The sequence below is a fragment of the Aurantimonas sp. A2-1-M11 genome (genome assembly GCF_036549475.1).
Lineage (GTDB): Bacteria > Pseudomonadota > Alphaproteobacteria > Rhizobiales > Rhizobiaceae > Aurantimonas.
In genome coordinates this window covers 1-55,833 of the sequence record NZ_JAZHLI010000024.1, presented here as the reverse complement: position 1 = coordinate 55,833, position 55,833 = coordinate 1, and the positions used below count along the sequence as shown (strand labels likewise).

At 66.5% G+C, this 55,833-nt stretch carries 57 protein-coding genes and 1 tRNA gene (1 of these 58 only partly in view); 29 read left to right on the top strand and 29 right to left on the bottom strand.

Annotation, left to right across the window (positions count from 1 at the left end; translation table 11 throughout):
• Window positions 1–435: the beginning of a translational GTPase TypA gene (gene typA / locus VQ042_RS12850; RefSeq protein ID WP_331819835.1), read on the bottom strand. The gene continues 1,392 nt to the left of window position 1, outside the view; only the first 435 of its 1,827 coding nucleotides appear in the window; the start codon lies at window positions 433–435; the stop codon falls past the left edge of the window.
• A 312-nt stretch (window positions 436–747) separates the two neighbouring features.
• On the opposite strand from typA, the gene VQ042_RS12845 reads away from it, so the two are divergent.
• Complete coding sequence (locus tag VQ042_RS12845) at window positions 748–957, top strand: hypothetical protein (protein ID WP_331819833.1); 210 nt, start codon at window positions 748–750, stop codon at window positions 955–957.
• A 79-nt stretch (window positions 958–1,036) separates the two neighbouring features.
• Here the strand turns inward: VQ042_RS12845 and VQ042_RS12840 are convergent, their stop codons facing one another.
• Entirely contained in the window at window positions 1,037–2,614 is a 1,578-nt protein-coding gene (locus VQ042_RS12840) for an alkaline phosphatase D family protein (RefSeq protein ID WP_331819831.1), read from the bottom strand.
• Between the two features lie 124 nt (window positions 2,615–2,738).
• Entirely contained in the window at window positions 2,739–4,796 is a 2,058-nt protein-coding gene (locus tag VQ042_RS12835; protein WP_331819830.1) for a M3 family metallopeptidase, read from the bottom strand.
• A gap of 192 nt (window positions 4,797–4,988) precedes the next feature.
• Here VQ042_RS12835 and VQ042_RS12830 point away from each other — a divergent pair, with 192 nt between their 5' ends.
• Window positions 4,989–5,510, top strand: coding sequence for a MarR family winged helix-turn-helix transcriptional regulator (locus tag VQ042_RS12830; protein ID WP_331819828.1), 522 nt, complete (start codon window positions 4,989–4,991; stop codon window positions 5,508–5,510).
• A 244-nt stretch (window positions 5,511–5,754) separates the two neighbouring features.
• Entirely contained in the window at window positions 5,755–6,987 is a 1,233-nt protein-coding gene (locus tag VQ042_RS12825) for a multidrug effflux MFS transporter (protein ID WP_442880076.1), read from the top strand.
• A 94-nt stretch (window positions 6,988–7,081) separates the two neighbouring features.
• On the opposite strand, the gene VQ042_RS12820 is transcribed toward VQ042_RS12825, so the two are convergent.
• The 7 genes from VQ042_RS12820 to VQ042_RS12790 form a co-directional block, all read right to left on the bottom strand.
• Window positions 7,082–7,669, bottom strand: a complete 588-nt coding sequence (locus tag VQ042_RS12820) for a protein-S-isoprenylcysteine O-methyltransferase (protein WP_331819824.1) — start codon at window positions 7,667–7,669, stop codon at window positions 7,082–7,084.
• Window positions 7,666–8,865 (bottom strand): SoxR reducing system RseC family protein, encoded by a 1,200-nt coding sequence (locus VQ042_RS12815; RefSeq protein WP_331819822.1) that lies wholly within the window; start codon window positions 8,863–8,865, stop codon window positions 7,666–7,668. The genes VQ042_RS12820 and VQ042_RS12815 overlap by 4 nt, the downstream gene beginning before the upstream one ends.
• A gap of 122 nt (window positions 8,866–8,987) precedes the next feature.
• Entirely contained in the window at window positions 8,988–9,776 is a 789-nt protein-coding gene (locus tag VQ042_RS12810; RefSeq protein WP_331819820.1) for a glutamine amidotransferase, read from the bottom strand.
• A gap of 4 nt (window positions 9,777–9,780) precedes the next feature.
• A complete protein-coding gene (locus VQ042_RS12805) occupies window positions 9,781–10,248 on the bottom strand; it encodes a tellurite resistance TerB family protein (RefSeq protein ID WP_331819818.1) in 468 nt (155 codons plus the stop codon).
• Between the two features lie 40 nt (window positions 10,249–10,288).
• Window positions 10,289–10,639: a hypothetical protein gene (locus VQ042_RS12800; RefSeq protein WP_331819816.1), complete on the bottom strand. Its 351-nt coding sequence runs from the start codon at window positions 10,637–10,639 to the stop codon at window positions 10,289–10,291.
• 7 nt (window positions 10,640–10,646) lie between these two features.
• The gene (locus tag VQ042_RS12795; RefSeq protein ID WP_331819814.1) at window positions 10,647–12,053 is read right to left on the bottom strand and encodes a heme biosynthesis protein HemY; all 1,407 of its coding nucleotides are present in this window, start codon (window positions 12,051–12,053) and stop codon (window positions 10,647–10,649) included.
• Window positions 12,054–12,062: 9 nt separating this feature from the next.
• Window positions 12,063–13,085, bottom strand: coding sequence for a COG4223 family protein (locus VQ042_RS12790; protein WP_331819812.1), 1,023 nt, complete (start codon window positions 13,083–13,085; stop codon window positions 12,063–12,065).
• A gap of 115 nt (window positions 13,086–13,200) precedes the next feature.
• Between VQ042_RS12790 and VQ042_RS12785 the strand changes: the two genes are divergently transcribed.
• Window positions 13,201–14,364: a hypothetical protein gene (locus VQ042_RS12785; protein WP_331819810.1), complete on the top strand. Its 1,164-nt coding sequence runs from the start codon at window positions 13,201–13,203 to the stop codon at window positions 14,362–14,364.
• Window positions 14,365–14,384: 20 nt separating this feature from the next.
• Here the strand turns inward: VQ042_RS12785 and VQ042_RS12780 are convergent, their stop codons facing one another.
• Both VQ042_RS12780 and hemC read right to left on the bottom strand, forming a co-directional pair.
• Window positions 14,385–15,083 (bottom strand): uroporphyrinogen-III synthase, encoded by a 699-nt coding sequence (locus VQ042_RS12780; protein WP_331819808.1) that lies wholly within the window; start codon window positions 15,081–15,083, stop codon window positions 14,385–14,387.
• A 19-nt stretch (window positions 15,084–15,102) separates the two neighbouring features.
• On the bottom strand, window positions 15,103–16,038 hold the full coding sequence (gene hemC, locus VQ042_RS12775) for a hydroxymethylbilane synthase (protein ID WP_331819806.1): 936 nt from the start codon (window positions 16,036–16,038) through the stop codon (window positions 15,103–15,105).
• 210 nt (window positions 16,039–16,248) lie between these two features.
• On the opposite strand from hemC, the gene tsaD reads away from it, so the two are divergent.
• The 6 genes from tsaD to VQ042_RS12745 all read left to right on the top strand — a co-directional run bounded on the left by tsaD (window position 16,249) and on the right by VQ042_RS12745 (window position 20,157).
• The gene (tsaD, locus tag VQ042_RS12770; RefSeq protein ID WP_331819862.1) at window positions 16,249–17,325 is read left to right on the top strand and encodes a tRNA (adenosine(37)-N6)-threonylcarbamoyltransferase complex transferase subunit TsaD; all 1,077 of its coding nucleotides are present in this window, start codon (window positions 16,249–16,251) and stop codon (window positions 17,323–17,325) included.
• A complete protein-coding gene (locus VQ042_RS12765) occupies window positions 17,322–18,302 on the top strand; it encodes an NAD(P)H-dependent glycerol-3-phosphate dehydrogenase (RefSeq protein WP_331819804.1) in 981 nt (326 codons plus the stop codon). The genes tsaD and VQ042_RS12765 overlap by 4 nt, the downstream gene beginning before the upstream one ends.
• 63 nt (window positions 18,303–18,365) lie before the next feature.
• Complete coding sequence (locus tag VQ042_RS12760) at window positions 18,366–18,659, top strand: YciI-like protein (RefSeq protein ID WP_331819802.1); 294 nt, start codon at window positions 18,366–18,368, stop codon at window positions 18,657–18,659.
• A gap of 8 nt (window positions 18,660–18,667) precedes the next feature.
• Window positions 18,668–19,105, top strand: coding sequence for an EVE domain-containing protein (locus VQ042_RS12755; protein ID WP_331819860.1), 438 nt, complete (start codon window positions 18,668–18,670; stop codon window positions 19,103–19,105).
• Between the two features lie 85 nt (window positions 19,106–19,190).
• Window positions 19,191–19,415: a DUF3072 domain-containing protein gene (locus VQ042_RS12750; RefSeq protein WP_331819801.1), complete on the top strand. Its 225-nt coding sequence runs from the start codon at window positions 19,191–19,193 to the stop codon at window positions 19,413–19,415.
• 76 nt (window positions 19,416–19,491) lie between these two features.
• Window positions 19,492–20,157: a class I SAM-dependent methyltransferase gene (locus tag VQ042_RS12745; RefSeq protein WP_331819799.1), complete on the top strand. Its 666-nt coding sequence runs from the start codon at window positions 19,492–19,494 to the stop codon at window positions 20,155–20,157.
• Between the two features lie 48 nt (window positions 20,158–20,205).
• On the opposite strand, the gene VQ042_RS12740 is transcribed toward VQ042_RS12745, so the two are convergent.
• Entirely contained in the window at window positions 20,206–22,530 is a 2,325-nt protein-coding gene (locus VQ042_RS12740; protein ID WP_331819797.1) for an FdhF/YdeP family oxidoreductase, read from the bottom strand.
• 223 nt (window positions 22,531–22,753) lie between these two features.
• The gene (locus VQ042_RS12735; RefSeq protein WP_331819796.1) at window positions 22,754–23,290 is read right to left on the bottom strand and encodes a L,D-transpeptidase family protein; all 537 of its coding nucleotides are present in this window, start codon (window positions 23,288–23,290) and stop codon (window positions 22,754–22,756) included.
• A gap of 111 nt (window positions 23,291–23,401) precedes the next feature.
• On the opposite strand from VQ042_RS12735, the gene VQ042_RS12730 reads away from it, so the two are divergent.
• Together VQ042_RS12730 and VQ042_RS12725 are read left to right on the top strand one after the other, a co-directional pair.
• Entirely contained in the window at window positions 23,402–24,085 is a 684-nt protein-coding gene (locus VQ042_RS12730; protein ID WP_331819795.1) for a response regulator transcription factor, read from the top strand.
• A 232-nt stretch (window positions 24,086–24,317) separates the two neighbouring features.
• Window positions 24,318–24,773, top strand: a complete 456-nt coding sequence (locus VQ042_RS12725; RefSeq protein ID WP_331819793.1) for a cyclic nucleotide-binding domain-containing protein — start codon at window positions 24,318–24,320, stop codon at window positions 24,771–24,773.
• A gap of 31 nt (window positions 24,774–24,804) precedes the next feature.
• On the opposite strand, the gene VQ042_RS12720 is transcribed toward VQ042_RS12725, so the two are convergent.
• From VQ042_RS12720 to tesB, 7 genes are all read right to left on the bottom strand, one after another.
• Window positions 24,805–25,611, bottom strand: coding sequence for an exodeoxyribonuclease III (locus VQ042_RS12720; protein ID WP_331819791.1), 807 nt, complete (start codon window positions 25,609–25,611; stop codon window positions 24,805–24,807).
• A gap of 178 nt (window positions 25,612–25,789) precedes the next feature.
• Entirely contained in the window at window positions 25,790–26,434 is a 645-nt protein-coding gene (locus VQ042_RS12715; RefSeq protein WP_442880075.1) for an outer membrane lipoprotein carrier protein LolA, read from the bottom strand.
• Window positions 26,435–26,605: 171 nt separating this feature from the next.
• A complete protein-coding gene (locus tag VQ042_RS12710) occupies window positions 26,606–29,443 on the bottom strand; it encodes a DNA translocase FtsK (protein WP_331819789.1) in 2,838 nt (945 codons plus the stop codon).
• A 280-nt stretch (window positions 29,444–29,723) separates the two neighbouring features.
• Entirely contained in the window at window positions 29,724–31,082 is a 1,359-nt protein-coding gene (locus VQ042_RS12705) for an ammonium transporter (protein ID WP_331819787.1), read from the bottom strand.
• Window positions 31,083–31,360: 278 nt separating this feature from the next.
• A complete protein-coding gene (locus VQ042_RS12700) occupies window positions 31,361–32,731 on the bottom strand; it encodes an ammonium transporter (protein WP_331819785.1) in 1,371 nt (456 codons plus the stop codon).
• Between the two features lie 17 nt (window positions 32,732–32,748).
• Window positions 32,749–33,087 carry a P-II family nitrogen regulator gene (locus tag VQ042_RS12695; RefSeq protein WP_331819783.1) on the bottom strand — a complete coding sequence of 113 codons (339 nt, stop codon included), beginning with the start codon at window positions 33,085–33,087 and terminating at the stop codon, window positions 32,749–32,751.
• A 239-nt stretch (window positions 33,088–33,326) separates the two neighbouring features.
• Window positions 33,327–34,199: an acyl-CoA thioesterase II gene (tesB, locus tag VQ042_RS12690; RefSeq protein ID WP_331819781.1), complete on the bottom strand. Its 873-nt coding sequence runs from the start codon at window positions 34,197–34,199 to the stop codon at window positions 33,327–33,329.
• Between the two features lie 143 nt (window positions 34,200–34,342).
• Between tesB and VQ042_RS12685 the strand changes: the two genes are divergently transcribed.
• From VQ042_RS12685 to VQ042_RS12645, 9 genes are all read left to right on the top strand, one after another.
• Entirely contained in the window at window positions 34,343–35,593 is a 1,251-nt protein-coding gene (locus VQ042_RS12685; protein ID WP_331819779.1) for a ubiquinone biosynthesis hydroxylase, read from the top strand.
• A gap of 194 nt (window positions 35,594–35,787) precedes the next feature.
• Window positions 35,788–36,138 carry a DUF2849 domain-containing protein gene (locus tag VQ042_RS12680; protein ID WP_331819777.1) on the top strand — a complete coding sequence of 117 codons (351 nt, stop codon included), beginning with the start codon at window positions 35,788–35,790 and terminating at the stop codon, window positions 36,136–36,138.
• Between the two features lie 79 nt (window positions 36,139–36,217).
• Complete coding sequence (locus VQ042_RS12675) at window positions 36,218–37,906, top strand: nitrite/sulfite reductase (protein ID WP_331819775.1); 1,689 nt, start codon at window positions 36,218–36,220, stop codon at window positions 37,904–37,906.
• Window positions 37,903–38,409, top strand: coding sequence for a DUF934 domain-containing protein (locus VQ042_RS12670; RefSeq protein ID WP_331819773.1), 507 nt, complete (start codon window positions 37,903–37,905; stop codon window positions 38,407–38,409). Before VQ042_RS12675 ends, VQ042_RS12670 begins: the two co-directional genes overlap by 4 nt.
• A 4-nt stretch (window positions 38,410–38,413) precedes the next feature.
• Window positions 38,414–39,202 carry a phosphoadenylyl-sulfate reductase gene (locus VQ042_RS12665; protein WP_331819771.1) on the top strand — a complete coding sequence of 263 codons (789 nt, stop codon included), beginning with the start codon at window positions 38,414–38,416 and terminating at the stop codon, window positions 39,200–39,202.
• Window positions 39,199–40,101, top strand: coding sequence for a sulfate adenylyltransferase subunit CysD (gene cysD / locus VQ042_RS12660; protein ID WP_331819769.1), 903 nt, complete (start codon window positions 39,199–39,201; stop codon window positions 40,099–40,101). Before VQ042_RS12665 ends, cysD begins: the two co-directional genes overlap by 4 nt.
• Before the next feature lies 1 nt (window position 40,102).
• Complete coding sequence (cysN, locus tag VQ042_RS12655; RefSeq protein ID WP_331819767.1) at window positions 40,103–41,842, top strand: sulfate adenylyltransferase subunit CysN; 1,740 nt, start codon at window positions 40,103–40,105, stop codon at window positions 41,840–41,842.
• Window positions 41,842–42,003 (top strand): hypothetical protein, encoded by a 162-nt coding sequence (locus VQ042_RS12650; protein ID WP_331819765.1) that lies wholly within the window; start codon window positions 41,842–41,844, stop codon window positions 42,001–42,003. The genes cysN and VQ042_RS12650 overlap by 1 nt, the downstream gene beginning before the upstream one ends.
• A gap of 249 nt (window positions 42,004–42,252) precedes the next feature.
• Entirely contained in the window at window positions 42,253–42,564 is a 312-nt protein-coding gene (locus tag VQ042_RS12645) for a hypothetical protein (RefSeq protein WP_331819763.1), read from the top strand.
• A 79-nt stretch (window positions 42,565–42,643) separates the two neighbouring features.
• Here VQ042_RS12645 and VQ042_RS12640 read toward each other — a convergent pair whose 3' ends face one another.
• The 4 genes from VQ042_RS12640 to VQ042_RS12625 all read right to left on the bottom strand — a co-directional run bounded on the left by VQ042_RS12640 (window position 42,644) and on the right by VQ042_RS12625 (window position 45,351).
• Window positions 42,644–42,844: a Trm112 family protein gene (locus tag VQ042_RS12640; RefSeq protein WP_331819761.1), complete on the bottom strand. Its 201-nt coding sequence runs from the start codon at window positions 42,842–42,844 to the stop codon at window positions 42,644–42,646.
• 104 nt (window positions 42,845–42,948) lie between these two features.
• Window positions 42,949–43,635, bottom strand: a complete 687-nt coding sequence (locus VQ042_RS12635) for an LON peptidase substrate-binding domain-containing protein (protein WP_331819759.1) — start codon at window positions 43,633–43,635, stop codon at window positions 42,949–42,951.
• 142 nt (window positions 43,636–43,777) lie between these two features.
• Entirely contained in the window at window positions 43,778–44,836 is a 1,059-nt protein-coding gene (locus VQ042_RS12630) for a co-chaperone YbbN (protein WP_331819757.1), read from the bottom strand.
• Window positions 44,833–45,351 (bottom strand): prolyl-tRNA synthetase associated domain-containing protein, encoded by a 519-nt coding sequence (locus VQ042_RS12625; protein WP_331819755.1) that lies wholly within the window; start codon window positions 45,349–45,351, stop codon window positions 44,833–44,835. The genes VQ042_RS12630 and VQ042_RS12625 overlap by 4 nt, the downstream gene beginning before the upstream one ends.
• Window positions 45,352–45,668: 317 nt before the next feature.
• On the opposite strand from VQ042_RS12625, the gene VQ042_RS12620 reads away from it, so the two are divergent.
• Window positions 45,669–45,743: transfer RNA gene (locus VQ042_RS12620), tRNA-Gly, on the top strand.
• 771 nt (window positions 45,744–46,514) lie between these two features.
• On the opposite strand, the gene VQ042_RS12615 is transcribed toward VQ042_RS12620, so the two are convergent.
• Window positions 46,515–46,685 (bottom strand): hypothetical protein, encoded by a 171-nt coding sequence (locus tag VQ042_RS12615; RefSeq protein WP_331819753.1) that lies wholly within the window; start codon window positions 46,683–46,685, stop codon window positions 46,515–46,517.
• Between the two features lie 352 nt (window positions 46,686–47,037).
• Window positions 47,038–47,247 carry a hypothetical protein gene (locus VQ042_RS12610; RefSeq protein WP_233950060.1) on the bottom strand — a complete coding sequence of 70 codons (210 nt, stop codon included), beginning with the start codon at window positions 47,245–47,247 and terminating at the stop codon, window positions 47,038–47,040.
• A 306-nt stretch (window positions 47,248–47,553) separates the two neighbouring features.
• Between VQ042_RS12610 and VQ042_RS12605 the strand changes: the two genes are divergently transcribed.
• From VQ042_RS12605 to VQ042_RS12590, 4 genes are all read left to right on the top strand, one after another.
• A complete protein-coding gene (locus VQ042_RS12605) occupies window positions 47,554–47,895 on the top strand; it encodes a hypothetical protein (protein WP_331819747.1) in 342 nt (113 codons plus the stop codon).
• Between the two features lie 175 nt (window positions 47,896–48,070).
• Window positions 48,071–48,484, top strand: coding sequence for a MerR family transcriptional regulator (locus VQ042_RS12600; protein WP_331819745.1), 414 nt, complete (start codon window positions 48,071–48,073; stop codon window positions 48,482–48,484).
• 850 nt (window positions 48,485–49,334) lie between these two features.
• Window positions 49,335–50,333: a phasin family protein gene (locus tag VQ042_RS12595; protein WP_331819743.1), complete on the top strand. Its 999-nt coding sequence runs from the start codon at window positions 49,335–49,337 to the stop codon at window positions 50,331–50,333.
• A gap of 844 nt (window positions 50,334–51,177) precedes the next feature.
• Window positions 51,178–52,227: a sensor histidine kinase gene (locus VQ042_RS12590; protein ID WP_331819741.1), complete on the top strand. Its 1,050-nt coding sequence runs from the start codon at window positions 51,178–51,180 to the stop codon at window positions 52,225–52,227.
• A 238-nt stretch (window positions 52,228–52,465) separates the two neighbouring features.
• On the opposite strand, the gene VQ042_RS12585 is transcribed toward VQ042_RS12590, so the two are convergent.
• Window positions 52,466–52,720, bottom strand: a complete 255-nt coding sequence (locus VQ042_RS12585) for a hypothetical protein (protein WP_331819739.1) — start codon at window positions 52,718–52,720, stop codon at window positions 52,466–52,468.
• Window positions 52,721–53,337: 617 nt separating this feature from the next.
• On the opposite strand from VQ042_RS12585, the gene VQ042_RS12580 reads away from it, so the two are divergent.
• The 3 genes from VQ042_RS12580 (at window position 53,338) to VQ042_RS12570 (ending at window position 55,196) form a co-directional block, all read left to right on the top strand.
• Entirely contained in the window at window positions 53,338–53,616 is a 279-nt protein-coding gene (locus VQ042_RS12580) for a hypothetical protein (protein WP_331819737.1), read from the top strand.
• Between the two features lie 70 nt (window positions 53,617–53,686).
• Window positions 53,687–54,499, top strand: a complete 813-nt coding sequence (locus VQ042_RS12575) for a sulfite exporter TauE/SafE family protein (RefSeq protein WP_331819735.1) — start codon at window positions 53,687–53,689, stop codon at window positions 54,497–54,499.
• Between the two features lie 271 nt (window positions 54,500–54,770).
• A complete protein-coding gene (locus VQ042_RS12570) occupies window positions 54,771–55,196 on the top strand; it encodes a hypothetical protein (RefSeq protein ID WP_331819733.1) in 426 nt (141 codons plus the stop codon).
• A 189-nt stretch (window positions 55,197–55,385) separates the two neighbouring features.
• On the opposite strand, the gene VQ042_RS12565 is transcribed toward VQ042_RS12570, so the two are convergent.
• On the bottom strand, window positions 55,386–55,833 hold a 448-nt coding region (locus VQ042_RS12565; RefSeq protein WP_331819731.1), incomplete at its 5' end, for a PA2169 family four-helix-bundle protein.

The window sequence follows — 55,833 nt, the reverse complement described above, 5'->3', positions numbered from 1 at the left end:
CAGGTCGAAGATCTCGTTCAGCACTTCCTGGTGGCGCTCGTCCGAGCGGTCGATCTTGTTGATCGCCACGATCGGCTTCAGGCCGACCTTCAGCGCCTTGCCGAGCACGAACTTGGTCTGCGGCATCGGGCCTTCCGACGCGTCGACCAGGATCACCGCGCCATCCACCATGTTCAGGATGCGCTCCACCTCCCCGCCGAAATCGGCGTGGCCCGGGGTGTCGACGATGTTGATGCGGGTATCCTTCCACTCCACCGAAGTGGCCTTGGCCAGGATCGTGATGCCGCGCTCCTTCTCCAGGTCGTTGGAGTCCATCGCGCGATCTTCGGTGCGCTGGTTTTCGCGGAACGAGCCCGACTGGGCCAGCAGCTTGTCGACGAGTGTGGTCTTGCCATGATCGACATGCGCGATGATCGCGATGTTGCGGAGCTTCATAAGTATCACCGGAAACGAGTTAAGGCCGTGGCGAGACCAGCAATGGTCCGTCCGGCGCGAATTCCACGCTCCCATACAGCAATTTGTGCAGGTGCGAAAGGTGGAGGCGCGTTTATCCGGCGCGACCAACACGCTGCAGCGATCTGCAGCGGTTCGACCACGACCGGATGAGCAACATATCTAGTCATTGCGAGGCCTCGCGACAACAGAGTTGGGCAAACAAGTGCTTCGCATCGCTTGACACAACGGAACAAACACCGAACTCTCATTGCGTTGACAGTCGATTCGCACAATTTGCGGAAGGATGACGCAATGAAAAGCGGCAGCGGTAAAACCTTTCGGGACGCCGGCTCCGGCCAGTTCGTGACGAAATCGCAGGCCACGAAGCATCCCAAGACCACGGTCAGTGAAACCCGGGGTGGCGGCTCAACCCACGGGGCGCATCGCAGCGCGATCACCGGCCGGTTCGTCGGGCCCGCGGTGGCGGGGCGCTGGCCCGACAGGACGATCCGGGACAGCTGACCATCCGCCGGGGGGTGGGCCCCAGGCGAGTTTTCGCCCGCCTGGGTCACGGTTCGCAGGTCGGCGCGACAGGAGAGCCTCAGCCCTGGCGGACCGGGTCGAGGGTCGTCGTCCACAGTTCCGCGTCGTCGGCATCCATCAGCCGGACGGTCATCTGCTCGCTGTCGCCGTCGATCTCGACGAGGCCGAAGAACTGCAGGCCCATGGAGGGCGGCAGGTTGGCGCCCTGCTCCTCGCTCGGCGCCTTCACGAAGCGCACTTCCGGCCCGAAGGTCATGTCGAGGTCGTTGGGGCCGAAGGTTCCGGCGTGGATCGGACCGGACACGAACTCCCAGAAGGGCTCGAAATCCTGGAAGGCGGCGCGATCCGGGCTGTAGTGATGGGCCGCGGTGTAGTGAACGTCGGCGGTGAGCCACACCGTGTTGGTGATGCCGGCCGACTTGATGAAGCGCAGCAGGCCGGCGAATTCCATCTCGCGGCCCTTCGGCGCGCCACCATCGCTGTTGGCGACCGCCTCGACGAACTTCGTCTCGCCGACGGTGTCCCAGACCACGAGGCCGATCGGCATGTCGGAGGCGATGACCTTCCACGTGGCGTTCGAATTCGCCAGTTCCCGCTTCAGCCAGGCGATCTGCCGGGCGCCCAGAATCTGCGTCGCCTCGGAGGCATTGTCCTGCATGCCCTCGGTATTGCCTCCGCGATAGGAACGCAGGTCGAGGAAGAACACGTCGAGCAGCGGGCCATAGGCGATCTTGCGATAGACCCGGCCCGGCTCTTCGGCGACGTAGCCGATGGGCGTCATCTCGTGGAAGGCGCGGGCGCTGCGGGCGGCCAGGAGCGCGACGTCCTTGACGGCATAGCGGTCGTCGGCGGTCAGGTCCTTCGTCGACGACCAGTTGTTGATGACCTCGTGGTCGTACCACTGGAAGAAGGTCGGGACCGCGGCGTTCATCGCCTTCACGTTCTCGTCCATGAGATTGTATTTCCACTGGCCGCGGAATTCGTCCAGCGTCTCGGCGACTTTCATCTTCTCGGGGATGACGACATTGTTCCAGACGCTGCCGTCGGGCAGGTCGACGCTCTCCTTCAGCGGACCGTCGGCATAGATCGTGTCGCCCGAATGCAGGAAGAAGTCCGGCGCATGACGCGCCATGGTGGCGTAGGCCTTCATGCCGCCGCGGCTCTCGTCGATGCCCCAGCCCTGCCCGACCGTGTCGCCGGACCAGGCGAACTTCACCGAGCGGCGCGAGGCCGGCGCTGTGCGGAAGCGTCCCACGATCGGCTCGGAGACGGCGTTGACGTCAGCCAGGTCGGTGGCGACGGCGCGCCAGAAGATCTCCTGGTCCGACGGCAGGCCGGCGATCAGCCGCTTGGCGGTGAAGTCCGATTCCGGCAGCGTCGTCAGGCTGTGCAGCTTGTGGACGTTGGAGAAGCTCTCGGTCGTCGCCCATTCGAAATCGAGGCGCGCCGGGCGGTCGGCCCGCGTCCACACCATGCCGGAGGTCGCGTCGACGTCGCCGGTCTGGACGCCGTGGGTGAAGGCTGGGCGGCTGGCCGCGCGGCTGATCGCCGGCATGGCGAGGCCGGAACCGGCGACGAGCGCAGCCGCTCCCGACGAGGCGAGGAAGCGGCGGCGCGACAGGGCAAAGCGTGACATCGATGGACCTCCAGTGGAAAGAGGCCCGCACGATCGTTCCTTTGCGTGGCACTGCGATTGCAGCCCTGCGAAACTTTCGAGTCATTCCAAATCTCGGCCCGGCCTGCGTATTCTGGAACCGGTGTCAGTCCGCCACGAATCCGCGCTTGCGCAGCAGCGCATCCGATGCCGGCATGCGCCCGCGAAACGCCGTGTAGAGATCCGCGGCATCGCGGGAATTGCCGGCCGAATAGACGTGCTGCCGAAGCCGCTCCGCGGTGCCCGGATCGAAGGGATCGCCGGTCTCCTCGAAGGCCTCGAAGGCGTCCGCGTCCAGCACTTCCGACCACATGTAGGAATAGTATCCCGCCGAATAGCCGTCGCCCGAGAAGATGTGCGCGAAGTGCGGCGAGCGGTGGCGCATGACGATCTCGGCCGGCATGCCGAGGTCGTCCAGCATCGCCCGCTCGGCCGCCAGCGGCTTGTCGGGCACCTCCGTCATTTCGTGCAGCCCCAGATCGATCAGCGCCGAGGCGGTATATTCCACGGTGTCGAACCCGGCATCGAAGCTCTTGGCGGCGAGCATCTTGTCGAGCAGCGGCTTCGGCAGGGGGGCGTCAGTGCTTACATGCCGGGCATGCTGTTCCAGCACCGAGGGCACCGTCAGCCAGTGCTCGTAGAGCTGCGAGGGCAGTTCGACGAAGTCGCGCGCCACCGCCGTTCCGGCAAGCGACGGCCAGGTCACGTCGGAGAGAAGGCCGTGCAGGGCGTGGCCGAATTCATGAAACAGCGTGCGCGCATCGTCCAGCGACAGCAGCGCCGGCTGCCCCGCGCTCGGCTTGGCGAAATTGCAGACGTTGTAGATGATCGGTAGCTGCCCGCCATCGAGCTTGTGCTGGCCGCGCAGGGCGCTCATCCAGGCGCCCGACCGCTTCGACTGCCGGGCGAAATAATCGCCGAGGAAGAGCCCGCGTGGCCGGCCGTCGCGGTCACTCACCTGCCAGGCCCGCACATCGGGATGCCAGGCCCTGGCGTCCGGCAGCGGCGTGAAGGTCAGGCCGAACAGCCGGCCCGCCACGTCGAAGGCGGCGGTGATCATCCGGTCGAGCTCGAAATACGGCTTCAGCTCGCTCTCGTCGATGGCGAACTCCGTCTGTCGGCGCTGCTCGGCGTAATAGCGCCAGTCCCACGGCGCCAGCGGATGATTGTCGCCCCGCCCGCCGGCCAGCTTGCGCAGCGCCGCGGCATCGCTGGCGGCGCGCGCCTTGGCGTGCTCCCAGACCTCTTCGAGGAGATTGCGCACGGCAGCGGGGGTCTTGGCCATCGTGTCGTCGAGCTTGTAGGCCGCGAAGCTCTCGAAGCCGAGCAGCCGCGCCTTCTCGCTGCGCAGCCGCAGGATGTCGGCCATGATCTGGCGGTTGTCGGAGGGGCCCTCGTTCTCGCCGCGGCTGGTCCAGTCGCGGAACACCGTCTCGCGCAGGTCCCGCCGGGTGGAATAGGACAGGAACGGAACGACCACCGACCGCGACAGGGTCACGGCATGCCCCTCGAGGCCGCGCTCGGCGGCAACGCCGGCCATGGTGGACACAAGATCGTCCGGCAGGCCGTCGAGGTCTTCCTTGCCGAGCGCCATCACCCAATCGTGTTCGTCCGCCAGGATGTTCTGGGAAAAGCGCGTGCCGAGGGACGACCGCTCGGCGTCGATCTCCGCCAGCCTCTCACGGTCGGCGCCCTCGAGGCGTGCGCCGCTGCGAACGAAGCTCGCATGCATGCGCTCCAGACACCGCAGATCCTCGGCCGACAGCTCTGCCAGCTCGGCCCGGCGCGCATGAACGGCGTCGATGCGAGCGAAAAGTTCAGCGTTGAGAGTGATTTGAGACGAGTGACGGGAGAGAAGCGGCGAAATGTCGCGCTCCACCTCCTGCAGCTGTGGGCTCGTATGGGCGCCGGCCAGGGTGAAGAAGATCCGCGCCACAGCCTCCAGTTGCCGACCGGCGCGCTCCAGCGCCGCCACCGTATTGTCGAAGCTCGCCGGGGCGGGATTGTCGGCGATCGCGGCAATCTCGGTCAGGTGCTCGGCCATCGCCGTGCGGAACGCGGCAGGAAAATCCTTGGCGCGAAACTGGTCGAAGTTCGGCACTTCGTTGGCTAATCCGCCAAGTTCATGATTGGTTTGCGTTACCGTGTGGGGGAAATCGTGCATCTGTCTCGCCTTTATCCGCCTCGGCTGTCGGCCGAACCCAAGCGTAGATGATGGGAGATGGGTTCGAATGGAAGGCCGTCGTGCTATTCTGCAAGAGCTGTGAAGCGAAATCGGTCGCTTCCGCTACGAGCGAGTGACGTCAATCGGAGCCGGTACGGCTCGCCGGAACATGTAAACGCAAGGGCCGCAATCATGTCGCAACTTCTACCGGGCAATGCCCTTGGCTTCGTCATTGTGGATCTCGGTCGGCTCTATCGCCAGGCCTTCGAGAAAGCCGTCATCGACGCCGGGCTGGAACTGACGCCAGGCGAAATCCGCGCGCTCGCCTATGTCGGCCGCTACAGCGGCTCGCGGCAGGCGGTCCTGGCCGAGCGCATGGGCGTCGAGCCGATGACCCTGTCGGCCTATCTCGACCGCCTGGAAGCGCGCGGCCTGATCAGCCGCTCGGTCGATCCCAACGACCGGCGCGCCAAGGTCATCGCGCCGACGAATTCGGCGGAACGGGTCTTCGAGGAAGCCCGCCCGGTCGCGCTGGCGGTCTACGAGCGCACCGTCAGCGGCCTGTCCGAGGACGAGCGCAAGACGGTCGACATGATCATGCGCAAGATGCGGGCGAACCTGACCAACATCCCGCTGAGCGACAGCGACGACGCCCCGGATGACAGGGCCGCACTGGCCGATGTCGGAGAAGACACGGTCAAGGGCGCCGCCTAGAGCCTCGCGTGCGACAAGACGCACAGGGGACGCTCCCGCCTGCCGAATGACCGCATCGTGCTTGTCCGGGAATCGATCGTCGTTTTCGGGCCGATGCTCTCGCCTGGCAGGGTTGGGCGACGGCCCTAGATGCCGGACGTCCTGGCACGGTGCCCTTCCTGCCGCGGCATCGCTTTCGCACCTCGAGACCGTCACCCATCACGGACCTTGCGCCTTGACCGCACATCCTGCCCGCGCTCCCATCATGTCGGAGCGGCGGACCAGCCTCATCGGCGGCTGCCTCGTGGCGATCGGCCCGATATCCATGGCGCTCTACACGCCCGCCATGCCGACGCTGGTCATTGAGTTCGACACCACCGAAGCCATGATCAAGCTGTCGCTGGCGGTCTATTTCGCCGGCTTCGCGTTGACCCAGCTCGTCTGCGGACCGGTGTCCGACGCGTTCGGGCGGCGCATCACCACGCTCGGCTTCATGGTGCTCTATCTCGCCGGCGCCATCCTGGCCATGGCGGCGGCGAACGTGGAAATGCTGATCGCCGCGCGCGTGCTCCAGGGCGTCGGCGCCTCGGTGGGTGTCGCCACGGCCCGCGCCATCGTGCGGGACCAGTTCGAGGGCGAAACGTCCTCACGCATCATGAACACGATCGGCATCATCCTGGCGCTGGGGCCGGCCGTGTCCCCGACCATCGGCGGGATCACGCTCGAACTCGCCGGCTGGTACGCAATCTTCGTCGTCATGGCGTTCTTCGGACTGATCGTCATCGGCGTCACCCTGGGCGCCATGCGCGAGACCGTCGTGCCCGATCCCAGCCGCATCCGGCCGAAGGCGATCCTGCATGCCTACCGCCGGCTCATCACCAACCGGCACTTCATGGCAACCAGCCTGACCGTCGCCGGCTCCGTGGGGGCGCTGTACACCCTCGCCACGGTGCTGCCCTTCGTGCTGATCGATCGGGCCGGACTGACGCCCACCCAGTACGGCATCGGGATGCTGGGCCAGTCCGGCATGTTCTTCTCGGGCTCGCTCGCCATGCGCTTCCTGATGACCCGCACCAGCGCCTATCGCCTGGTGCCGGTCGGTCTCGGCTTCATCGCCGCCGGCGCGATGGCCATGGCGATGTCGATCGCGCTTCTGCCGGTGTCCTATCTGTCGATCATGGTCCCGGTCGGCCTCTATGCCTTCGGCATCGCCTTCGTCATGCCGGCCATGACCACGGCGTCGCTGGCGCCCTTCCCGCACATGGCGGGCGCCGCCTCGGCAATGATGGGCTTCATCCAGATGGGCGCCGGCCTCGTCGGTGGTGCGATCTGCGCCTGGATCGGCGAGCCGGTCCTGGCCACCCAGATCGTCATTCCCGGTCTCGGGATGATCGCCGTCGCTTCCTATGCGGTCTATCGTACGTCGCCGCATCCGGCCGAGCCGGAGCCCCGGCCCGAGGTGCCGGCGCCGGAACTGCCCCATGACGGGCGTAGCTAGGGGCCGTGCGTCCGGCGAGGCGCAGACGCGCTCTCACGGGGCCGAACCTGCGTCTCGCCTTCCGATTCTCGGCCGGTGACCGGTCGACGCCGGATCAGAAGAGGCCGGGAATGATCCGCGCCGTGCGCGCCTTGTAGGCGCGGTATTCGTCGCCGAACGCCTCTTCCATCATCCGCTCTTCCGGGGCGACGCGGGCCGCAAAGAGGATGCCGAAGCCGATCAGGCCGGCCGGGCCGGCGATCCAGTTGGGCACCAGCAGCGCCTGCGCCAGCGCCATGGTCCAGAACGCCGTGTACATGGGGTGCCGTACCCGGCGGTAGATGCCGGACGTCACCAGCCTGTGCTTCTCGCGGATGTCGAGGGAGACCGACCACATCTTGCCGAGCGCCTTGTGGGTCTTGCGGAACAGCACCAGTGCGCCGGCCATGGCGACGAGACCGAGGCCGATCTGCCACCAGGCCGGATCGTAGGTGGCGCTCCGCGGCCAGCCGGTTGCCACGAACACCCCCGGCAGAAGCCCGAGGCCGGTCAGCGAGATCGCCATGCGCAGTGTTTCCGCCGGCCCGCGCCGCGTGCGCTCGACCCGGGTGCGCCTGGCGCGCCGCTCGAAGGGATAACGGATGACATACCAGCCGGCGACCATCAGTACCCATGCGACCGATCCAACAAGTGCGGGCGTCACGGCTTGGGCTCCGGGCCGGCTGCGGCGCGCGAAAGCGGCGGCAGGTCGACAGTCTCCAGGCGGCCGTAATCGGCCAGTGGGCGGGGTCCGAGCAGAAGCATGTGGAACGAATAGGCGTTGCGTCGCTCGACTGCGAGGACGAATTGCCGGTGCAGGCGGAAGAAATCGCGCTTGATGCGCCTGTAGGTCTCTGGCGTCACCAGCCGCTTGAAGCGGATCCGCACGACGATCGGGGTTTCGCCGCCCTGTATCCCCAGCGAGCGGGCCGGGTTCGACCGGTAGAAATTGATCGGGTCGGACAGCCCCTGGCAGTCGGTCCAGCCGATTCGTCGGGTCACGACCAGGTCGTGCACCGCCTGACGCTGCGCGCTCGCCGCCGGATGCAGCGCCGTCTTCATCAGGCTGGAGCCGACGGTCAGCACATGCAACGGCCGGTCGCAGCGCATCCCGTCGGCCAGCGCCCGGGCGAGCGCGAGGACGGCCAGGCTCGCGCCGAGGCTGTGGGCGGCGATGACGATCTCGCCTGCCTGCGTTTCGGCGACGGCACGATGCATCGCCTTGGCATGTTCGTCGATCCGTTGCGCGATGGCAGGATTGCGCCCGCGGCACAGATCGCGGGCCAGCGCCCAGTCGTCCATCGCCGTCAGGACATGCACCCGGCGGTCGGCCAGCATCAGCACCAGCCAGGCCGCCCCGAGCCCCGCCAATCCCGCGACAAGCACGCCGGCGACGCCTGTCAGCGGCAGCAGTGCGGCGACCAGACCCGCCACCAGCCATCCTCCCAGCAGCGCGGCGGCGATGACGACGAGCGGAAACAGGTAGAAGAACAGATAGCGCCAGCTCACACGGGCATAGCGGAACACCGTGCCGGTGAAGAGAAAGTCGGCAAGGCCGACTAGGCCGGCCGACAGGCGGCGGAGCGGCGAGTGTCCGGCATAGGACAGGATGAGATCGCTCCAGTCGCAGAAGACGAGATCGGTATGGGTGCGCCAGTCGCTGCCCGACAGTTCCGCCCGCAGCAGGCCGCGGCGCGTCGGCGCATCGCTTGCCTCGCGACGATCGGTGGGTTCGATGGCGAGCCGGGCATCCCAGATCGGCGCCGAACGGGCCGCAGCCCGGGCGAAGCGGTCCATATGGGCGGTGATCGGCATGGGCTCGAAGCCCGGAAACACAAACACCAGCCGTTTTTCGATCATGCCAACTCCAGTCGCGCAGAACGAGCGCGTGCGGAACATCCGGCCCGCCGGTCGCCCTTCCACGCGGTACTCCGCGCCCGACCGACCGCTACTTCACGTCGAGGCGTTTGAGAAGATGCGCGTCAGGGCTTCGGGTGGGCGCCGAAGATGCGGGCGAGGAATTCGTCCAGCCAGCGACGTACCGGCGCGTCGTAGATCGCCCGGCCGTCGAAATGCTTGCGACGTCCCTGAGCCCCCGGAAGGGCCAGGCGTTCGTGCCCGCGGGTCGTCCAGCGATGCATCATGGCCAGGGTGAGTTCGGCATGGAACTGGACGCCATAGGCATGCGGGCCGTAGCTGAAGGCCTGGTTCGGATACCAGTCCCCCTCGGCGAGCAGTGTCGCGCCCGACGGCAGATCGAAGCCTTCGCGGTGCCATTGATAGACCATCTCCGGCCAGTGCGGCAGCAGTGTGCGGCCCTGCGGGGTCGCCTTCAGCGGATAGAAACCCACCTCGGCCAGCCCCTCGTCATGGCTCCCCACGCTCGCGCCCAGATGTTTGGCGAGCATCTGGGCGCCGAGGCAGATGCCGAGAAAGGGACGCTCCTCGGCAAGCGGCACCTTCATCCACTCGATCTCGCGGACCAGATGGGCGTCGGTGTCGTTGGCGCTCGGCGGTCCGCCGAAGACGACCGCACCGCGATGTTCCTCCAGCGTTTCCGGCAGGGCGTCGCCCATGACGGGCCGGCGGATGTCCATGCCCACGCCATGGGCCTGGAACACCTGCCCGACCCGGCCCGGTGTCGAGCTTTCCTGATGCAGGACGACGAGGATCGGGCGAGGATCGTCGATCTCCAGCGTGTAGGCGTGCCGGGCGATCGCCTGGGCGACGGTCTCGGCGCCGTCGCTGATGCGCTTGTCGTAATAGGCCATGTAATCAGTCGGAGACCCCGCTCCTGCTCGCTGCCTCCCGCTTCATCAACATCCGATCCCGCGTCGAGACGCCGAGCAGGTCGGAGACGCGCCAGATCAGATTGTCCTCCAACTCGTGGACCGAACCGTCTGCATAGGTCACCTCCCATAGGAGCTCCACGAAGCGGACTCGCTCAGCCTCCCCCAGCCGGCTCTTCAGGACCGAGGTGAAATTGTAGAGGTCCACGGCCTCGGTATCGGCCTCCCCGCCGGCTTCCGCGATCCTGTCCACCTCCTCCGGTGCCAGCGCGAATTCCTCGCGCAGAACGGCGTGGAGGCGCGTGCGCTCCTCCTCGGTCACCACGCCGTCCGCCCGCACGACGTGAAACAGCAGGGCGGCGGTGGCCACGCGCACGTCGTCGGCGGGATCCGGGCGGTCGTCCGCCGGTCCGCTGCCGATATTCCGCAGGAAATCCCGAAATGCCTCGAACATCAATCCTCGCCGTGGATGGCCTTCGGCCGGTCAGGGCCCGTCAGCCGAACCGCGCTTCCTTGCGCTCTTCGCTGGTCGGCGCAGGTTTGGCTTCCTTCGGCGCGTCGCCCGTGCCGGCCTTTTTCGGTTCGACAGGCGGTGCCGCAGGGGTCGGTTCCCTGGGCACTGGCGGAGGCGCGGCCGGAGCGGCGCCCGCACCGTTGGCGGCAGGCTTTACCGCCGGCTCGGTCTTTGCCGCAGGTTCGGACTTGCCGGACGCCGCAGGCTCGGGAGTGGTCACTGCCGGCGTGACCGGGGCGGCGGGCTTCGTGCTCTCTGGGGCGGACGCCTCGGGGCCGATCGTCCTGGCCTCGGCGCGATCAGCAGCCTCCGCCTCGTGGGCATCGATCATTGGACCGTCATGCTCGCCGATCCGCTCCACCGGCACCTTCCACTCGAAGGCGTCGATACGCCCGGTCACCGGCGAGACCGGTGCCCATGTCCGCGAGACGAAACCATCGGCGGTCCAGGCCGGATCGCGAGGCGCCCGGATGGCGCGTCCCAGCCATTCGCGCACCCGGCCGACTTCGCCGGTCTGCGCTTCCTCGATGTCGGCGAGCAGGAGATAGGTGCTCTCGCGCGGCTCCGCATCGGCCGCCGCCAGGGCGGATTTGCGGGCCAGTTCGAATTCCCCGGCGTCGAGCGCTGCCCTGGCGAGGCACATCTCGGCGGCCGCGCCCCCATGCAGCCCGTGCAGCTTGCGCGCGCGCTTCAATCGGTCTTCGGGCGAATCGCCCGGCCGGGCATGCACATAGGCCTCGGCGATGTCGGGATGCGGCTGGCTCGACCAGCTCGTTTCCAGCACCTTGGATCCGCGCCTCAGGTNGGTCTTCGGGCGAATCGCCCGGCCGGGCATGCACATAGGCCTCGGCGATGTCGGGATGCGGCTGGCTCGACCAGCTCGTTTCCAGCACCTTGGATCCGCGCCTCAGGTCGCCCAAACGGAACAGCGCCTCGGCCGCCACCAGGGCGGCCGGCGGCAGGTTCGGCGCGAGCTTCTGTGCTTCCAGCCCGGCACTCTTGGCGGCGGACGGATCGCGCTCCGAAAGGGTCATGGCCTTGGCTGTCAGGAGCACGGCGCGCAACCGCTTGGATTCGTCGCGGTCGACCAGACGCGTGTTCTTCTGCGCTTCCAGGATCGCCAGCGCACCATCCCAGTCGCCGGCCAGCGACTTCGATTCCAGCACGGCGCCGCCGGCCCAGGGCACATGCGGCGCAATCCGCACTGCCCGCTCGGCATAATGGCGCGCCGCGGATTCGTCGCCGACGCGCTCGGCTTCCAGAAACAGGCCGCGCAACGCCAGGAGACGGGTCTCGGGGTCACGCTCCATCTGCTCGAAGGCGGAACGGGCACGGGCATGGTCGCCCTCGATCATCGCCGTCTGGGCGTCGAGGAAACGGATCAGCGGCTCTTGGCGCGCGCTCAGGAGCTTGTCGCTGCGCTTGGTCATGCGCCGGGCGAGGATGGCGTCGCCGGCCCCGGCCGCAATGATGCCGCTCGACAGCGCCTTGTAGCCGCGGTCGCGCCGGCGGGTACTCCACCAGTGGCCGATCGCGCCGGGTGTCGCGAAGAACGCGCGCACCAGCCCCACCACCAGGAGCACGGCGAAGATCAGGAGGCCGAGGCTGATCAGGAAGACCATCAGGCTGGTCTCGACCTGTTGGCCCTGCCAGACGAAGGTGACGCTTCCCGGATTGTCGGCCAGCCAGGCAAAACCGATGCCGGCGGCCAGAACGACGAGAAGGAAGGCGAGGATTCGCAGCATGTCTGTTCCTTAGCCCTGGTTGTCCTGGGCGGCCGGGGGTGCCGGCGCCGTGGCCGACGCAAGCGCGTCGGCAATGACCCGGTCGGCGGTCAGCCGGGCTTCCACCTGATCGGCGAAGTCCTGGCTCGCCGTCCTGGCTGCCTCGGGAAGCGTCTGCCATTCTTCGGTCCAGCCGGCGAGATCGCCCGCGCCGATCGCGGCGTCGAGCCGTGCCAGGCTGGCATTGGGTCCGCCTTCGCCGGGCGTCGCCGAGGCCGACGGCTCGACGGGCCGCACCTGCACCAGCGAGCGCAGGCCCGACAGAAGCTGGTCACCCACCGGCGCATCCGGCGCGACGGGCGTCAGCTGTGCGGCGATGCGGTCCTCGACGTCGGGCCAGCGCGAGGCCAGCTCCTGCTCGGTCGGCACGCCGTCCGCCGCAAGCGCGCGCAATTCCTCGGTCGCACCCTCGCCGCCGGCGATCTGGGCGTAGTTCTCGAGCTGCTGCATGAACGGGCCGCCCGTATCGATGGCCGACTTGAGATTGGCGGCCGCAAAGGCCTGGGACGCCTGCAGATTGCGCGCCTCGACGGCGGCGATCCGGCTGTCGATGTCCGAAAGCGTCTCGTTGATCGCTGTCACGCCGTCCTGAGCGCCGGACGCCGTCTCCTGGGCCGCGCTGGCGGCCTCATTGGCCGAATCGGCGCTCGACTGGGCGGCGGCTGCAGCCTCCTGGGCCTGCGTCGCAGCTGCCTCTGCAGCCGTTGCCGTCTCCTGCGCCGTCGTCGCGGTCTCTTGGGCGGCGCTCGCGGTCTGGCCGGCCTGATCGGCCGATTGCTGGGCGGCGTTCGCGGTCTGGGTCGCGCTCTCCGCTGCCTGGCTGGCTGCCTCCGCGGCCGTCGCGGCGCTGTCGTCGGCCGGGGCTGCCGCCGCCTGTTCCAGCGCGTCGACGCGTGCCGTCAGGGCCTGCGCCCCCTCGTCGTCGGCGGGCGTGGCCGGAAGCGCCGAGACCTGCTCGCGCAACGCTGCCAGTTCGCCGCTCAGATCCTGCACCGTGGTCGTACTGGCATACTCGCCCTCGGCGACCTGTTCCTGAGCCCCGAGGCTCGGCAGATAACCCGCCGACTGCAGGGCCGCGCCTCCAATTAGCGCGACGATCGCGCCGACGATGCCGGCCGCGGCCGCTCCGCCGAAGCCGAGCCCCGACGAGGTCTCTTTCGCGGCCGGGGTCGGCGTCCGCGCCGGGGACGCTCCGTCCGCGCGGGACGCACTTGCGCTGGAGGTGCTGGAGGTGGGCGTCGAAGCACCGGTCGACGCGGAGGACGGTTTGCTCGCCGTGCCGGCGGACGGCGTGCTGCTGGATGTCGTGGTGGAGGGGCCGGGGGTCGCACGCGGGCCCGTCGGTCCGGACCCGATGGCCTTGCCGGCTGTCGAACCGGAGGACATGGCGGATGGGGAAGCGGCCGACGACGCGGGCTTCGCGCTCGAGCCTGACGTGGCAGACGCGCCGCTCGGGGCGGACGATCCCGAACCGGTCGAGCCGGGCGTGGACGACGCCGCACTGCTCGCCGCGGCCGGCTTGGCGGAGCCGGAGACCGGGCTGCCGGAAGATGGCGTTGTCGTCTTCGAGGGCGTTCCCGAAGACGCGGAGGGGGATGACGTCGTCGATGCTGCGGCCGGCGACGGCGTGCCCGGGGTCGACGACTTTGCGGCGTCGGTCTTCGGGCTTGCCGAGACAGGAGCCGCGCTTGCCGCAGCCGCCGTCGCGCCGGTGGCCTTTGCCGTGTCCGACGGCTTGGGACCGTCCGCAGGCTTGGACGTCGCGGACGCAGCGGTTGCCGGATTCGGCGTCTCGGCCTTGCCGGCATCATCCTTGGCAGCGTCGCTCTTGCTTGCCGCCGGGGTTGCCGGCTTGGCCGAGCTAGCCGGTGACGCATCGTCCGCCTTCGACCCGGACGTGCTCGTGCCGCGGCTGGAGGTGTATTTCACGTCGCTCTTGGCCGTGTCGGCCGATGCCGCCGGTCTGGCGCTCGCTGCCGGGCCGGCCTTGTCGTCCTGCGCAGCACCGGTCGGGCCCGTCGGGGCATCGGGCCGGGCGGATGCCTTCGGATCGCTGGCGTTCTTGTCGTTGTCGGTCACCGGTTTGTTCTTTTCCGCCTTGAGGTCGATCGTCTGGCCGCGCGTCTTGGTCGGCCGAGTGCGCCGGGGACGGTTGGTCATCGCGTCTGCTCCATTCTCACCGGGCTCGGCAGGGATATCGGCTGGATGTCCGCACCGTACGCATTCACGCTATTCGTCCTTCATTCCCATGGGTCGCGCAAGCACCGCATGAAACCTGACCCATCAACTAGGTTAGTCGAGCCGTTCGAAAAGCGAGACAAGCCGTGTGTCGCGAGATAGTTGCGCCGTTTCGGCTAGATTCGGCGGCAGGGCGGCGGCGATTCTCGCCGACAAGGCCAGGATCTGCGGGGGCGGGGTGAAGAGGTCGGCAAACCGCGCGACGAGGTCTCCATAGGTCGCCGCCTGCCCGGCCGAAAGCAGCAGCACCGCATCGGGCGGCCCGGCCCCGAGAGCCGCAACGACGGCGGCGCGCTCGGGACGCAGCGCGATCGTCTCGTAGACCTCCCAGACCCGGCAGCCGACGCCGGCCGCCGACAGCGCGGTCTCCAGCGTGCCCGTGCGCGGACGCCCGGCGGCATAGAGGATCGTGTCTGCCCCGCCGAAACCCGCCGCGAAGGCCAGCCGGCCGATGCTCTGGGCCTCGCCCGCAGCGACGCGCACGTCGGGAAAACCTGCTGCCGCGAGCGCCGCGCCGGTGCGCTCCCCGACCGCGAAGACCGGTCGTGCATCACCGGGAAAGGCAGCGGCCAGCGCGGGAACGGCCCGGGCGCTGGTCGCTGCGAATCCGGCGAACGCGCCCGCTGGTGCCGGACCGGCGATCGCCTGCGACGATTCCAGCGGCAGCACCAGCGGCTCATGGCCCCGCGCTGCCAGGTCGTCGGCCGTTCGTGCCGCCGCCTGAGCCTCCCGCAGGATCAGGATCCGGACCATCGCCGCGCCAGCCGTTCCTTCAGGCGCCCCAGCCGTCGAAGAAGCCCGGCCCGGCGGCATCGAGCACGTCGCGGCCGGCAAGCCTGCCCAGCGCTTGGGCCTCGGTTGCGATGCCGGTGCGCCGCGTCTCGTGCATCTGGCTGCCATCCGGGGTGAGGATCATGCCGTGCAGGGTGATCGTGCCATCGGCCAGCACCGCATGGGCGGCGATCGGTGTGCGGCAGGAGCCGTCGAGCTCGGCGAGGAACGCCCGCTCGGCCGTCAGCGCCACCGTCGTCCACGGGTCGGCGATCGCCGCCACGAGGTCGTGCACCCGTTCGTCGCCGATCCGGTTCTGGATGCAGATCGCCCCCTGCCCCGGCGCCGGCGGAAAGCGGTCGACCTCCAGGATCTCCGTCGCCACGTCGCTCATCGCCATGCGGTTGAGGCCGGCGAGCGCCAGCAGCGTGGCATCCACGTGCCCTTCCTCCAGCTTGCGCAGCCGGCTCTGGACGTTGCCGCGGAAGGTGATCACCTTGAGATCCGGGCGCAGCCGCTTCAGCAACGACTGGCGGCGCAGCGAGGCCGAACCGATGGTCGCCCCGTGCGGCAGCTCGGCTATGGTGGGCGCGGTGCGGCCGATGAAGGCGTCGCGCACGTCCTCGCGGGGCAGATAGGCTGAGACTTCCAGTCCCTCCGGCGAGGCGGTCGCCATGTCCTTGGACGAATGGGCGGCGATGTCGATGCGCCCGTCGAGCAGCGCCGCCTCGATCTCCTTGGTGAAGAGGCCCTTGCCGCCCACTTCCGACAGGGGCCGGTCGAGGATGCGATCGCCAGTCGTCGAGATCACCTCGATCTCGAAGGCTTCTTCCGGCAGGCCGTGCGCTGCCATCAGCCGGGCGCGCACCTCGCTCGCCTGCGCCTGGGCGAGCTGGCTTCCGCGCGTGCCGATCCGGATGATGCTGTCGCTGGCCATGGTCTGTCCCGTCTGTTGCTGTCGATGTGGTCCTGCCTCGTTCATAGGACGCCGGAGCGCCCACCGGAACCGCCCCGGCGGGATTTTCGGAAATGCCCCGCCGGTCATCGACACCGGAGATCGGCGGTGGCGGGACGCGCCCCGATCGCCTATGTCGGCGGCACGCCATCACCGCCCGGACCCGACGTGACGCCCGAATTGCCCCGCCCCCTGATCCTCGGCATCGAGACGAGCTGCGACGAGACCGCTGCCGCCGTCGTCGGCCGCGACGGTGCGGGCGCGCCGGTGATCCTGTCCAACGTGGTGCTGAGCCAGGTCGAGGAACATGCCGCCTTCGGCGGCGTCGTGCCCGAGATCGCTGCCCGCGCCCATGTCGAGGCGCTGGACGGCATCGTCCGGGCAGCGATGGACGAGGCCGGTATCGGCTTCGGCGATTTGTCGGCGGTGGCGGCAACGACCGGGCCCGGCCTCGTCGGCGGCCTGATCGTCGGGGCGATGACCGGCAAGGCGATCGCCGCCGCGCGCGGCCTGCCCTTCCTGGCGATCAACCATCTGGAAGGCCACGCCCTGACGCCGCGCCTGACCGACCGGCTCGCCTATCCCTATCTGCTGCTGCTGGTCTCCGGCGGCCACAGCCAGATCGTGCTGGTGCGCGGCCTCGGCGCCTACGAGCGCTGGGGCACGACCATCGACGACGCGCTGGGCGAGGCCTTTGACAAGACCGCCAAGCTGCTCGGCCTGCCCAATCCCGGCGGGCCCCATGTGGAAACCCGCGCCGCTGCCGGCGACCCGAAGCGCTTTGCCCTGCCGCGCCCGATGAAGGGCCACCCGCGGCTGGACTTCTCCTTCTCCGGCCTGAAGACCGCCCTGCGCCTCGCCGCCGAAGCCGCCGCGCCGCTGTCGCCCGGCGATGTCGACGATCTGTGTGCCGGCTTCCAGGCCGCGGCAGCCGACAGCCTGGCGGACCGGGTGGGCCGTGCCCTGACGCAGTTCCGTGCGCGGTTTCCCGATCTCGCCGATCCGGTGCTGGCGGTGGCCGGCGGCGTCGCGGCCAACCGGGCGATCCGCACGGCGCTGGAGGCCGAAACGGTGCGGACCGGTGTCCGGCTGGTGGCGCCGCCGGCCGCGCTCTGCACCGACAATGCCGCCATGATCGCCCATGCCGGGCTCGAACGCTTCGAGGCCGGGCTGGTCGACGGCCTCGATGCGCCGGTTCGCTCGCGCTGGCCGCTGGACGGCGATTCGGCGCCGATGATCGGCTTCGGCCGGCGCGGAGCCAAGGCATGAGCGGCTTTGCGATTGTCGGCGGCGGCGCCTGGGGCACCGCGCTGGGGTGCCTCTATGCGCGCGCCGGCCATGCGCCGCGGATCCTGGCCCGCGATGGCGAAACGGTCGCCGCGATCAACCAGACCCGCCGCAACCCGCGCTATCTACCCGACACGCCGCTGCCCGAGGGTCTGAGCGCGACGACCGACTCGGCCGCGGCACTGGCGGGCGCGCATACCATCCTGTTCGTCGTGCCGGCCCAGAGCCTGCGCAGCGTCGCAGCCAGCCTGGCGCCGCATGTCGGTGCAGATGCCGTGGCAATCCTCTGCTCCAAGGGTATCGAACGCGACACCGGCCGCTTCGCCACGGCGATCCTGGAAGCGGAACTGCCGGGCCGCCGGCTCGCCGTGCTCTCCGGCCCGAGCTTTGCCGCCGACGTGGCGCGCAGCCTGCCCACCGCGGTCACCGTTGCGGCCGCGCAGGCCGAGACCGCCGATGCCACCGCCCGGCTCCTGTCGACCGACACATTCCGCTGCTACGCCTCCGCCGACATGCGCGGCGTCGAGGCCGGCGGATCCCTGAAGAACGTCCTGGCGCTGGCCGCCGGCGCAGTGGCCGGCCGCGGCCTCGGCGCCTCCGCCCAGGCCGCCATCGTCACCCGCGGCTTCGTCGAGCTGCGCCGCCTCGGTGCGGCGCTCGGCGGCCAGCCGGAGACGCTGATGGGGCTCTCCGGCCTCGGCGATCTCGTCCTCACCTGCTCCAGTGCCCAGTCGCGCAATTTCGCCTATGGCATGGCGCTCGGGCGCGGCGACGATCGCACCGGACTGAAGCTTGCCGAGGGAGTCTTCACCGCCGAGATCGCCGCCCGCCTTGCTAAGACCCATGGCATCGACGCGCCGATCATCGCGACCGTCGCCGCCATCCTGGCCGGCAAGCTCGACATGGACGCGGCGATCGAGGCCCTGCTCGCCCGCCCCCTGAAGCGGGAAACCGTTTGAACCCGCGGCACAAGGCTGCAGCCTGCATGCCGTTCCGCTGAACCGAAAGACGAGGATCACCCGATGCTCTTTGCCATTCTCTGCGACGACAAGCCGGATTCGCTGCAACTGCGCCTCGACACCCGCGCCGACCATCTCGCCTTTCTCGACGGTCTCGGCGACGCGCTGAGATTCGCCGGCCCCTTCCTCGGGCCCGACGACAAGCCCTGCGGCAGTCTCGTGGTGATCGAGGCGGACTCGCTAGAGGCGGCGAAGGCGACGGCGGCCAGGGACCCCTATGCCGGTGTCGGGCTCTTCGCCAAGGTCGATGTGCGCCCCTGGAACTGGGCCATCAAGAACCCGGCTGCGACGGCATGAGCGGGGACATGCGCTACTGGCTGTTCAAGTCCGAGCCGTTCAAATGGTCCTTCGACCACCAGAAGAAGGCCGGCGACAAGGGGCAGGAGTGGGACGGCGTCCGCAACTACCAGGCCCGCAACTTCATGCGCGAGATGAAGGTCGGCGACCGCGGCTTCTTCTACCATTCCAACGAGGGCAAGGCCGTCGTCGGGATCGTCGAGGTGATCGCCGAGGCGCATCCCGATTCCACGGCCAAGGACGGCAAGTGGGAGTGCGTCGACATCAAGGCGCTGATGGACGTGCCCGACCCGGTGACCCTCGACGCGGTCAAGGCCGAGCCGGCGCTCAAGGACATGGTGCTGGTCAACAATTCCCGTCTTTCGGTGCAGCCGGTCGAGCCGGACGAGTTCCGCAAGGTCTGCCAGATGGGCGGTCTCGATCCCGCCAGGGCCATGGGCAAATAACCGCAACCGCGACATCCTCGCCCATCGCGGGAACGGAGCCGTGTCATGAACATTTCCGGAACATCACACCCTTCGGAGAGACATCATGGATACTGCAAATGCCAAGGTCGACACGGGCTCCAACACCGAAAAGGACCCGGAAGAGTGGACGACGGGCGGCGAGCCGATGACCGGTGCCCAAGCGTCCTATCTCAAGACGCTCTGCGAGGAGACCGGCCAGCCCTTCGACGACACGCTGAGCAAGGCGGATGCGTCGATCCTGATCGACAAGCTGCGCGCCGAAAGCGATCGGGTGAAGAGCGCCGGCTGATCCGGCCCCTGCACAGCGGCGCGGGCGGCCGACGCTGCCCCGCCGCAGCGTTCGCATTCCGGCGGCCCGCCGCGCCATGAACGGTGCCGGCGGATCGCCCCACCCGGAAGGGTTCATCCTGGCCAATACGGCGGTCCTGTCGCCGCCGCACGTTCCCGAAATCCGGCTGCATCTCGCCGACGAGGCGCATGATCTGTGGCTGAAGACGGAGGACGAGCTGAACGCCATCGGCCTGCCGCCGCCCTTCTGGGCATTTGCCTGGGCCGGCGGACAGGCGCTGGCCCGGCACGTCCTGGATCATCCCGCTCTGGTGCGCGGCCGGCGCGTCGCCGACTTCGCAACCGGCTCGGGACTGGTCGCGATCGCCGCGGCGCGATCCGGCGCAGCCGCCGTCACCGGCTACGACATCGACCCCTTCTGCGCTGCCGCCACCCGTCTCAATGCCGATCTGAATAACGTCGAAGTCGCCTTCGATGGCCGCGACCGGGTGGGGGAAAGTATGGATGCCGACCTGCTGCTGGCCGGCGACGTCTTCTTCGACGCCGCCATGGCGCGGCGGATTGCGCCATGGTTCGACCGGCTCGTCGCCGATGGCGTGGAGGTCCTCGTCGGCGATCCCGGCCGCGCCTATCTGCCGTCGGACCGCGTCGTGCGGCTTTCGACCTACGCGGTGCCGGTCACCCGCGCGCTGGAAGATGCCGAGATCAAGCGGACCAATGTCTGGCGGTGGAAGGGCGCCTAGCGGTCAGGCACCCACGTGATCCGCGACGGTCCTGCCAGGCAGAGGCCGTCAGGCGGCGGCGGCCGCCTTGCGCTTGGTCAGCCGCACGGGAATCGACTTGGCCGCCGGCACATGCGCCCGGCGCGAATGGTGCCAGAGCGGCATCAGGGCGTTCAGCTCCGGATAATAGCCGCCGCAATTGCCCTTGGGGATCGACCAGGTGTGCACCCGGTAATCCTCCACCTTCCGCACGATCCCGTCGTCGGTATGGGTCTCGACATCGACCCGGTCGTCGTCGCGCAGGCCGAGACGCTGCATGTCCTCCGCGTTCATCAGGATCACCATGCGCGTGCCGGACACGCCGCGCAGGCGGTCGTCATAGCCGTAGATCGTGGTGTTGAACTGGTCGTTGGAGCGCAGCGTCATCAGCTTGAGGACATCGGCATTGCTCGTGTCGATGTCGGGATCGACGTCGAAGGTCTCCGGCGTCAGGAAGTTCGCCTTGCCGGTGTCGGTCCGCCAATCCCGGTAGCAGGCGCCGATGTCGCGGTGGAAGCCGCCGGGCGTGCCCATCCGGCGGTTGTAGTCCTTGAAATCGACCGGATAGGCGCGCTCGATGGCGTCGCGGACCTTGGAATAGTCGCCCACCCATGCGTCCCACGGCACGGTCGACTTGCCGGGCACCAGCGCCTTGGCCAGTTCACCGACGATCTTCGGTTCCGACAGGAGCTCCCGGGACGCCGGTTCGCGCTCGCCGAGGGACGCATGGATGCAGGCGGTGGAATCCTCCATCGACACGGTCTGCGGACCGCTCGCCTGCACGTCGCGCTCGATGCGGCCGATGCAGGGCAGGATGTAGTTGATCTCCGAAGTGAGCAGGTGATTGCGGTTCAGCTTGGTGGAGATCTGCACGTTGAGGCGCATGCGCCGCCAGGCTTCCTCCATGCGGGCCGTATCGGGAATGGCGCGGGAGAAATTGCCGCCGAGCGCGACGAAGGCCTTCACCGAGCCGTCGAGGATGCCCTCGCAGGTTCCCACCGTGTCGAGCCCGTCCTCCTTGGGAACGGTGAAGTTGTAGAGCGTCTCGAAGGTCTCCACCGGAATCAGCTTCGGCTTCTCGGTGATGCCGACCGTGCGCTGGCCCTGCACGTTGGAATGGCCGCGGATCGGCGAGATGCCGGCGCCCGGCTTGCCGATCATGCCGCGCATCAGGAGGAGATTGACCAGCATCTGGACGTTCTCGATGCCGTGCCGGTGCTGGGTGAGGCCCATGCCGTAATTGGCGATGACCTTCTCGGCCTTGGAATAGACCCGGGCGACGTGTTCCAGATCGTCGCGGTACAGGCCGCAGCAGCGCTCGATCTCGCTCCAGTCCGCGTTCCGCACGAAGCGCTCGTACTCCTCGAAACCGTGGCTGTGCACCGAGATGAAGTCGACGTCGAGAACACGGGGACGACCCGCCTCCCTGGCGGCGTCGTCGAGGGCGAAGACCGCCTTGGCGATGCCCGCGATCGCGGCGACGTCGCCGCCACCGCGCAGCTGGTAATAGTCGCTCGACATCCTGGTCCCCTCGTCCGGGGACAGCATTTCCATCGGCGATTGCGGGTTCTTGAAGCGCATCAGGCCGCGCTCCAGCACCGGGTTGAAGGTGATTACCGGCGCGCCGCGCTTGCGCGCCTCCTGCACCCAATGCAGCAGGCGCGGCGCATTCGTCCCGGTGTTGTGGCCGAAGAAGAACATCATGTCGCACTGCTCGAAATCATCGAGCGTCACGGTCCCGACCGGCGAACCAATCGACTCCGGCAGGCCGACCGAAGTCGATTCGTGGCACATGTTCGAGGAATCGGGCAGGTTGTTCGACCCGTAGATGCGGGTCATCAATTGCCACATGTGCGAGGTCTCGAGCGCGGCACGACCCGAGACGTAGAAGACCGCGGATTTTGGATCGAGGGCGTTGAGTTCGGCCGCGATCTCGCGGAAGGCGTCCGCCCATTTCACCGGCACATACTGGTCGAGCGTGTGGTCGTAGCGCATCGGGGTCGTCAGCCGCCCCTGCTTCTCCAGGTCGTGGTCCGTCCACTCCAGAAGCTCGCTCACCTTGTGCCGGGCGAAGAACTCGCGGTCGCAGCGCTTCGGCGTTGTCTCCCAGATCGTCGCCTTGGCGCCGTTCTCGCAATATTCGAAAGTGTGGGGATCGGCCGGCTTGGCCCAGGAGCAGGACACGCACTGGTAGCCGTCGGCCTTGTTCTGCCGCTGCATGGTCGCCCAGAGCGTCGACGCCAGCATCCCCTCCGCCTTGGCGTGGGAGAGGAGCGACTTGACCGAGCCCCAGCCGCCGGTCGGCTGGTCGTACTGCTCGATCATCGGCTTGTCGGTGTTCTCGCTGCGGTCCATGTCCGTCTCCTGCAAGCTCGGCCCGGCCCGGGCGGTCACTCCGCACGAGAGCCCGGGCGTTTGCGAGCAACACGAAAGGTCCGGGGTGGTTGCATGGCGATCGCTGGGATCGATGCTGCGGACTGCATCCTCGGCCAAAGACGGCAATCGGTCTCGGAAATCTTGGCAAGACGATTCAAACCGTTAGGACGGACCTTGCGCCACTTCCCGGTCGGATGGCGCTTTAACGTCGCACCGTCAGGCGCGCGCCAAGCGCCAGGAAGGGCGCAAGCCGCAGCATGTCGGATGGGGAGACCGCGACGCAGCCTTCCGTCGGCAGATAGCCGGGCTTGGCGACATGCAGGAAGATCGCACTGCCCCGGCCGCGTGTCCGCTGGCGGATATTCCAGTCGAGAACCACGAGAAAATCGTACAGCCGGTCGGCCCTGGCCAGACGTTCGGCGCTCGCCGGAAACGGCAGCCGGACATGGCGGTTATAGGCCGCGTGATCGGCCGCATCGCACCAAGCGTCGACATCGGCGCGAATCCGCCGGATCGCCAGCCGCGCGCCCGGGCGCACCATGCGGCCCGGCCGGTGCCAGGCGGACAGGAGTGCCATCGAAGCGACCGGCGTCGCACCATCGCCCTCGCGCTTGAAGATCGTGGTGCCGGACCGCCCGAGCGCGCAGCGCAGGCGCAGCGGGCCTGCCGCCAGTATGCCGCGACGCCTGTCGCCCGGCGCCCGCCGGACCGTCAGAACGGGCTTTTTTTTTGGAATCATTCGCAACGGGCCCCTGACACGGCGGAAAAGCGGCCTATGTCTATCACGAATTGTTACAGCCGCGTGCCGCACCGGCGGCAGACGGCATGGAAAATCGGGCAACGATTCCGCATGAGCGTACGCAGCATTCTCATCGTCGATGACGACACGGATCTCAGGCAGACCTTGGCCGACCAGCTCTCCCTGCACGAGGAGTTCACGGTCCTTCAGGAGCCCGACGCGACCAAGGGCATCAATGCCGCGCGCGCCGGGTTGATCGACCTCGTGGTGATGGATGTCGGCCTGCCCGACATGGATGGCCGCGAGGCGGTGAAGGTCCTGCGCAAGACCGGCTTCAAGGCGCCGATCATCATCCTCACCGGCCAGGACACCGATTCCGATACGATCCTCGGTCTCGAGGCCGGCGCCAACGACTACGTCACCAAGCCGTTCCGCTTCGCCGTCCTCCTGGCCCGCATCCGCGCCCAGTTGCGACAGCACGAGAACAGCGAGGACGCGACCTTCCAGGTCGGACCGTACATCTTCAAGCCAAGCCAGAAGATCCTGCTCGACGACAAGGGCGGCAAGGTCCGCCTGACCGAGAAGGAGACGGCGATCATCCGCTATCTCTACCGCGCCGACCGCCGGGTGATCACCCGCGACGTGCTTTTGGAAGAGGTGTGGGGCTACAATTCGGGCGTCACCACCCACACGCTGGAGACCCATGTCTACCGGCTGCGCCAGAAGATCGAGGCCGACCCGTCCAATGCGCGGATCCTGATCACCGAATCCGGCGGCTACAAGCTCGTTCCCTGACGACGGCCGGCGCGATGTCCTGCTGACGGCCGGCCGGCACCGCCGGATCGGGGGCCCATGCGCGAGTTCCCTTCAATTGCCTGCTCCGCTATAGGTTTTCGCTAACGGTCGCGTCACGGGCTACCAGAGCCCGGCTGCGCCGGGGGAAACGAAACGACGGGCAGCCGAAGCTGCGACGGCGCTGAGCAGGCATGCCGTCGCGAAGCCGGCAGGAGATCGGTGCGCCGACCACATGAGTCTCGAAAGCGACATCGCCGTCCTTCGCAACGTGCCCCTGTTCGAGGATCTGCATGCCGACCAGCTGCGGCTCCTGGCCTTCGGCGGCGAGCACCGGCGGCTGCACCGCGACGAATTCGTCTTCCGCGAGGATGCCCGCTCCGACGCGGGCCTGGTAATCGTGTCGGGCGAGATCGCATTGTTGCGCGGCCGGCCGGAACGACAGGTCATCGTCGGCACATACGGCCCCGGCACGCTTCTGGGCGAGTTGGCGCTGATCACCGAGACCCGCCGCCCGGCCAGCGCCAGGACGCTGACCGACTGCGAGCTGATCCGCATCACCCGGCCGCTGTTCCGGCGCATGCTGGAGGAATATCCCGACTACGCCGCCGGGCTGCATGCCAAGCTGAAGGCGCGCCTGACCGAGATGACCGGCAACATCCTCGCCCTGGAGACGCGGTTCACGCGCTGATACCGGCGCTTGCGGCGCGCCGACGCGCCCCTCAGCCGAGTTCGAAGCTTGCCAGCACAGGGACATGGTCGGAGGGCCGTTCCCAGCTGCGCGCCTCGCTCATGACGTCGATCGCGGTGAGCACCGGGGCGAGGTCCTGCGATCCCCAGATATGATCGAGGCGCCGGCCGCGGTTGGAGGCGGCCCAGTCCTTGGAGCGGTAGCTCCACCAGGTGAAGAGCGGCTCGTCCACCGGGATGTGGTGGCGCATCAGGTCGGTCCAGCGCCCGTCGCCCTGCGCGCGCAAGAGCCCCTCGCATTCCACCGGCGTGTGCGAGACCACCTTCAGCAGCTGCTTGTGCGACCAGACATCGGTCTCGAAGGGCGCGATGTTGAGATCGCCGACCAGGAGCGAGGACACCCCCGGTTCGGCCTCCGCGCTGACCAGCCGCATCTCCTCGATGAAGTCGAGCTTGTGCCGGAACTTGATGTTGACCTGCGGATCCGGCTCGTCGCCACCGGCCGGGACGTAGAAATTGTGCACCCGCAGCCGGCGCCCGCCGATCGTCAGCCGCGTCGACAGGTGCCGCGCATCGCCGATCCTGCAGAAATCCTGCCGGACGATGTCGTCGAAGGGCTGCTTCGAGATGGTGGCGACGCCGTGATAGCCCTTCTGGCCGTGGATCGCGATGTGCGGGTAGCCCAGCGCCTTGAATGCCTTTTCCGGGAACTGGTCGTTCGGGCACTTGGTCTCCTGCAGGCACAGGATGTCCGGCTGCCGTTCCTCCAGAAGCCGTTGCACCAGCGGCATGCGCAGGCGCACCGAATTGATGTTCCAGGTGGCGATGGTGAAGGGCATGGACGGTTCCGGCGGGGGTGGAGGGGTCGGGCTCCCGCTTAGGCGGCCCGTTCAAGCCAGGCAAGCCTTGCCCGCAAACGCAAGCCGGCGCCGCATGATGCGGCGCCGGCTTCGGTGATCGTTTCGACCAGTATCGCAGGCGCTGGCGCAGGGCCAACGGACCCGTCTCGATCCGTGCCTACTGGCCGGTCTGGCCCTGGGCGATCGCGGTATAGGGGATCTTGAAGGTCGAGTCCGCGATGTCGCCGCCATGCTGGACGTTGTAGATCATCACGGTGGTGTCCTTGCCCTGCTGGTCGCGGATCGTCCACTGCTTCAGCTCGTAGTTCTTCGGGTCGAACATCAGCGTGATGCGCGAATTGCCGAAGATCGAGCTGTCGCCCATGACGATCGTCGTCAGGTCCGGCTCTTCCTTGACGCTCTGGATGTTCGCCTGGGACAGGTCGATCCGGCGGTCGAGGAGCAGCTTGAGCGGCGTCTTCGACAGGGGATAGGTGTCCCAGGTGTTCAGCTTCCTGTTGTTGATCGCCACGGTCGAGCCGTCGGCGATCACCCGCAGCGGCTGCTGGGTGTAGTCGAAGCGCACCTTGCCGGGCTTCTCGATGTAGAACTTGCCCTCGGTCTGCCGGCCGTTCGGGTCGAACTGCACAAAATCGCCGTGCATCGAGGGAATGCCGGCGAAGTGATCGGCGATCTGCTGCGCGCCGGCCTGCGCCGCGGCGGGGCCGGCCGCCATCGGCCCGCAGGCGGCCGCGATGGCAAGCGTCGCCGCCAGCGCACGAGTCGTGGCGTAGCGCGAGATGATGTCGAATGTCTTGGCCATGGTGATGGATACTTCCCTTGTTCCGAAGTCCGCCCTTCGTCTCATGGAGATGATATAGGGTCCCGGCGCAGTTTTCGCGCGGGGACCCTCTCCTTGGCCGACAGTCTGGCCGAGCAATGGGGCGCGCATGCGGCGCGCGCGCCCATGCTGTCGTCCCGCCCAAGCGGGCGATCACATGCGGTCGTCTTCGGTCGGCACCAGGATTTCGCGCTTGCCGGCATGGTTGGCAGGGCCGACGACCCCTTCGCGCTCCATCCGCTCGATGATCGAGGCGGCGCGGTTGTAGCCGATGGACAGCCGGCGCTGGACGTAGCTGGTCGAGGCCTTGCCGTCGCGCAGGACGATCGCCACGGCCTGGTCGTAGAGGTCGGCGCCCTCGTCCGGCTCGCCGCCGCTGCCCGATCCGCCGGCGGACCCGCCGTCGCCGCCGTCTTCCTCGTCTTCCTCCAGGATCGAGTCCAGATAGTCCGGCACGCCCTGGCTCTTCAGATGCGCCACGATGTCCTCGACCTCGCTGTCGTCGACAAACGGGCCGTGGACGCGCTGGGTGCGGCCACCGCCCGCCATGAACAGCATGTCGCCCATGCCCAGCAGCTGCTCGGCGCCCTGCTCCTGCAGGATGGTGCGCGAATCGATCTTCGACGTCACCTGGAAGGAGATGCGGGTCGGGAAGTTCGCCTTGATCGTGCCGGTGATGACGTCGACCGACGGACGCTGGGTCGCCATGATGACGTGGATGCCGGCGGCACGGGCCATCTGGGCGAGGCGCTGGACGGTGCCCTCGATGTCCTTGCCGGCGACCATCATCAGGTCGGCCATCTCGTCGATGATGACGACGATGTAGGGCAGCGGCGACAGGTCGAACTCCTCGGTCTCGAAGATCGGCTCGCCGGTCTCGCGATCGAAGCCGGTCTGGACGGTGCGCGAGATCGTCTCGCCCTTTTCCATGGCGCTCTTCACCCGGGCATTGAAGCCGTCGATGTTGCGCACGCCGACCTTCGACATCTTGCGGTAGCGGTCCTCCATCTCGCGGACCGTCCATTTCAGCGCCACGACCGCCTTCTTCGGGTCGGTGACCACCGGCGCCAGCAGGTGCGGGATGCCGTCATAGACCGACAGTTCCAGCATCTTGGGGTCGATCATGATCAGGCGGCACTCGGCCGGGGTCATCCGGTAGAGCAGCGACAGGATCATGGTGTTGATCGACACCGACTTGCCCGAGCCGGTGGTACCGGCGACCAGAAGGTGCGGCATCTTGGCGAGGTCGGCGATCACCGGTTCGCCGCCGATCGTCTTGCCCAGCGCCAGCGGCAGCTTGGCCTTGTTCTGGATGAAGGCGTCCGAGCCGATCATCTCGCGGAAATAGACCGTGTCGCGGCGCTGGTTCGGCAGTTCGATACCGATGGCGTTCTTGCCGGGAATGACGGCGACGCGTGCGGCGATGGCGCTCATCGAACGCGCGATGTCGTCGGACAGGCCGATGACGCGGGAGGACTTGATGCCCGGTGCCGGCTCCAGCTCGTAGAGGGTGACGACCGGGCCCGGCCGCACCTCGATGATTTCGCCCTTCACGCCGAAATCCTCCAGCACGCCTTCGAGCAGCCGCGCATTTTCCTGCAGGGCTTCCGGGGACAGCGAGGAATCGCGGCTGCGCGGCTTGGGCGGCGTGAGGAACTCGATCGATGGCAGTTCGAAGCGCACCGGGTCGGCGAGCGTGGTGGCCGGCTTCAGCGCGGTGGCGCGGCCGGAACCGGTGCGCAGCCGCTGCTGCTCGGCGGTGACGTTGGCCTGGGGCACGACACGCACGCCGGCATCAGGCTGCGGCGGCTGGGCGGGCCGCTGCGGCCGTCCCTGCCCGCCCTGGCCTTCGGTCGGGCCGACACGGGGCTCGGCGCGGGCCGCATCGGGCTTTTGCGTCTTGCGGCCGGGAAAGGCGACGATATTGCCGGCCAGGAGCCCGCGCCAGCCGCCGTTCTCGTCGGGAATCGGCGCGGCGTTGGGCGAAACCCGGTCGTCGGGGCCGACCACCATGGCGTCGTCGGCCAGCGCCACGTCGCCGTCGTCGAACGTGCCGTCATAGGGATCGGCGTCCTGGCCCTGCGAAGCGGCCTGCCAGTCGCCCTCCATGCCGTCACCGTCCTCGGGATAGTCGGCCATGGGATCGTGGTAGCCGGTGCCGGTCTCCTCCTGGACCGCGACGCGAATTTCGCGATCGGTGCGCATCTGCGGCTGCGGCGGCGCGTAATCCTCGTCCTGCCAGTCGTCGAAGCGGTCGCCGAATTCCACTGGCTGGCGGGCAGCACGCCGCGCCTCCAGATGCCGCTGGACCGACGAGCGGACCGAATAGGCGGTATGGGCGAGCGCGCCGATGGCGAGCGCCAGGCGGCTTTCGCCGGCCTCCTCGTCGTCCTCGTCGTCGACGACCCGCCGCCTTGCGTCGGTCGCAGGCTTCGGCCGGTTGCGATCGATCAGACCCGCGCCGTTGAGGAACAGCCAGCCGGCGGGCGCCGCGATCATGGCAGCGAAGACGAGGCCGAGCAGGCCGCCCGGATAGGCGCCGGTCGCAAGCGCGGGGAATTTCAGCACGATGTCGCCGGCCACGCCGCCAAGACCGATCGGCAGCGGCCAGCCGGACGGCGCCGGCAGGCAGCCGAGCGCCGCCGAGGCGAGCACGATGCCCGCCAGCGCGTACCACGCCCGCCGCCAGATATGGTCGACGGACCGGCCCGACAGGAACAGCAGCCCCCAGATCGCCGGCAGCGCGACGAGCAGCGCCGCGCCGAGCCCGAAGATCTGCATGGCGAGGTCGGCGACCACGGCGCCGGCCGGTCCCGCCCAGTTCTCCACCATGTTCTGGTTGGACTGGCTGAGCGACGGATCGCTGACCGTCCAGGTGGCGCAGGCGAGCCCCAGATAGCCGGCCAGGCCGATCAGCCCTGCCGCGCCGCAGAGTTCGCCCTGCCGCCGGATGAAGGAGGTTTGGCTGCCGCCATTCGCCGTCGATGCCATGGTGTCCTGCCTGTCTCGTCGTCGCAGACCGGCCGAAACGGCAGGTCCGCTGCTTGCCGCGGAGAGTAGGGCCCGGCTGGTTAAGACCCCTTTAAGCTTAAGGGGTTGTTGCGCCGTCCGGCCGATTGCAGCGCCGCGACGGTGCCCTGCCACCATCCCGGCAGGAGGCCGGAGATCTCGCCGTTCTGTCGGGCCGGCACCATCATGCGGCCAGCCGCCTCAAACGACGACGGGGACAGGCTCGCGCCTGTCCCCGTGCAAAACGCGCCGGCGTGATGGCTCAGGAGTGGTAGGCGACCTCGCCGTGATAGGAGAGGTCGAGCCCCTGGCGCTCGGCATCGGCCGACGGGCGCAGCCCGATGGTCATGTCGACGACCTTGTAGAGAATCGCCGAGATGACGCCGCACCACACGATGGTGACGAGGACCGCCCAGATCTGGGTCGTGGTCTGGGCGACGATGGAGAAATCCTCGCCGCCGGTGCCGCCCAGCCAGGGCGCGGTGAAGATGCCGGTGCCGATCGCCCCGACGATGCCGCCGACGCCGTGAATGCCGAAGACGTCGAGGCTGTCGTCATAGCCGAGCTTGTTCTTCACGACACCCACGAAGAAATAGCAGATACCGCTGGCAATCGCGCCCAGGACGATGGCGCCGACCGGCCCGACCGTGCCGCAGGCCGGCGTGACGGCGACGAGACCCGCCACGATGCCGGACGCAGCGCCCAGCATCGAGGCCTTGCCCCGCATCATGGTCTCGATCACGCACCAGGCGACCAGCGCGCCGGCCGTGGCGGTGAAGGTGTTGAGCATGGCCAGCACCGCGCCGGCAGTCGATTCCAGGTTGGAGCCGGCATTGAAGCCGAACCAGCCGACCCACAGGATCGAGGCACCGACCATGGTCAGCGTCATCGAATGCGGAGCCATCATGTCGCGGCCGAGCCCGGCGCGCTTGCCGACGAACAGGCAGCCGACAAGGGCCGCGATTCCGGCATTCACATGAACAACGGTGCCGCCGGCGAAGTCGAGCGCACCCCAGTTGAAGATCAGGCCCGAACTGTCCCACACCATGTGGGCGATCGGGAAATAGACCAGCGTCACCCACAGGATGGTGAACAGCACGACGGCCGAGAACTTGATGCGCTCGGCGAAGGCACCGACGATCAGCGCCGGAGTGATGACCGCAAAGGTCATCTGGAAGGCGATGAACAGATATTCGGGCAACGCGACGCCGTCGGTGAAGGTCGCGGCCGTGGAATCGACCGTCACGCCGGCCAGGAACAGCTTGCCCAAGCCGCCCCAGTAGGGGCTAGTGCCGCCCCCGAAGGCCATGGAATAGCCCCAGGCCACCCAGACGATCATCACCACCCCGGCAATGATCGTGCACTGCATCAGCACCGACAGCATGTTCTTGGCGCGCACCAGGCCGCCATAGAACAGCGCCAGGCCCGGCAGGGTCATGAACAGCACCAGGAGCGTCGCCGTCATCATCCAGGCGACGTCGCCCTTGTCGATCACGGGGGCCGCGGCCGCGTCGGCTACCGTCGCGTCCTGCGCCAGCGCCGGCACCGCAAGGGCGGCGGCGAGGCCAAGCCCGGCGGCAAGGGTGGATATCTGTCGGGATAAGCGGGGGATGGACACCATGTCGGTCTACTTTCCAGAACGCACCAGAGGACGGGCCGGGAACGTCAAGGCGTTCCCCGCCGCAGACAATCAAAAGTCGTGCCATTTCAGGTCGTGCGGCTGCCGGCTGCGGAATGGCCGATGCCGCGCCTCGCTGCGGCCAAGCGGTCGGAATCTGCCTGCCAGGTAAGCAGGGTGCTGGTTATTCAGGCAGAGCGATGACCCGTGAGATGGCCTGCGCCAGACGCGAAAAAGGGGGCCGCGCGGGCCCCCTTCTCATCATGCGTGGCAGTCCTGGTTCAGGCGCGGCCGACCGAGAATTCCGGGTAGGCCTCGACGCCCACCTCGGTGCGGTCAAGGCCGAGGGCCTCTTCCTCCTCGCTGACACGGATGCCCATCACCGCCTTCAGGATCGCCCAGATGACGAGGCTGACGACGAAGGTGAAGACACCGTAGGCGAGGACGCCGATGAACTGCACGGTGAAGCTCGTCTCCGCATTGGTCAGCGGCACGGCCATGGTGCCCCAGATGCCGGCGAGGAGATGGACCGGGATGGCGCCCACCACGTCGTCGATCTTCAGCTTGTCGAGCAGCGGCACCGCGAAGACCACGATCACGCCACCGACGGCACCGATCAGGATCGCCGCCAGCGGCGACGGCTGCAGCGGCTCGGCGGTGATCGACACGAGGCCTGCCAGGGCGCCGTTCAGCACCATGGTCACGTCGACCCGCTTGTAGACGACCTGCAGGAGGATCATCGCGGCCACCACGCCACCGGCAGCGGCCAGGTTGGTGTTGGCGAAGATCCGCGAGACATCGGAGACGTCGCTGATCGTGCCCATGGCGAGCTGCGAGGCACCGTTGAAGCCGAACCAGCCGAGCCACAGGATGAACGTACCCAGCGTCGCCAGCGGGATCGACGAACCCGGCATTGCCACGCCGCGGCCGTCAGCGGCAAAGCGGCCCTTGCGTGCACCCAGGAGCAGCGCGCCCGCCAGCGCGGCCCAGCCACCGACCGAATGGACGAGGGTGGAACCGGCGAAGTCGGAGAAGCCCATCACCGAGAGCCAGCCTGCGCCCCACTGCCAGGAACCGGCGATCGGGTAGATGAAGCCGGTCAGGATGACGGTGAAGGCGAGGAACGGCCACAGCTTGATGCGCTCGGCCAGCGTGCCGGAAACGATCGAAGCGGCGGTGGCCACGAACACCATCTGGAAGAACCAGTCGGAGGCCGTCGAATAGCCGGTCGCCAGGTTGTTGCCGCCCACCGGATCGAAGCTGTAGGTGCCGAAGGAGCCGAAATAGCCGCCGTCGACGCCCGTATACATGAGGTTGTAGCCGACGATCCAGTACATGATGCCGGCGATGGAATAGAGCGCGATGTTCTTCAGGCACTGCATCGAGACGTTCTTGGAACGCACGAGGCCGGCCTCGAGCATGGCGAAGCCGGCCGCCATCCACATCACCAGGAAGCCGCCGATGAGGAACAGCAAGGTGTTGAAGATGTAGGCGACATTCGGCTCGGCAGCGTAGGCGACGGCTGCCGCGGCAGCCCCGGAGCCCTGTCCCGCCGCTTCGACGGCCGCGGGTGCGGCGTCCTGGGCGAAGGCGGCGGTGGCCGCCAGGCCGGTCAGCGTGCCGGCGGTGAATAGGAGTTTCGTGAACTTCATGGTCCGGTCGCTTCCTCTCAAAGTGCGTTGACGTCGACTTCGCCGGTCCGGATGCGGACCGCCTGATCGATGCCGAAGACGAAGATCTTGCCGTCGCCGATCTGGCCGGTCTTGGCAGCAGCCTGGATGGCCTCCACCGTCCGCTCGACCAGGTCGACCGCGACCGCGACCTCGATCTTGAGCTTCGGCAGGAAGCTGACGGCATATTCGGTGCCGCGGTAGATCTCGGTGTGGCCCTTCTGGCGCCCGTATCCCTTGACCTCGGTGACCGTCAGGCCCTGGACGCCTATGCCGGTCAGTGCTTCGCGCACCTCGTCCAGCTTGAATGGCTTGATGATCGCCATCACGATTTTCATGTTCACCTCGAACCTTGGGCGGCTGGGAGCACCGCCGAGTTGAGCCAGCGAATGCCGGGAGCGTCATGCGCCCGACGGTTGACTGTCTTTAAGGAAACAAGGTCCGTGCCAATTGGCGCGCGCAGGCGCTCCTTGCGCGATTTTTCCGGGCAAGGTAGGTCCGCCGCCATTTTTTCAGGCAGACCTTCGCCGCCCGGCCAGCACAATCTGCGTGCAAAACGGGAAAATTTGATGAATTTCTAGGCAGACGGCTCGCGGCGCGGGCGGATCAGGCCTTCCTGTGCGACCGAAGCGGTCAGGATGCCGTCGGCCGAATAGAGCGAGCCGCGGGTGAGGCCCCGTGCCCCCGACGAGGACGGGCTGTCCTGGGCATAGAGCAGCCAGTCGGAAACCCGCATTGGCCGGTGGAACCACATGGCGTGGTCGAGGCTGGCCGCCTGGATGCGCTTGTCGAAGACCGACAGCCCATGGGCGAAGAGCGAGGTGTCGAGCAGGGTCATGTCCGACAGATAGGCCAGCACCGCCGCGTTCAGCGCCCGGTCGTCTCCGATCTCGCCCGGGCATCGGACCCAGACCCGCTGTACCGGCTCCAGCTTCTCCTGCGTCAGGTAATGATCGAAGGAGATCGGCCGGAACTCGATCGGCCGGGGCCGCTCCCAGTACCGGCGCACGGCTTCCGGCGCCCGTTTCAGGATGGTCTGGTTGAGGTCCTCGCCGTGGGGCACCTCGTCCGGCCCCGGCACGTCCGGCATGGTCGCCTGGTGGTCGAGCCCCTCCTCGTCCTTCTGGAACGAGGCCGAGAGCGAGAAGATCGCGTGGCCATGCTGGATGGCGACGACGCGGCGGGTGGTGAAGGAGCCGCCGTCGCGGATCCGGTCGACATCGTAGATGATCGGTGTCGCCGGATCGCCCGGCCGCATGAAGTAGGAATGCAGCGAATGGCAGAAGCGGTCGGCGGGCACCGTGCGCTGGGCGGCGACCAGCGCCTGGGCGATCACCTGGCCGCCGAAGACCCGCTGCCAGCTCTGGTCCGGGCTGGTGCCGCGGAAGAGGTTCTCCTCGATCCGCTCCAGGTCGAGGGTCTGGAGGAGCTTTTCAACGGCCTCGGTCATCCTAGATTCACTCCTGTAGGGGGACAGATCCGCCGCCCGTCGCCTGATCCGGCGTTGCACCAGAAACCGGCAGATGGTCAACCGGTTTCGGATCGAGTCTGCCCCGCTGCGTCCGCGCGCGTGCGCGATATCAGGAGCCTTGCATGTCCGACGACACTCTCGCCGAATCCCCGATCGAGCACGCCGACATCGTCGTCGCCGGTGCCGGCTATGTCGGCCTGACCACGGCGGTGGCGATCGCAGACGCGGCGCCGTGGCTGAAGATCGTCCTTGTCGATGCCGCGCCCGAGGGCGTCTGGCAGCGCGACGGCCGCGCCTCGGCCGTTGCCGCCGCCGCGATCCGCATGCTGGAGCAGCTCGGCATCTGGCAGGACGTGGCCGACGAGGCGCAGCCGATCACCGAGATGATCGTCACCGATTCCCGCACCTCCGATCCGGTTCGGCCGGTGTTCCTGACCTTCGGCGGCGAGGCGCGGCCGGGCGAGCCCTTCGCCCACATGCTGCCGAATGTCGCGCTCAACGGCGCCCTGCGCAAGCGCGCCGCCGCTCTCGGCATCGCGATCCGTCCCGGCACGGCCGTGTCCGGCATCGACCCGAAGACCGCGTCGATCGGCGTGAAATTCGCCACCGGCGGCGCCATCGAGGCGCGGCTTCTCGTCGCCTGCGACGGTGTGCGCTCGGCCATCCGCGACATGGCCGGCATCGGCACCGTCCACTGGGATTACGGCCAGTCGGGCATCGTCGTCACCGTCGCCCACGAACGCCCGCACAACGGCCGCGCCGAGGAGCATTTCCTGCCCTCCGGCCCCTTCGCCATCCTGCCGCTGAAGGGCAATCGCTCCTCGCTGGTCTGGACCGAGCCGACGCGCGAGGCCGAGCGCCTCATCGCCGCCGACGACATGATGTTCGAGCTGGAACTGGAGCAGCGCTTCGGCCACAAGCTGGGCGCGCTGACGGTCGAGGGCGGCCGCCGGGCCTTCCCGCTCGGCCTGACCCTCGCCCGCGACTTCGTGCGCCCGCGCGTCGCGCTGGCCGGGGACGCCGCCCACGGCATCCACCCGATCGCCGGCCAGGGGCTCAATCTGGGCTTCAAGGACGCCGCAGCCCTGGCCGAGACCGTGGTCGAGGCCGCCCGCCTCGGTCTCGACATCGGCGCCCTCGACACGCTGCAGACCTACCAGCGCTGGCGGCGCTTCGACACCGTGCAGATGGGCGTGACCACCGACATCCTGAACCGGCTCTTCTCCAACGACAGCGGCATCCTGCGCGCGGCGCGCAGCTTCGGCCTGTCGCTGGTCGACCGCACGCCGCGGCTGAAGGATTTCTTCATCGGCCAGGCTGCCGGGCTGCACTCCGGTGCTTCGCCGCGGCTCCTGCAGGGTGAGCCGATCTGAGGCGTCCGCGCCGCGATCGGGCCCCTTCGCGGGGCGTCTGGAACGATTCTATCGCCCCCGCGCCCTGCGGCAGCAAATTCTTCCTCCCCGCGCCAGCCCTTGGCAATGGCCGCCGCCGATCGCCGGATCGAATGCGCCTATGTAGGTGGAACGCTGCCGGGCCTTCCGGGCCGATCTTCAAGGGAGCATGCGATATGGCGAAGGATCACCGCGCAGGATCGAAGGTCCGGGGCGACAAGTTGCCGGCCATCGTGATGGCCAATCATCTCCTGGAAGGCGACGTGGTCTTCCTGACCACGAAGGGCTGGACGCTCGACCCTTCGCTGGCGCGCGTTGCCTACGATGCCGAGACGGCCGACGCCATGGAGGCCGAGGGCAAGGCGGCCCTAGCCGCCAATCTGGTGGTCGATCCCTATCTTGTACCCGTCGACATCGCCGGCTCCGGACTGCCGGTCGCCCGGCATTTCCGCGACGCCATGCGCCAGAAGGGCCCGTCGATCCATCCGGACATGGGCAAGCAGGCCGAATACGACACGCCCGCCTGACACCGGCGCGCAGCACGCGCCACCCGTGACGAGGCGGCCGGCCGGGCCGGCACCAAGGCGAGCTTGAAGAGGACACAGCATGTATCGCTATGACGAGTTCGACGAAGAGTTCGTACGCGAACGCGTTGCCCAGTTCCGCGGCCAGGTGGCCCGGCGCCTGGATGGCTCGCTTTCGGAGGACGAGTTCAAGCCGCTGCGCCTGAAGAACGGCCTCTATCTCCAGCTCCACGCCTACATGCTGCGCATCGCCGTGCCCTACGGCACGCTGAGCTCGAACCAGCTGCGCCAGCTCGCCGACATCGCCGAGACCTATGACAAGGGCTACGGCCACTTCACCACGCGCCAGAACCTGCAGTTCAACTGGCCGAAGCTGAAGGACGTGCCGGAGATCCTCGACAAGCTCGCCGACGTCGAGATGCACTGCATCCAGACCTCGGGCAATTGCATCCGTAACGTCACGGCAGACCAGTTTTCCGGTGTCGCCGCCGACGAGGTGGAGGATCCGCGTCCGACCGCCGAGCTGATCCGCCAGTGGTCGAGCCTGCATCCCGAATTCACCTGGCTGCCGCGTAAGTTCAAGATCGCCGTCACCGGCGCCGAGCACGACCGAGCGGCGATCATGGTGCACGACGTCGGCCTGAAGCTGAAGCGCGGGCCCGCCGGCGAGCCCGGCTACGAGGTCGTCGTGGGTGGCGGTCTCGGGCGCACGCCGATGATCGGCAAGATCGTCCGAGACTTCCTGCCGAAGGACGAGCTGCTCGCCTATCTCGAGGCGATCATGCGCGTCTACAATTCGGAAGGCCGGCGCGACAACAAGTTCAAGGCGCGGGTGAAGATCCTCGTCCACGAGACCGGCGAGGAGGAATTCCGCCGCCGGGTCGAGGCCGAATACGCCCGGCTCGACGGCCCCACGGTCAACGCGCCCGAGGAAGAGGTCGCGCGCATCGCCGCCTATTTCGCGCCGCCGGCGTATGAAGCGTTGCCGGACACCTCCGAGACGCTGGACGCCGCGCGGCGCGCCGATCCCGGCCTCGACCGCTTCGTCGAGCAGAACGGTTTTGCCCACAAGCAGCCGGGCTACATCGCGCTGACCGTGTCCCTGAAGGCGATCGGCGAGGTGCCGGGCGACATGTCCGACGCGCAGATGCGCGTCTTCGCCGACATCGCCGAGCGCTATTCCCTTTCGGAGCTGCGCGTCACCCACGCGCAGAACCTCGTCCTTCCCTACGTGAAGAAGGACGATGTGCCGGCGGTGTATGCGGCGCTGAAGGCGGCGGGCCTGGCGACGGCCAATGCCGGCCTCGTCACCGACATCATCGCCTGCCCCGGTCTCGATTATTGTGCCCTGGCCACGGCCAAGTCGATCCCGATCGCCCAAGAGATCGCCCGCACCTTCGAGGACGAGGCCCGCCAGCGCGACATCGGACCCCTGCCCATCAAGATCTCGGGCTGCATCAATGCCTGCGGCCACCACCATGTGGGCGCCATCGGCATTCTGGGCCTCGAGAAGGCCGGCAAGGAAAACTACCAGATCACCGTCGGCGGCGACGCCACGGAGAATGCTGCCCTCGGCGAGCGTCTGGGTCCCGGCATCGACGCCGAGGACGTGCCGGGCGCCATCGAGAGCATCGTCGCCGTGTATCTCGACGAGCGCCAGGACGGCGAGGAGTTCATCCAGACCGTGCGCCGTGCCGGTCTGGAGCCGTTCAAGGCCGGCTTCACCGCCTATATTGCTGCGCGGCAGGCGGCGACGGAGCCTGCCGAATGACCCTGATCGCCAGCACCGGCGAAACGCCGGACACCTATCGGCGCGTCGACAGCCTCGAGGCGGCCTTGGAAGCGAACGATCGGGTGATCGTGCCGCTCGCTCTCGCCCAGGCCGCCGCGGGCCAACTCGCCGACCGCCGCTTTGGCCTGTCGGTCTCCAATCACGCGCCGGTCGAGGAGATCGTGCCGTTCCTGGAGACTGTGGATCTGGTGGCGGTGGAGTTTCCGGCCTTCTCCGACGGGCGCGGCCTGTCTTTGGCCAAGCGCCTGCGCCGGGCGGGCTTCACCGGCACGCTGCGCGCGTCCGGTCCGCTGATCGCCGACCAGTTCGCCGATGCGCTGGCCTGCGGCTTCGACGAGGTAGAACTGCCCGAGACCATGGCCAACCGCCAGCCAGTCCAGCAGTGGATGGAGGCCAAGGACACGATCAGCCGCCACTACCAGAACGGCTACGGGAACGACCGCAGCATCCTCCAGAAGCGGCTGGCCGCCCGCGAGGCATGAGACGATGACCGAGACCCTGCCAGACCTGGCCGCGACGCTGAACCGGGACTTTGCCTGCCGGACGCCGCTCGAACGCCTGCAGGCGATGGTCGAGCGCGTCGATGGCCCCGTCGTCTTCACTACCAGCCTCGGCATCGAGGACCAGATGATCACCCACCTGATCTTCACCCACGATCTGCCGATCCGGGTGAAGACGCTGGACACCGGCCGGCTGTTTCCCGAGACCTACACGCTCTGGCGCGAGACCGAGGAAAAGTACGGCCGGCGCATCAAGGCGATGTACCCGCAGGCCGAGGCGCTCGAGGCGCTGGTCGACGACCAGGGCATTGACGGCTTCTACTACGCGCCGGAATTCCGCAAGAATTGCTGCGGCGTGCGCAAGGTCGAGCCGCTCGGGCGGGCGTTGGCGGGCGCCGCGGGCTGGATCACCGGCCTGCGCCGCGACCAGTCGGCCAACCGCTCCGACATGGATTTCGTGTCCTTCGACGGCGCCCGCGGGCTGGTCAAGGCAAACCCGATCTTCGACTGGACGCGCGACCGCATCGCCGCCTTCACCGCCGCCGAAGGCGTGCCGGTGAACGCCCTGCACGCGCAGAACTTCCTGTCGATCGGCTGCGCCCCCTGCACCCGCGCCATCCGCCCGGGAGAGCCCGAGCGGGCCGGACGCTGGTGGTGGGAAGAAGAGACCAGGCGCGAATGCGGACTGCATGTCGACGATGACGGCCGTCCCGTGCGCGCCGACAACAACCGTCCCGCCGAAGGGGACGCGGCCTTCGAAAGGCTCCCCCAATGAAGCACATGACCCATCTGCAACGGCTGGAGGCCGAGTCGATCTTCATCATCCGCGAGGTTGCGGCGACCGCCGACAACCCGGTGATGCTGTATTCGATCGGCAAGGATTCGGCCGTCATGCTGCATCTGGCCATGAAGGCCTTTGCCCCCGGCAAGCCGCCCTTCCCGCTGCTCCATGTCGACACGACCTGGAAGTTCCGCGAGATGATCGAGTTCCGCGACCGGCGGGCGCGCGAACTGGGCCTGAACCTCATCGTCCACACCAACGAGGAGGGCGTGCGCGCCGGCATCGGCCCCTTCGCATCGGGCAGCCGCGTGCACACCGAGGTGATGAAGACCCAGGCGCTGAAGCAGGCGCTCGACAAGTACCAGTTCGACGCGGCCTTCGGCGGCGCCCGCCGCGACGAGGAGAAGTCCCGCGCCAAGGAGCGGATCTTCTCCCTGCGCTCGGCCGAGCACCGCTGGGACGCCAAGAACCAGCGGCCCGAGCCCTGGCGGCTGTTCAACACCCGCAAGAAGAAAGGCGAGAGCTTCCGCGTCTTCCCGCTGTCCAACTGGACCGAGCAGGACGTGTGGGACTACATCGCGCTGGAGAGCATCCCGGTGGTGCCGCTCTATTTCGCCAAGTCCCGGCCGATCGTGCGCCGCGACGGCGCGCTGATCATGCGCGACGACGAGCGCATGGAACTGCGCCCGGGCGAGACCGTAGAGAACATGATGGTCCGCTTCCGAACGCTCGGCTGCTACCCGCTGACCGGCGCGGTGGAATCCGAGGCGACCGACCTCAAGGACATCATCTCCGAAATGCGGGGCTCCCGCACTTCCGAGCGCCAGGGCCGGGTCATCGACCAGGATTCCGGCGCCTCGATGGAAGAGAAGAAGCAGGAAGGCTATTTCTGACATGACCATCGCCGTGCAGAAACGCCCCCGCGAGGATGAGGATGCAGTCGACACCTCCCTCGCCGGCCATGCCAATCCCGCCATCATTGCCGAGGACGAACGCTTCGCAGGCCCTGCGCCCGACGACGGCGACGTGGAGATCATCGATCCGCAGGCCGCCATCCGGCCCGCCTTGGCGCCGGCGGCATCCCTGCTGCGCTTCATCACCTGCGGGTCGGTGGACGACGGCAAGTCGACCCTGATCGGGCGCCTGCTCTACGAGACCAACGCGGTCTTCGACGACCAGCTGGACGCGCTGACGCGCGATTCGCGCAAGTTCGGCACCACCGGCGAGGATCTCGATTTCGCCCTGCTCGTCGACGGCCTGTCGGCCGAGCGCGAGCAGGGCATCACCATCGACGTCGCCTATCGCTATTTCTCGACCGGCAACCGCGCCTTCATCATCGCGGACACGCCCGGCCACGAGCAGTACACCCGCAACATGGCGACCGGCGCCTCCCAGGCCGAGCTCGCCATCATCCTGGTCGACGCGCGCAAGGGCATCCTGCCCCAGACCCGGCGGCATTCCTTCATCACCTCGCTCGTCGGCATCAAGAGCGTCGTGATCGCCATCAACAAGATGGATCTCGTCGATTTCAGCCAGGAGCGCTTCGAGGCGATCCGTCGCGACTACGAGGCGATCCTGCCCCAGCTCGGCTTCACCGACGTCTCCTACGTGCCGCTCTCGGCCAAGAACGGCGACAACATCGCCGCGCCCTCGCCCCGCATGCCCTGGTATGACGGCGAGACGCTGCTGCAGCGGCTGGAGACGGCGACGCCGGACACCTTCGATGCCGGCTCGGCGCCGTTCCGCCTGCCTGTGCAGTGGGTCAACCGGCCCAATCTCGACTTCCGCGGCTTTGCCGGCACCATCGTCGGCGGCCGCGTCACTCCCGGCGACGAGATCGTCGTCATGCCGGGCCGCCGCACCACGCGCGTCAAGGCGGTCTGGGGCCCGGACGGCGAGGTCGCGGGCGCCGAGGCCGGCGAGGCGGTCACCCTGACCCTTGCCGACGAGGTCGACGTATCGCGCGGCGACGTGCTCGTGGGGCCGTCCGACACGATCGCGGACCAGAAGATCGTGACTGCCGACATCCTCTGGATGGCCGACCGGCCGCTGATCTCCGGGGGACGCTTCGTGGCGCGCCTCGCCACCTCGACGACGCCTGCCGCGGTGCGCAGCCTCGACAATGCGGTCGACATCCACACCTTCGAATCCGGCCCGGCCAACGTTCTCCTGATGAACGAGATCGGCCAGATCACCCTCGGCTTCGACCGGCCGGTGGTGGCGACCACCTATGAGGAAAACCGCGAACTCGGCTCCTTCATCCTGATCGATCCGCTGACCAACGAGACCATGGCGCTCGGCATCGTGCGCAAGGTGGCGGAGGAAGGCGAGATCGCGGACAGTGCGCCCGCCGAACAGCCGGTCTCCGCCATGGCACGGGCCAGGGCGCTGTGGTTCGGCGCCGAAGGCGAAATCCCGAGTCACCATGGGGCGCTGATCCGCTACCGGGCCGCCGGCGCGGCACTCGTCGCCGTCCTCGCGCTCCTGTTCGGGCTGGGGCTTGGCTTCGCCATCCTCCTTGCGGTGCTCGACTTTGCCCTGCGGCCGCTTCTCGCCCGCCTGACGGGCGCCGTAGGCGCCCCCGACCACGGCCGGCCCGACCCGACGAGCGTCGGCGACGGTGCGGGCATCTGATGGCGGCAGGAACGGCCTGCGAGAACCGCGGCGACGGATCCGGCACCCAGCGTGCCCGGCCCGCGCAGCGCAGGCGCCGTCGGGTGCCGCTGATCGAACTGGCCCTGCTCGCCGCCTCCATGGCGGTCTGCGCGGCCTTCGTGCTGGGCTATGTCGGGTAGAGGGCCGTGCGCCCGGCATGACGCGCAAGTGACGATCGGATCATCTGAGTTCAAGCTTCTGTGCGCCCGGGAGCGGCGCTCCACCTTTCGCCATTCATCGGTGCGGCGGGGAGATGGTCACGGAATGGCCCCTGCCCGCAAATCGTCCCTGAATGAGCACACCCCAGTCACGTCGGTGCCATGTGCCGCGTCGAGTCTCGCGGCCATGGACGGATCGGAGCCTTCGATCCGCATCGACGGAGTGACCACATGAAGACCACCCTTCTCGCAGCGACCATGCTCGGCTTCGCCGCCGGCGGCGCCTTTGCCCAGGAAGCCCAGACCGCCCCGCAGACGACCCCGACCTGCGCCGAGGCCCTGACCCAGATCGAATCGCTGCTCGGCCAGGCCGACCAGGCCGGCCTGGAGATCGAGACGGCCGAAGGCCACGTCGAGACGGCCCGCGCGGCGCAGGGCTCCGAGGATGAGGAAGCCTGCATCCGCGCCCTCGTCATGGCGCAGAACGACGTGCTGGCACAGGCCCAGCAGGCCGGCGCCGTACCGCAGACGCAGCAGCAATAGGCCGCTCCATAGACTAGGCAACGAAAAGGGCCGGCGCAGCAGCGTCCGGCCCTTTTTCATGTCGCGGCACGAGCGCCGGTCAGTCCAGCGCCCGCGCCTCCGATGGCAGCATGATCGGAATGCCGTCGCGGATCGGGAAGGCCAGCCGCGCCGCCTGCGACACCAGCTCGTTGCGCTCCCGGTCGTAGCTCAGCGTGGTCTTGGTCAGCGGGCACACAAGCAGTTCCAGGAGCTTGGGGTCCGGCTGGCCGGCCTGATGTCTCTGGGATGTGTCGGTCATCTGCGTGTCCTCGAGCGCGGGCCGCTATGCGGCCCCCTGCGGGTCTTATCGCCCGCCCGCAGCCGCGCCGCAAATCGCCGCCGGCAGGCCAGGCGGGACCCTGTCTATTGCAGGGTGTGCGGCGGCGAGCCGTCGCCGCCATCCCCGTCGCGGGCCAGCGAGATCTCGGTGATGGCGATCAGGGTCTCGGCCCGCGTCTTCAGATCCGGGGCTTCCAGCAGCGCCTGCTTCTCGGCCGCGCCATAGGGCGACATCATGCAGAGCGCATTGACCAGCGTCTCGTTCGAGGCGCGCGTCACGCTCTCCCAGTCGGCCTCCAGCTGGTTGGCCTCCAGATACTGCCGGAATGCCTTCAGCAGCGCGTCGCGGTCGACCTCGCCGGCCCCCTTGCCGAAATCCAGGTCCCCCAGGAACGGGGTGACGCGGCACGAGCGATAGGGAGCACGCGTCTCCAGCTCTTCCAGGATCCGGAATCGCACGACGCCGTGCAGATTGAGAATGTAGCGTCCGTCGCCCGATTCGGTCAGCGAGGTGATGCGGCCGAAGCAGCCGACCTTGCAGAACTTCGGCTCGCCGTTCGAACCGATCGCGCCGTCGAGGCTCGGCTGGATCATGCCGATGATCCGCGCGCCGCCAATGGCGTCGTCGATCATCTGCAGATAGCGCGGCTCGAAGATGTTGAGCGGCAGTTGACCGCCGGGCAGGAGCAGGGCTCCCGAAAGCGGGAACACCGGTACCGTGTCGGGCAGGTCCGAAGCGGTCCGGTAATTGATGTTGCCAGCGTGAACCAAACGATGTCTCCGTGTCAGACACCGAAGTTGGTTCGATCGCGGGCGATCTCAAGGGATGCGGCAGAAGGCGGCAGTTGCCGACCCCTGCGTGCCCGTCCGACGGCGGCAGCCACGACCGCCGCCGGACCCAAGACGCCTGTCGTCAGGAAAACAGCAGGCCCGACAGCCGGCGCCGCGCGTCCTTGGTCGCCGGATCGGTCGGCCCCCAGGCCTGGAAGAACTCCAGGAGCTTGGTACGGGCCGCATCGTCGTCGAAGCCGCGGTCGCGGCGGATGATCTCCAGAAGATGCCCTGCGGCGGTCTGGCGATCGCCCCTGGCCTGGGCGATCAGCGCCAGATCGTAGCGCGCGCGGTGATCGTCGGGATTGCTCTCGATGCGCTGCTGCAGGGTCACCGGATCGCCGAGCTGGGCGATTTCCTCGGCGAGCTTCAGCTTGGTGCGCACGGCTTCCAGGGCCGGATCGTCGGCCTTGCCATCGCTCGCCGCGTCGAACTGCTCGACCAGTGCCTTGGCGCGGGCCGCATCACCGGTCGCCAGGTAGCATTCCGCCAGCCCGCCGGTGGCACCGGCATGGCCGGTCTCGTGCTGCAGCACGGCGCCGAAGACCTGCGCTGCGCCGCCCAAATCGCCATCGGCCAGCAACTGGTTCGCCTGTTCCATCGCCTGCGCGAGCGGATCGCCCTGTCCGCCGCCCTGGCCCTGCGTGATGCGATCGATGAAGGCCTTCACCTCGCTTTCCGGCAGGGCGCCCATGAAGCCGTCCACCGGCTGGCCGCCGACAAAGGCGAAGACCGCGGGGATCGACTGCACGCCGAGCTGGCCGGCGATCGCCGGATGCTCGTCGATGTTCATCTTGACCAGCTTCACCCGGCCGCCCGCCGCCGCGACGGCGCGCTCCAGGATCGGCGTCAGCTGCTTGCAGGGCCCGCACCAGGGCGCCCAGAAATCGACCAGCACCGGCTGGTTGCGCGATTCCTGGATGACGTCGGCGGGAAACTGCGCCGTCGTCGTGTCCTTGACGAGATCGGCCGCGGCCGGGGCCGGCGTCCCGCCGAAGCCCTGCAGGGCCGCGCCCGGCGCCGGACCGGGTGCCGGCTGCCGCGGCGCGGCTCCGCCGGACGGAGCGGCGGGCGTCGTCGACTGCTGGCCGTAGCCGCCGTAGGAAGTGTCGCCGTAGGGGGCGTAGGGATTGTCGCTCATTCTGTCTGTCCGTCGCCAGCCGGCGCCTCGAGCCCGATGACAAGCGGCTCGTGCCCCGTGGATTGGAAGAACGCCATCAGGTCCGCTGTCGCGATCGTCGTCGTCGCGTCGTTGGTCAGCGGATGGCAGTTCACCATATCGTGCATCAGAAGGCCTTCATCAAGCACGACGCGAACCGCACCGGCGGTATCGTTGACGACGCCGAAGGCCGTCACCGATCCCGGCTCGACGCCCAGCAGCGCCCGCATCTGGTCGGGGCTGGCGAAGGACAGCCGCCCCGAGGCGCCGATCCGCTTGTGCAGACCCTTTAGGTCGACCGCCCGGCTCTCCTCGGCCACGACCAGGAAGATCGTCCCCTTCTTGTCCTTCAGGAACAGGTTCTTGGTGTGCCCGCCGGCGATCGCTCCGCGCATCGCCCGGCTTTCCTCCACCGTGTGCAGCGGCGGATGCGCGATCGTGGTCGTGGCGATGCCGAGCCCGGCGAGATGGGCCATCAGATCGTCGCGGTCCTTCATGGCGGCATGTCCTGTTGCAAGCGGCGGGCTGGCCCACGCGTTACCGCACCCGCGCCCGCTTGCGAAGAGCCGGTGGCGCAGTGCTTTCTCCACACGGGCTGCCGACATGGGCAAACCGTCGCGACGGGAAGATCCGGGCACGGCCCGTGAAATTTATAACACCGCGAAGGATTGTCCGATCAGGCTTGGCAGCCCGCGCGACCGACAACAACGGGAGGCGAAAATCCCGTGCGGTTCCGGTCATTTCGCTGTTGCAATCGGCCGCCGATTGGGCCATACACCGCTCGTCCGCGGCGCTCAGGCGCCGCACGGAGCGGGCGGGCGTAGCTCAGGGGTAGAGCACAACCTTGCCAAGGTTGGGGTCGTGGGTTCGAATCCCATCGCCCGCTCCAAATTTCTTTAGATTTTCCAGCATCTTATCTGCGGCGCGCTGGTAACGGCGAGTTGTGGTGTTGTTACTGGTGTCCACTGGGTGTCCACCCACCTCCTGCAGTGTCGCTGATTGGGACAGCTGCCCGGAATTGCATCTCATGTTTCGCTCCTTCGGCTTCCAAGCGGTAATCCGTTTAGCCCTGGGGGGCAGACGGAGCGGCCAGAGTCATTCGAAGCTCTATGAACTGCCACTTTCCCAGCCTGCTCCCAGCGCTGCACTGCATGCAATATATTGCCAATGAGGTTGGCCCTACGATGGGGTCGAAGAGATGGGCTTAAGGCGCCAGGTTCGCAGCCATCTGTGCGGATCAAGGAAGTGTTCATGTGATCGGGCGAGGTTAATCGTCCTCCGCAGGCGCTCTCGCTCATTGAGCCGTTCTCTGCTCACTCTTAACAAGCAATCCGCTCTCAGGACGTCCGAAGTGAAACAACGTCTCTAGCGATGCCTGCCTCAATTTGTCGTTGACCTCCTTGAGATGGGCTTCACAGTTGACACGTAGCATCGTGGGGTGTCGTCGGCTCCAAGGTAGTTCGTCAACCAGCGGTCGACCCGGGGAACACCGTCCCACTGCAACGCATCGAGCATTTCTCGGATGGGATGAAATGTGTGTTCAAGGCAAAGCTGAGTTACGGCATCCCGTACATTTTCGGCGCGCGGGTCAAACCGGAACTGGTCGATGATGAGGCCCCGCAGCATTGCGCAAAGGTCGTCGTTGATTTCCCCTTCTCGCTCATCGAGCATCCTCCCGTTGACTATCTGGGAAGCTGTTATCCAATGCCTCTTCGCGCGTCTCCACCTCGAGATCGTTGAGAACATGCCGCACGAACTCGAACTGCTCGCGCAGCACTTCCCAGAATTCATCCAGGTTGCGGGGTAGGCGCGTCACGTCGTCATTGTACATCAGGTCCCCCTGCCCCCCAGTTTAGTCGCACGACGCCGCCACGCCTCACACGCGTGGTGGCCGCCCTTTGAAAAACGTTGATATGGCATGTGGTAAAGCACGGGAATGGCGGCGCGTACGCGGCAGGCGCAAGTTCCCGCCCCATCCGGCCCAGGGACGGGACGCCTCTGTACCGCAGGAACATACCGTATCAGGGTTGGTTCCAAGGAACGTCAACCGGCCGGGGAGGCGTTGCCAGCGGGACTACTCCCCGCATCGGCCTCTCTCAGGCATCTGCGCTTAAGGGAGCGGTCAGGCTTCCGTCGCCACGAATGCTTCTTTGAAATGAGGGGGAGCCGGAAGAGTTGCTTTGTCAGTAATTCCGGCCGATGACGCCGCCGGCCACGGCACCACCGACACCGCCGACGACAGCACCACCGGTGCCGGCCACAGCATCGCCAATGAGCGCGCCGGAGACACCGCCGATGCCGGCGCCGGCCACCGTGCGCTGGGTACGACTGCAACCCGCCGAAACGACCAGGGTCGATGCGACAAGCGCGATAACCGCGGATCTGATAACCATCTCATATACTCCGTCTAGACGCCCTTCGAGCGCCCTATGTTTCTGTCCCGTAAAGCCAAATAGTGGCAAGACGGCCTGCGCCTGGTAGATTGACCGTAACGAAAGGGTCTGGTGTGGGATTCACATCGGTGTGCTCGCTTGTGTCCGACCGTTAGACGCCGCTCTTTGGCGAGCAGTCCGAGTCTCCTTGAATTGAAGGCGAGGTTTCTTCAGACTTGGATTGTGTTCGCTGCCGTGGACCGTCAGATGGGTTTCAGGTCGCTCAGCGGATGTTCTTGACCTTACTTTTTGGGCGGGAGGAGTGAAATGCAGCTAGAGGAATGGCACCTGGGCGAAGGGGACAGCTTTGAAGAGCGGCATCTAGCTAATGTATATGTACCGCATCTGGAAGCCTTTCGGTCGGACAAGGAGCCGGATCGAATCGAGCGCTTGCGGCGCGTCTACAGCCTTGCGCAAAGCCTCTTTTTGGTAGTCGAGGGGCGGCGACTGCCACGTAACGTCGTCGTCGCGCTATACGATAGTAAGGGTCAACTCACGGTGACGTTCCTCGACCAGAACTGGCACGAGTTTTTACGTCCGTTCTTTCAATTGGCTTGGCGTTCTGAAGGCGAACAAGGCGAGGGTGTCCTTTTTGCCGTTCAGCAGTAACCAGCCACGACCGTAAGCGCGCTTCCGTGCACACTCCTGATCGATCCTGACAGTTCGAAAACTGTTTAAAACTAAATTCAGGGCGATTTTTCACGTGATTTCAATCGCGAGCACATTAGCCTGTGCCTCAGAAGGGGTGCATGCCCGGCGAAATAGTATCGGATCTGGTAGGCATATGAGCGAGAAAGATAGCTATCGAATTGGCGAGCTGGCTGACGAATTCAACATCTCGCTGCGCTCACTTCGGTTTTACGAAGACAGGGGAATGATTAAACCCGCACGAGTTGGATCAACCCGCATATATTCTCGGGAAGATCACACCAGGTTGCGACTCATTTTGCTTTTTAAAACGCTCGGGTTTTCGCTTTTTGAAGCCCAGCAGATCATAGATATATATAGCAATCCTAAAGTCAAACGCCGCCAACTGGAGATTATGCGGGATAGGCTTAGTGATCAGCAGAAGTTCCTGCGCGAGCAGTCCGATGAACTCGAAAAATCTCTTCAGTTGATGAACGATACTCTTTCTAAGGTAAATAAGAAAATACGCGAAAAATCCAAAGCCGGTGTTCAATATTCTCCACCCGCTTGACGGTATTTCCTGTCCCAATTGTGAATGTTGCCGCACACTAAGTGTTGCAGCGCGAAACGCGGCCAAATTTCTGCAAGTTTCAAGACAGTGGCCGTTAGCACGCCACCATCAGGATCTCTTCCGATCCTTTGACCAAGAGGGGGTGCACGTCGCATGATGCCTTTCTTTTGGAATGAGGCTCTCGATGAGCGCGGCTATGGTCGCATTGATGGCAGCGATTGGACTTGCGAAGTTTGCGTACGCGCAGCTTTTGAACCCTTTGCGGATCGTACAGTGGGAAATGCCCGTCACCGATTTTCGACCAGCTAGCATTGCGTTGCTTCTCCGCTCGAGCTTGAGCCCGACGCACGGGTCGCCCTTGCCACGTTATCTTGAATTCCGCAAAGATCTGGTCCGCATCGGAGCAACATCGACACCCGCATGGTATTTGATACCTCTCAGCCCGAAAACTCCGTAAGGCAGCGAGGGTCCCTGCAAGAAGTCGAGGTAGTCGAAGCCGAAATGGCTCAAAAGCACGGATAGCGGCTGTTGGGCCAACGACTCGGCCCCAGCCGGACGCTCGACCCCAAGGGAGAATGCATGAGGCACAGCTAACTAAATGGCCCGGCAACGGTAACCGTGCGCAAGCGCCGCCGCAGAATAAATTATGTGAACGGTGTTGAACGGTCACTCCACCGTACCCATGTTGCACTGCAGCATACATGCTCGTCGGGAGGACCTGACGTAGCCGAACGTGCCCAGCTGCGTAAGCATTGCGTCCAGTCACGTTTCAACACCGAATTGTGCCGTGCAAGCTGTGGGCGGAAATCTGCTCGGCGGCCAGGCACGCTTTTCCCACGAGGACACCAATATGACCACCATTCGCCAACTGATCCAGAAGAGCCCGGACAAGACCAATGAGCTCTTCGCCAAACTCGTCGACACCTCCGACGCCGCGGTCAAAACACGAGACCGGCTTCTTTCTGAGCTTAAGGTCGAGATCGAGGATCAGGCCAAGCTCCAGGAGCAGCACCTCTTCCCTGTCCTGAAGAAGCACAAGGAAACAAAAGACCTCGTTGCAGACGCGATTGACGACAACAAGGAGACGCGCAAGCTACTGGCTGAGCTCGAGGGCACGCCGAAGGACAGCAAGGAGTTCGCTACGAAGGTCGCCGACCTGAAGAAGGTGTTCCAGCAGCACGTTCGGGACGAAAAGAAGGAGCTCCTGCCCGCTATCTTGAAGGCCTTGAGTGATGAGGAGGCGGATGCCGTCGTCGACAAGATCGAAGATGGAAAGGCCAAGGCGGAGGCGGCACGTCGGGCGGAAGTGAAGCGTGAGCGTGAAGCTGTCGAAACCGCCAAGCAAGCTGCCGAGGTTACGGCCAACACGGCGCGCGCCGGAGCCGAGTCGGCTCAGCAGAATGCGCGTGCAGCACAGGACGCAGCTCGGAGCGGTCTCGACGCGGCAGCCGACATGGCAAAGCGTGGGGCAGATCAGTTCACCTCGCTATCGAGCGAGGTCACGCGGCAAACTCAGGAGAGCACACAGCAGGCCCGGCAGAACATGCAGGTCATGACGCAATCGGGCGCAATGCTCGCTAGCGGCTACCAGGATGTTTCGCGGGAATGGCTGGCCATGTCGCAGGCACTCTTCCAGAAGAATATGGACGGGCTGAACGCCATGATGCGCTGCCGGTCCCTGCCAGAGCTGATCGCCGCCCAGAGCTCGCTCGTCCGCGACAACATGGAACTCACCATCGAAAACAGCCGGCGAATCGCCAAGCTGTCAGTGGGCGTCGCCGACAAGGCTGGCCGCTCCTTCGAGGAGCAGACGAGCAAGAATTCGGAACGGTCCAAGCGGGCCGCCTGAACGGCCCCGTAGTACCTAAAAGGGCGCACCCGGTTTCGATCGGGGCGCCAATCGTGCATTTTGGTAAGAGACGGACCGTGCCTCCGCAAGAGGCGGTTTTGGTCCCGCGGTTACGCGGCGGTTACAGGCACCCGCCTCGCTGCCAGTTCGATGCGGTTCAACAGCGTACGACGCCGTTTAAGTCGGCTGATGCTCTCAGGCCCGAACGGACGGGCACTCCGGCGAACTGGAGTGCATCGGAGTGCATTGTTTAGACAGCGTAATTTCTCGCTTGCCAAGGTTGGGGTCGTGGGTTCGAATCCCATCGCCCGCTCCAAATTATCCCAATAAAAACAAAATATTAGATAACCTGGGTAACTAACCAGTGTCCGAGGTCCTAGCCCGTGTCGCCACCATGTCGCCACGGGGAGGGGTTTGGAACGGCCTCCAGTCTCAGCACTTAACCCAATCGGCGGCTTTCCCCGAACTCGTAATCTGGAAGGGTCCGGGTTGCAGTCGGCTGTTGATCCCTCGCCTGCTTAGTGCCGCCTGGCCGCACGATGACATGCCGGCGTCGATGCACCGGCTGATGGCCTAGCCGACGACACGGCGCGACCAGGCGTCGAGCACCACCGCCAGATGAACCCGCCGATAACGGTGACGTATGTGATGTCGGCCACCCAGAGCTGGCCTTCGCGCCAGCGCAATCATCGCGCGGATTGGATGGAAAGGCGACCGTCTCCCACATGATGTCGACTTACCGGGCCCAGAAGAGTATGGGTGATTCATCAATATCTTAGCCAGAAAGGGCTGTCCTTTGAGCTCATACGCCGCGAGCATCATTCCCGAGAATGAGCCACAGCGCATGGCGGCCGTGAAGCGCTATGACATCCTGGATACGCCTGCGGACGGATCGTTCGACCGTATTACCGCGCTCGCCGCGCGGCGTTTTGATGTTCCGATCTCGATTATTAGCATCGTTGACCACGACCGCATCTGGTTCAAATCCCATCATGGTGTACCGGTCGAGGAGATCGACCGCGAGCCGGGGCTGTGCGCCTCAGCCATTCTGTCGCCAGAGCCGCACATCTTGACCGACGCGAAGACCGATCCACGTTCGCTCGCCAATCCGCTCGTGGCGGGCGATTTTGGGCTTCGCTTCTATGCAGGCGTCCCGTTGCAGACAAGCGACGGATACAATCTCGGCACCCTTTGTATCATCGACAAGGAAGCTCGACCGATCGATCAGCCGCAGATCGACGACCTCAAGGATCTTGCCTCTGTCGTCATGGATCAGATGGAGCTGCGGCTGTCCGCCCGACAAGCGGTGTCACGGGCGGAAATCATGGCCCGTGAGATCGATCATCGTGTGATGAACAGCCTCCAATTCATCGCTAGCTTGCTCACAATGCAAAGCCGAGAGCCAGCACTGACCGATGTCGCTGCCAGCCAGTTGCAGCTAGCCGCTAACCGCGTTGCGGCGGTCGCCCGCGTCCATCGGAACTTCTATACGGACGCAACCGACGAGGTGTCCTGCATCACCTTTCTCCGCCGTCTCTGCGCAGATTTGGCCGGCATTCTAGGCAAGTCCATCAGCGTAAATGGCGACGAAGGCAACGTGCCGACGACCCGTATTCAGCCGATTGGCCTCATGGTCAACGAGCTGGTCACCAATGCTGCGAAGCATGGAACGGGAAATATCGATGTCACATTCAGAATCAAAGATGATTTCCACGAACTCAGTGTCTGCGACGACGGCGAAGGACTTCCGGCCGGTTTCGACCCGGACCAAAGCGTGAAAGGTCTTGGAATGAGGGTGGTCACGATCCTCGCAAAGCAGCTCGACGGTCGCGTGACCACGGGCTCCAACCCCGCCGGACGCGGATCGTGCTTTATGGTGGCATTCCCGGCTTGAGCCGCCGGGTCGCCTGATGCCGAGCCAGTTGGTTTCCTCAACCGGCAGAACCACTACATGCAGACCGAGCCTATGGCCGAACTCATGGCCGCCGACACCAAGCCAGAAACCATACGGATTTCCACCGCAGCCGCCTGAAACGGAGCCGCTTCAGTTACACCCAATCTCCACCTCGTTGACGACACGACCTTTTCCCGTCAGATGATGGGAAAGCAGCCGCAGGTTTTCCCAGGTTTGTTTAACGGCCAGGAAGCTGGCGCGGCTGAGCCGGCTTTGTGCTGATCGCCCTATGGGTCGGGCAGTAGGACGAGCCGGGCGAGCGCTCCAGGTCGTAGTAGTGGGTTGCCATGTCCATGACGGTCCCACCCTCGGACAATGGCCAGCGGCACCCCGCCTTGTTGTCGACGATCGGCACGGGCGCCGAGCCGGGCAACGGCTCGAAGTCATCGAGGGCGACCGCATCAACCAGCTTTTCAGATAGCGCCTGTTCCACGGCTCATCCTTCCCGCGCGTGTGATGCGTGAGGAACCTTCCCCTGGCGCAACGAGGCGATTTCCAGCCTCGCGCACGCGCGCGCGTATTGGTTGCTTAATCGTGCCCCTGGCCCAATATTCCCCATCCCTCTATTTTATTGGGCGGTGGCCGGGTCACGCAGCGATCCGATCAGGCGCCGGTCGCGTGTATCTGCGCCCTGTTCGATACCGACGCGCCTCGAAGGACACCCCCAGCCCGTCGTCCGTCTGATCGAAGGAGATCCCCGCCGCTTCCATGGCGGCTGCGATCCGGTCGGCCGCCCATGCCGACCGCGGGAACGTTGTTTCCGACTCCACCCTGACGACGCTGTTGCGATGAACACCCGAGGCGTCCGCCGTCTCTCGCACCGTCCAGCCAAGAATGGCCCGAGCCGCTTTGATCTGCCGACCATCGATAACCATTGCCACACTCCGCTCACGTTAGGGGCTGGCAAAACCATGCCCATGGCATACACGTTGAGTTATAACATAACGGCGGAGTTATACGAGGGCGAATGTCTGAGCGAACCACTTCAGAGTTCATCCGTTGACACGTGGAAGGGCACGCTCGGTCGGAGACAGAGCAATGCGTAGGTTAATGGTGATCGGGACGTTGGTTCTGCTGGCGGGAGTAACGCCGGCCCGCGCGGTCCATGGCGACCATACAGTCGAGCAATGGCATGAGGCTCGGTACATCTGCAAAATGGGCAAGGACCGCGATGGCGCTCGCGTGATCGAACCGGAGCGCGATGCCATCTGCCACGCGCTTGAGCGGATGAGTCTCGTCCTGCTGGAAAATAACCATTGCTGGAACTGGTCCGAAAAGGAGTGGCTTCCGGTCGGGCAGGACGACAGATTCTGCCGCCAGTCCAACTAAGGGCTGTCGGGGCCGCGCTCGGCTAAGACCCGCTTTGAGAGGTTGATCGAGCCAGGCCGACGGCACACCGTTGACGGCAGCGGGAGAACTCCAGCACCTGGTCCTTTCTGAACACTGGCTAAACGGCCCATTCATGGATCTTTCTATGGTCTTGATCGCGGTCGGCGCATTCCTGCTCGGCGGCGCGGTCAAGGGCATCGTTGGGCTGGGCCTGCCGACCGTTGTGTTGGCCCTGCTCGGCACGGCGCTCGGCCTGCGTGAGGCGTTGCTTCTGCTTGTGGCGCCGGCGTTTCTGACAAATGTTTGGCAAGCCGCCACTGGCGGCTTTCTCGCGGGGCTGCTCAAGCGGCTGTGGCCGATGCTGCTGGCGACCGTGCCCGGGATCTTCTTGGGGACCACGGTGCTCTTTCGCGCCGACCAAGGAACCCTCGACATCCTGCTCGGGGCGGCGCTCTGTGCCTATGCGGTGCTCGGGCTTGCCGGCGCAAGCTTTGCGGCTCCGGGTGGGCGCGAGCGAGTTCTTGGACCTGCGATCGGGCTCATGACGGGCCTGACGGCTGGCGCGACTGGTACGCTGGTGCTGCCGGTCGTGCCCTATCTGCATGCGTTGGGGCTCCGGCGCGACGAACTTGTCCAGGCGATGGGCCTGTCGTTCGCCCTGTCCAGCCTTACCATCGGAGCAATCCTGACCGCTCAGAGCGCCGCGGCGTTCGAGGGGATCGCCACGTCTCTTCTACTGGTCGTGCCGGCGCTGGCCGGGATGGCCATGGGTCAGCGCCTTCGACAACGGATAGCGCCGGCGCGGTTTCGGCGATGGCTGTTTCTGAGCCTCCTCATCCTCGGCACAAACCTCATCCGGCGCGGGCTGGCGGTAGCGTTTTGATCTGGAGACACGTCATCGGTCGCTATACGGCGCTTGCCGGCCGCTATGACGGGAGGAGCGTCGCCGCAAAACCAAAGAGGGTTTGCCTAGCAAGGCAAACCCTCTAGCAGTGAGGCTAGTTCTTACTTCTTAGCCTGACCGGGAGCGTTCTCTTTGCCCCCGCCCGTGTTGTTGCGCCAGCTATGAAATTGTCCTCGTAGTCTGCGCCGAAGAGGTTGGCGGTCGCTGCCATATCTTCATTTACGAGCGCACCGCCAGAAACGAACACTACTTGATCAGACGGATGCGGGGGTACCAGAATTTCTACTTCAGCGACCGTCTCGGTTTCCACTACGGCTTTGAAGTTGGCGGCGCGGGACGCTTCGGCGACAATACGTCCGGGGAACTATGGAGCGGCATTGTCCTGCGGCATGAGGGGGTGTCGGTCGCAGATAGCCTTCATTTCTCTCCATCGCTGACCGTCGGTTTGAGTGCGGTCACTGAGACGGTCGGGCGCGAGGCACGGAACGAAATCATGGATGGCGGCGACGCTACAATCCTCTTCTATCTCGGGCCGGAGATCAGCGTTTCCCTATCCTCCGCGCGAGAGACGGAGCTGTTCTGGAGGCTCCACCATCGTTCGGGCGCCGGCGGAACGCTGGGGGACATGCGCGGCGCCGCCAACGCCAACGTATTTGGCTTCCGTTCGCGTTTCTGATGCGAACTTCTGCAGGTCTTTATCGAGGAAGGTCTGTCACAGCCATGGCCGAACGAGGGGAACAGGGGGTGCCGATAGAGCTATCCGAATCCCCACACACGATCGACACTTCGGCTATCTCGCCGCCGCGGCTGCTAGTTCAGTCATCAGGCAGCAGCCAAACGCTAGGATCGGCTCCGTGGTCAATCCTTAGGCAAACTGCTTTTTCAGGGTATCGGCAATCCGCTCACCTTTGCTGATCTCGTCATGCGCACGCTGGACAACACCTCGCGTTTCCGCCGTGAGATCCTGACTGTCTAATGCTTCGCGGAATTTCTTCTCGATGTAGTCCTCGCCTTCCTCTACTCGCTCGACAGCCGCTTCGTTGCTGTCCTCAAAGTCATCGGCCAAGCTGGTGAAGGCACGGTGGGCAGCGCCCATGGTACTGCCACTCTCCCTGGCCTCGCCACCCAGGCGGACGATTTCGGCATTCAGAGTGCGAACGGTATCACGACGCTTTCCTGCCTGTTCCCGGAGTGTCTGTTTCATACCGGTCCGCGCTTGATCTGACTCGGTTGTGATTGTCTTGTTTTGGGTGAGCGTGATTCCCTGTTCCCGCCAATGGAGGGAACGAGCGATGGCCTTGAAAATCAACGAG

Coding starts and splice junctions, on each gene's coding strand:
- VQ042_RS12845 (WP_331819833.1), top strand. CDS start 748: ATGAAAAGCGGCAGCGGTAAAACCTTTCGGGACGCCGGCTCCGGCCAG.
- VQ042_RS12840 (WP_331819831.1), bottom strand. CDS start 2,614: ATGTCACGCTTTGCCCTGTCGCGCCGCCGCTTCCTCGCCTCGTCGGGA.
- VQ042_RS12835 (WP_331819830.1), bottom strand. CDS start 4,796: ATGCACGATTTCCCCCACACGGTAACGCAAACCAATCATGAACTTGGC.
- VQ042_RS12830 (WP_331819828.1), top strand. CDS start 4,989: ATGTCGCAACTTCTACCGGGCAATGCCCTTGGCTTCGTCATTGTGGAT.
- VQ042_RS12825 (WP_442880076.1), top strand. CDS start 5,755: ATGTCGGAGCGGCGGACCAGCCTCATCGGCGGCTGCCTCGTGGCGATC.
- VQ042_RS12815 (WP_331819822.1), bottom strand. CDS start 8,865: ATGATCGAAAAACGGCTGGTGTTTGTGTTTCCGGGCTTCGAGCCCATG.
- VQ042_RS12810 (WP_331819820.1), bottom strand. CDS start 9,776: ATGGCCTATTACGACAAGCGCATCAGCGACGGCGCCGAGACCGTCGCC.
- VQ042_RS12805 (WP_331819818.1), bottom strand. CDS start 10,248: ATGTTCGAGGCATTTCGGGATTTCCTGCGGAATATCGGCAGCGGACCG.
- VQ042_RS12800 (WP_331819816.1), bottom strand. CDS start 10,639: ATGATCGATGCCCACGAGGCGGAGGCTGCTGATCGCGCCGAGGCCAGG.
- VQ042_RS12785 (WP_331819810.1), top strand. CDS start 13,201: ATGCCGGCCGCGGCCGCTCCGCCGAAGCCGAGCCCCGACGAGGTCTCT.
- VQ042_RS12780 (WP_331819808.1), bottom strand. CDS start 15,083: ATGGTCCGGATCCTGATCCTGCGGGAGGCTCAGGCGGCGGCACGAACG.
- hemC (WP_331819806.1), bottom strand. CDS start 16,038: ATGGCCAGCGACAGCATCATCCGGATCGGCACGCGCGGAAGCCAGCTC.
- VQ042_RS12765 (WP_331819804.1), top strand. CDS start 17,322: ATGAGCGGCTTTGCGATTGTCGGCGGCGGCGCCTGGGGCACCGCGCTG.
- VQ042_RS12760 (WP_331819802.1), top strand. CDS start 18,366: ATGCTCTTTGCCATTCTCTGCGACGACAAGCCGGATTCGCTGCAACTG.
- VQ042_RS12755 (WP_331819860.1), top strand. CDS start 18,668: ATGCGCTACTGGCTGTTCAAGTCCGAGCCGTTCAAATGGTCCTTCGAC.
- VQ042_RS12750 (WP_331819801.1), top strand. CDS start 19,191: ATGGATACTGCAAATGCCAAGGTCGACACGGGCTCCAACACCGAAAAG.
- VQ042_RS12745 (WP_331819799.1), top strand. CDS start 19,492: ATGAACGGTGCCGGCGGATCGCCCCACCCGGAAGGGTTCATCCTGGCC.
- VQ042_RS12740 (WP_331819797.1), bottom strand. CDS start 22,530: ATGGACCGCAGCGAGAACACCGACAAGCCGATGATCGAGCAGTACGAC.
- VQ042_RS12735 (WP_331819796.1), bottom strand. CDS start 23,290: ATGATTCCAAAAAAAAAGCCCGTTCTGACGGTCCGGCGGGCGCCGGGC.
- VQ042_RS12730 (WP_331819795.1), top strand. CDS start 23,402: ATGAGCGTACGCAGCATTCTCATCGTCGATGACGACACGGATCTCAGG.
- VQ042_RS12725 (WP_331819793.1), top strand. CDS start 24,318: ATGAGTCTCGAAAGCGACATCGCCGTCCTTCGCAACGTGCCCCTGTTC.
- VQ042_RS12720 (WP_331819791.1), bottom strand. CDS start 25,611: ATGCCCTTCACCATCGCCACCTGGAACATCAATTCGGTGCGCCTGCGC.
- VQ042_RS12715 (WP_442880075.1), bottom strand. CDS start 26,434: ATGGCCAAGACATTCGACATCATCTCGCGCTACGCCACGACTCGTGCG.
- VQ042_RS12710 (WP_331819789.1), bottom strand. CDS start 29,443: ATGGCATCGACGGCGAATGGCGGCAGCCAAACCTCCTTCATCCGGCGG.
- VQ042_RS12705 (WP_331819787.1), bottom strand. CDS start 31,082: ATGGTGTCCATCCCCCGCTTATCCCGACAGATATCCACCCTTGCCGCC.
- VQ042_RS12700 (WP_331819785.1), bottom strand. CDS start 32,731: ATGAAGTTCACGAAACTCCTATTCACCGCCGGCACGCTGACCGGCCTG.
- VQ042_RS12695 (WP_331819783.1), bottom strand. CDS start 33,087: ATGAAAATCGTGATGGCGATCATCAAGCCATTCAAGCTGGACGAGGTG.
- tesB (WP_331819781.1), bottom strand. CDS start 34,199: ATGACCGAGGCCGTTGAAAAGCTCCTCCAGACCCTCGACCTGGAGCGG.
- VQ042_RS12685 (WP_331819779.1), top strand. CDS start 34,343: ATGTCCGACGACACTCTCGCCGAATCCCCGATCGAGCACGCCGACATC.
- VQ042_RS12680 (WP_331819777.1), top strand. CDS start 35,788: ATGGCGAAGGATCACCGCGCAGGATCGAAGGTCCGGGGCGACAAGTTG.
- VQ042_RS12675 (WP_331819775.1), top strand. CDS start 36,218: ATGTATCGCTATGACGAGTTCGACGAAGAGTTCGTACGCGAACGCGTT.
- VQ042_RS12670 (WP_331819773.1), top strand. CDS start 37,903: ATGACCCTGATCGCCAGCACCGGCGAAACGCCGGACACCTATCGGCGC.
- VQ042_RS12665 (WP_331819771.1), top strand. CDS start 38,414: ATGACCGAGACCCTGCCAGACCTGGCCGCGACGCTGAACCGGGACTTT.
- cysD (WP_331819769.1), top strand. CDS start 39,199: ATGAAGCACATGACCCATCTGCAACGGCTGGAGGCCGAGTCGATCTTC.
- cysN (WP_331819767.1), top strand. CDS start 40,103: ATGACCATCGCCGTGCAGAAACGCCCCCGCGAGGATGAGGATGCAGTC.
- VQ042_RS12650 (WP_331819765.1), top strand. CDS start 41,842: ATGGCGGCAGGAACGGCCTGCGAGAACCGCGGCGACGGATCCGGCACC.
- VQ042_RS12645 (WP_331819763.1), top strand. CDS start 42,253: ATGAAGACCACCCTTCTCGCAGCGACCATGCTCGGCTTCGCCGCCGGC.
- VQ042_RS12640 (WP_331819761.1), bottom strand. CDS start 42,844: ATGACCGACACATCCCAGAGACATCAGGCCGGCCAGCCGGACCCCAAG.
- VQ042_RS12630 (WP_331819757.1), bottom strand. CDS start 44,836: ATGAGCGACAATCCCTACGCCCCCTACGGCGACACTTCCTACGGCGGC.
- VQ042_RS12625 (WP_331819755.1), bottom strand. CDS start 45,351: ATGAAGGACCGCGACGATCTGATGGCCCATCTCGCCGGGCTCGGCATC.
- VQ042_RS12615 (WP_331819753.1), bottom strand. CDS start 46,685: ATGTACAATGACGACGTGACGCGCCTACCCCGCAACCTGGATGAATTC.
- VQ042_RS12610 (WP_233950060.1), bottom strand. CDS start 47,247: ATGGTTATCAGATCCGCGGTTATCGCGCTTGTCGCATCGACCCTGGTC.
- VQ042_RS12605 (WP_331819747.1), top strand. CDS start 47,554: ATGCAGCTAGAGGAATGGCACCTGGGCGAAGGGGACAGCTTTGAAGAG.
- VQ042_RS12600 (WP_331819745.1), top strand. CDS start 48,071: ATGAGCGAGAAAGATAGCTATCGAATTGGCGAGCTGGCTGACGAATTC.
- VQ042_RS12595 (WP_331819743.1), top strand. CDS start 49,335: ATGACCACCATTCGCCAACTGATCCAGAAGAGCCCGGACAAGACCAAT.
- VQ042_RS12590 (WP_331819741.1), top strand. CDS start 51,178: ATGGCGGCCGTGAAGCGCTATGACATCCTGGATACGCCTGCGGACGGA.
- VQ042_RS12580 (WP_331819737.1), top strand. CDS start 53,338: ATGGTGATCGGGACGTTGGTTCTGCTGGCGGGAGTAACGCCGGCCCGC.